The sequence below is a fragment of the Pedobacter jeongneungensis genome (assembly GCF_000633455.1).
Lineage (GTDB): Bacteria > Bacteroidota > Bacteroidia > Sphingobacteriales > Sphingobacteriaceae > Pedobacter > Pedobacter jeongneungensis_A.
In genome coordinates, this window is the sequence record NZ_AYMG01000025.1 from 1 (window position 1) to 57,671 (window position 57,671).

Here is a 57,671-nt window from a genome sequence, read left to right on the forward strand (position 1 = left end):
ATCATAACAATCATCTCGACCAGAGCAACGCGAAGTGGAGAGATCTTTGAATTATGGTTACCTAAAAGTTTAAAGATTTCTCCATTCCGCTACCGATGAAAAATCGGAGAGCTTCAGTCGAAATGACGATACCTCTAGGCAAGTATTACAAATCCCAACCAATAATTACTTTATTTTACTAAATTCCGGCATGAAAAAATTCAGTTTCTTCATCTTTCTGTTTTGTGCCGTCAACTGTTTTGCGCAGGATTCTATTTATACCCGGAATGTAATAAACACACTAACTTCAAAAGCTTTTTGGGGCAGGGGCTACACTAAAGAGGGCATGAAAAAAGCGGCCGATTATATTGCTGATGCTTACCAGAAAATCGGCTTATTACCAATGGGTACTCAATACAAACAAGATTTTTCTTTTCCTGTAAATACCTTCCCGGGAAAAATGATGGTTAGCATTAATGGACAAAAACTTGTGCCCGGCAAAGATTTCATCATTAATAATGAAAGCCCTGGCATTAAACAGAAAGCCAATTTAACTCAAATTGACAGCCTTAATTACCAGGCTTCTCCTTCCATAAATATCTCCTTAAAAGATAAATTAACCTGGTCGGTAGCTACAGAAGTTGGCGAGATAACAACCATCCAGATTAACAAAAATTATTTTACGACCATACCAAAAGAGATTAATGTTGATATCGAAAACAAGTTCATTCCTGATTTCCAGGCGGCCAATATCTGTGGATTGATTAAAGGAACCAAATATCCCGATTCACTTTTAATGATTACGGCACATTACGATCATTTGGGCGGAATGGGTGCAGATACTTATTTCCCCGGCGCTAACGATAATGCCGCAGGTGTAGCCACTTTATTAAGTTTAGCCAAATATTATGCCGCCCATCCACAGCCTTACTCCATTGGTTTTATCTGTTTTGCAGCTGAAGAGGCGGGCCTTTTGGGATCAAGGTATTTTGTAGAAAATCCGTTGGTTCCCTTAAGCAAAATTAAGTTCCTCCTTAACCTCGATCTGGTTGGTACAGGTGAAGCCGGGATGACAGTGGTTAATGCATCTGTTTATCCAGGAGCATTTGCACTGCTTAATCATGTTAATAACCAATACCACTATATTTCAAAAATCAATTCGAGGGGAAAGGCAGCCAACAGCGATCATTATTTCTTTACCGAAAAAGGAGTTCCTGCTTTTTTTATCTACACCCAGGGTGGTCCATCGGCCTACCACGATGTATTTGATAAACCTGAAACCTTGCCCCTTACCGAGTATAAAGATCTCTTTAAACTGATTGTTGGTTTTAACCAAAAACTGATGGAATAGCTTCATTCTAGGATCAAAACCTGAAACCACTATCCAAACCTTTAATTCTAACTTACCAACCTTTAATTTTCTTTTTTACCAGATTGGGATAATATAATCAGCCATTGGGATAATTAAATATAGCGGGCAAGTGCATATGCTCATCTTTGAATCAACAAAACGAAACAATGATGAAAACTATACAAAAACTTAGCCTTGCATTCTTATTGTTAACCGCAATTGCGTTTAAATCGAATGCTCAAAACCAGATCGAAATTGTAATTGTCGGCTCTAGTCATAATAATGCTAAATCTGCTCAGGATTTTCAGCCTATAATTGATAAACTAAAAAACTTTAAGCCTGACATGGTTTTCGGCGAATATTTACCAGCGTCTGATTATGCTAAACTTGAAGAAAACAACTGGGCGGTGAAAGTCTTTAAAAAAGGCCACGATTACATCGAAAAATTAAATCCGGAAACGCCAAAAAACATTGTTTCGCAGATCAAAAAAGACCAGAAAGCACTTTCATCTTTTGCTTACTATCATAAAACCCGAATGGATTTAGCGGTTAACTTTGCTAAAAACTGGGACAGAGGAAATTCGGAGTATCAGATCTTCGTACTCGAAAATTACATGAAAAACAGTTTCGGCAAAGAAGAACGGGTTGAGTATGCAAAAATGTTCGGGAATATAGATTCTTTAAAAAAAGCAGGTTTATACCGAACAGCTAGCGAATACAGTAAAATTTATTTCCCGCTTATTTATCAGTTAAAACAAGATCGTATTTACAACATGGATTGCCAAACTTATGATAAACCCTGGAGCGCGGCCTGGGCCAAAACAGATTCTCTATACAAAATCATGATCAATAAAGGCAAGGCAGATAGTACCTCAGCAGAAGCAGCAACCGTTAAAGCCATAGAAACCTACTGGAGTTATAGCGAAGAAGAATCGAAAGTTTTTAATGCCGATCAATACGCTGGCATGAATACCGTAAAATATGGTGTGCTGGATGAAGCCTGGAATTTTTATGGGGGCACTCACTTTTATGGTTATGCGGGCTTCCCCACCGAATCAGTAAAAGCAATGATCGCCCAATGGACATTAAGAAATGAGGGCATGTGCAAAAACATCATTGAGCAGGCAAAAGCGAAAAATGCTAAAAGGGTTATCGTGGGTGTTGGCGCCTCGCACCGCAAATGGATGGAAGAAATTCTGGCCAAAAATCCAGCGGTAAAAATTATTAATTATAACGATCTGCATTAATTCGCTTGACTCGGTGGTCTGTGTCTCCACAGGCCACTTTTATACAAACATTTCCGCTAGTAATTCATACGATCTTACCCGATCTTCAAAATGCTCCGTAATGGTAACGGCCATCAGTTCATCTACATCATATTCTACCGCTAATTGAGTAAGGCGAACTTTAATTACATCGGGTGTACCATAAATCATCCGTTGTTTATTGGCTTTAATCTGCTCCAATTCTGCCTCGGTATAACTTATCTCTTTAATATCATCCCAGCCAACGGCAGGCAATCCTTTACCTTTTGCCAACTGCAAAAACCTGTAGCTCATTAAAGCTTCCTGCTGTTTTACCTTTTCATCATCTTCAGAACAGAAAATATGTAGTGCAACATTTTCAACCGGCTTGGTTAGATCTACCGAAGGTTTAAAATGTTCCCTGTAATATTGAACCGCCTGCGGGCCACCAACTGGATTAATGAAATGTGCAAAAGAAAAACCCATTCCAAAATGTGCTGAAAATAAAGCACTTTGTCCGCTGCTGCTCAGCAACCATTGTTGTGGAACGGTTTCAGAAATTGGAATAGCTTTTATTTTTGCCTGGATGCCACCATCAGAAGTATCATGCAGGTAATGTTGTAACTCGCGCAACTGCTCTACAAAATCCTGTTCGCTCCAGTTATTTGATGGATTGAGCATCGAAGCCGTAATCCGGTCGGTGCCTGGCGCACGTCCCATTCCCAGATCAATGCGGTTGGGATGCATCACCTCCAACAAACGAAAACTTTCTGCCACTTTTAACGAACTGTGATTGGGCAGCATAATGCCCCCAGAACCTATCCTTAAAGTTTTAGTGTGATTTGCCAAATGGGCAATTAAAATTTCAGGAGTAGAACCAGCCAAACTGGTGGTATTATGATGCTCGGAAACCCAAAAACGGTGATAACCTAATCTTTCAGCTTCTTGTGCAAGTATAGTGGTTTCTTCAATGGCGCGACGGGCAGTAACACCTTTCCGCACCGGCGATTGATCTAAAACACTGAGTTTAATTTTCGTATTGCTCATATTTGTATTGAACAAATTTATGAGCCTGTTGATTTAAATCGGTGCTACAACAAGTTTTATGACTTTAATATTATTGCGTTAAAGTCAATTTGACTAAATATTGATCTTCTCCATCATCAAAAATCAATTCAGCGTCCCATCCTGTTTCTTGTGCCGTGCGCTTAATGGTTTCTTCATCTATATAAATCCAATTGAACCAATTGCCTTTTTCGCCTTTGTATTCGTATTGGTACGATACTTCACCATAATAATGATTTTCAGGTTTTGGCATATCTTCATATAAATAAGCAATATCTGAAGAATCGAAAATCACCTGTCCGTTGGGGTTGATGAGGTTTTTTAATTTAATCAGAAAATCTTTAAACCCGGGCAAAGTACCGGTTAAGCCAATACCATTCATGAGCATAATAATGGTATCGAATTTCTCCTGATAGGTAAAAATATCCTGTACGAATGCTTTTTTTACACCACGGTCTTTCATAATATTTACGGCAGCTTCCGAAATATCGATAGCCGTAACATCAATATTAAAAGCCTGTAAAAGTAAGGCATGACTGCCTACTCCGGCACCAATATCCAATACTTTTCCACTGCACATGTGCAAAGCCTGAAGTTCTAAAACTGGCATATCTTCATCATCACGGAAGAAAAATTCTAAAGGCATTTCTTCAGCTTCCCCATAAGAATTGTGCAGCCAAAGCGTATCGGCCTCGCCCGTTCTGTAAATATCTGTTAGCGCTTTACCAAAAACATCCATGCGGGCAAAGATAGGGAAAATGGAAAAAGGAAGATGTATGATGGACAATGGAATGTTATGATAATCATCCGGGGCAAAATTAAGTTGTTATGCTGAGGTATGAAGCATCTGCAGACTTCAATAGAATGGTCGTCTCGACCGGAGCAACGCGAAGTGGAGAGATCTTTGTACTATGTTATTGAAACCTGTTCGTCGGGATTTGTAATCCTTATAAAAGAAGATTGAAAATCTGAAGAACATAGGCCCGGATTACAAATCCGGACCAACATTATAACTACCAACATTATAACTACTCCAACTCAAACACCTGGTGGTATTCTGGTATGGCTACATGTTTAAAACCATTATCTTTTAATCTAGTGGCGAAATGCTGTTGTACTTCGTATTCCCCATGAACCAAAAACAGCTGTTTTACTTTTGCCGGATCCTGGCAAGATAAAAAGTGTAGTAAATCTTCATAATCGCCATGTGCACTCATCGATTTAATCGATTGTACTTCAGCTTTCACGTCGTATTCATCACGGAAAATTTCTACTACTTTTTGTCCGGCGATTAACCTGCCACCAAGCGAGTTAGGCTCACAATAGCCTACCATTAAAATCGTGTTTTTCTGGTTACTGATATTATTACGGATGTGGTGTTTCACGCGACCAGCCTCAGCCATACCCGATGCCGAAATAATCACACACGGCCTTGGATCTTCATTTAAAGCTTTCGATTCTTCTACACTCTCAATAAAACGCAGCCCCTTAAAACCGAACACATCATGATCTATTTTTAAGGTTTCTTTAACCCCATTATTATACACCTCAGGATGATTCTTGAGAATTTCGGTCGCTTTTGATGACAGCGGACTATCTACATAATAAGGAACATCAGGTAATTTACCTTTCAATTCCAATCCGTTTAAAGCATAAAGCAGTTCCTGTGTACGGCCTACTGCGAATGCGGGGATTATTACTTTACCTTTTTTTACTTTACAGGTATTGTTGATGATCTCCAACAGCATGTTTTCTATCGGATCGAGGTCTTTATGCAGCGAATCGCCATAAGTAGATTCCATTAAAATATAATCGGCCTGATCAAACTGCTGGGGACTTTTTAAAAGCAGATCGCCATAACGGCCAACATCACCAGAAAAAGTAATCCTTGTCGGTTTGCCTTCTTCGGTAATCGTAAGGTGAACTGCAGCACTACCCAAAATATGACCGGCATCAGTCAATTTTAGGCGTATCCCCGGCTCAATTTCAAAATCTTCCTCATACTCCACAATTTTCATCAGACTAAGTGTTTTGATAACATCTTCTTCCGTATAAAGCGCTTCTTCCATTTCTTCTCCATGGCGGAGGTGGCGGTTTGCATATTCAGCATCCTGCATCTGGATTTTTGCAGAATCCATCATCAAGATACGGGCAAGGTCCATAGTTGCCGAAGTACAAAAAATTTTGCCTCCGAAACCTTCTGCAACCAATTTGGGCAATAAACCGCAATGATCGATATGTGCGTGGGATAAAACGAGGTAAGTAACTTTTTTGGCGTCGAAACCAAAATAATCGTTTAATTTATCGGTAACGTGGCCCATTCCCTGAAATAAGCCACAATCTAATAATATCTGGATACCGTTTTTTAATGTAATAAGGTGCTTACTCCCCGTAACGGTACGGGCGGCACCATGAAAAGCAATGTTCATCAAGATGGTGGTTAGAAAATATATAGAATAAAAATGCCGGATATTTCCGGCACTTCCAATTCTTTAGGCATTTATTTCTGCTACTTTATCTTTAACCTTATCTGCAACGCTTGTGGCTTTCTCTGCCAATCCTGCTAATTTATCCTTCGAAGCATCTAAAAGATCCGCAAAAAAATCTGATACCTTGCTTTTAAGATCGCTGGTCGAATCTGATGATAACGCCAATGCGATGGTTGCACCAAGTGCTGCTCCGGCTAATACGCCTACTATAATTTTTGTCTCTTTTTTCATGATCTTAGTGATTTACTTATTAAACATATTTAATCCACAGGTGTTTTATTTTTTTCATCTTACAAAAACCAATCCACAATGAAGCGCATATTTTTTATAGATCTGGACAATACCATTTATTTTACTAAACCGAATGAAGAACAGTTGATGGGCGAATTATACCGTTTTTTGGAAAGTCTGGATTTAGGGATCAGTGATGAAGATTTTCAGTTCGCCAAACAGGATATGTTGAAAACGCCTTTTTTAAAAGTGGCAAAAAAATATGGCTTTAGGGAACCAGTAATGCCCGAGGTGATTTCTTACCTGCACAATAGGGAAGTAACCAAACCATTAAAACCAAGCGAAGATTATCACTATATCAAAAGCCTGACAGGTCGCAAATTTATTGTAACGGCGGGTTTTCCTAAACAGCAGCAATCAAAAGTAAAAATGCTGGGCATTGCCGATGATTTTGAGGAAATACATGTTGTAGACGTTTCTACTACCAATAAGAAGAAAACTTTTGAGATGTTGATCGATCAGCACCACCTTAACAAAGAAGATATTTTAATTATTGGCGATGATGCCGAATCGGAAATTAAATTCGGGCTGGAACTGGGGATCAGCACTTTTTTACTCGATCCCGAAAACCTACACCCAAATGCCGAAAGCACTTTTAGGGGGAGTGATTTGAGTAATTTGCATGCAGCGGCGGGGCAAGCTTAGTTACGTCATTTCGAGCGGAGTGCAACGTAGCCGAGAAATCTAAATATCGAAATTAACTTATATAAATCCCTCTATTGCGCTGTACTCTAAGAATGAAGATCGTACTTTAATGATATAATGTGACTCAGGTGCTCAATATAAAATGAAATGGTTAAAAAATACTAAGACGGCTTTTTGTTATAACCACCTTAGAAATACTCATCAATAAAAAAGTCCCGATTTTCATCGGGACTTTCCATTTTATCCTCTACCACCTCTTGATGGTCTTCCGCTTTCACCTCCACCTCTTTGTTGTGGCGGAGCTTCAGATCTTCTTTGTTCTTGTCTTTGTTGTTGAGCTTGAGCATCGCGTTGAGCCCTTTCTTGCTGCTGTTGTTGTTGTTGCTGAGCCCTTTGTTGTTGGGCCTGAGCATCACGTTGTGCTCTTTCCTGCTGTTGTTGTTGCGCTTGTTGTGCACGTTGTTGCTGCATTTGCTCATTACGTTGTTGCTGTGCCTGAGCATCGCGTTGAGATCTTTCCTGCTGTTGCTGCTGTGCCTGTTGCGCACGTTGCTGCTGCATTTGCTCATTACGTTGTTGTTGGGCTTGTGCATCGCGTTGAGATCTTTCCTGCTGTTGCTGCTGCGCCTGTTGTGCACGTTGTTGCTGCATTTGCTCATTACGTTGTTGTTGGGCTTGGGCATCGCGTTGAACCCTTTCTTGTTGTTGTCCTTGAGCTTGTTGAGCACGCTGTTGTTGCATCTGCTCGTTACGTTGAGCCCTCTGTTGCTCCATTTGAGCTGCACGTTGCTGATCATCCTGACCGCGTTGCTGTGGCTGAACATCACGTTGTGTACGTTGCTGATCGGCACTCATGCGGTCCTGATTACGCTGCTGTCTCATCTGCTCCAAACGTTGCTGATCCTGACCACGGTTTGCATTATCCTGTCTGTTTCCATTATCGATACCGTTGGTACCTCCACGGCTAATACGGCCATTTGCATCCCTGTTATAAACCTCGCCCCTGTTATTAGGCTGATTATTATTATCTCTGCCTGCAGTGCCATTATTTCTATCAGGTTGTGTAGAGGTACGGTTATCTCTTGATCCAAAACGGTTATCGTTATTACCTGGATTTCCGCCTCTTTGATCGCGGTTGGTATAACCTTCGTTTCTTCCGTTTCTGCTAATACCAGCATTGCCCTGTTCAAATCTTCTTGGTGCAGCACTGCGGTTATCTACTGCGTTACGTTCTGGTCTTGGTCTGTAAATAGAAACCTCTCTGCCACCAACCCTGCTAGCGCCCGGTCTTGAACTTTGTGCATAACGGTAAACAGTTACGTCCCTATTGGTTGCACGTCTGATATCTTCAATCCTTGGCCCGCCATAATAATTTCTTCTGTTATATACATAGGTATTATTGATGATGGTGGTATTGCGGATATATACATTGTTGCGTCCATAATCATATCTTGGAAAAGTATTGATATAAATGTTGCGCTGTGGAATAAAGTTCCAGCAGAATTCTGGTACAGTATAACGGCGGCCAAAGCTTAAATTAATACTGATACTTGGTGCCATAGGCGCCCATCCGTAATAACCATCACCACTTCTCCAATCTACCCAGGCTGGTCCCCAACTGGTATCAGGTAACCAGATCCATTGCCTGTAACTGTTAATTACCCAACGGCCATAGTGGAAAGGTGCCCAGCCCCAATCGTAACTGGAAACCCAGGTATTGCCGTATTCGGTCATAGCCCAACGTCCGTTTGTATAATATGGACGGAAATCACTTTGATCTACATCCGGACGCCAAACATAACCATATTGTGGATCCTGAATCCAGGTACCATAAGGCGAAAGTTCATCGTAAAAAGTCTGTAAAGAGATATTGCCAGTACTGTAACCATCATCCTGGTAATCGTTTTGATAGTCTTGTGCCCTGACAAGGGTAGTGGTTCCGGCAAGGAGCGCAAAGAGCCCCAGCACAAGTGCCGTAGATTTCAGTGTTTTCATTTGTGTGTTTATTTTAATAACCTAATGTGTGTGTATCAATTAGAGAACCAAAATTATAGAAGGTTTAATATGCAAGCATAGTTTTAGCGTTTTCCTTCAAATATTGCGTTGCAGGGCATATTTAACTAATATTTAACGTTTTAAGTGAAGTTTAATTGTGCAGAAAATTAGTCAGTTAGAAATAAAATTTGCTACACCTTTGCTTATAAAAGAGATTATATTGTGAGTACCGCAAACTTTAGAACTTAAATTCTATTTATTGTAAGTATTTTTGTAGCATGCAAAAAGGCACTTTATACCTTATTCCCGTACCATTGGCAGAAGAGGTAGCACACAAAACGTTTACTCCTTATTTGGTTGATACCATTAACCAGATTGATACTTACATTGTAGAAAATAGTAAAACTGCCCGCCGGTTTTTAAAGGAGGCTGGATTAAAAACGCCCCAGAAAGATTTAATTGTACACGATTATGGCAAACATAACCGCACCGATTTAGGTCAGTTTTTTGTTGAGCTTAATGCGGGGAAAGATGTAGGTTTAATGAGCGAGGCAGGTTGCCCGGGCATTGCCGATCCAGGCGCCGATATTGTTGCCGAAGCACATAAACGCGGTATTAAAGTAGTTCCATTGGTAGGGCCAAGCTCCATTTTGTTAGCTTTAATGGCCTCAGGCTTTAACGGACAGAGTTTTGCCTTTTGGGGATATTTACCTATCGACAAGGAACAGCGCACCAAAAGGATTAAAGATCTGGATTTATCGGCCAGCCGTTATAAACAAACTCAGATTTTTATCGAAACCCCATTCCGTAATAACCAGCTTTTCGAAGAGGTATTAAAAAGCTGCAAACCAAACACGCAGGTTTGTGTAGCCAGTAACTTTACCGCCGAAAATGAATTTATTAAAACGCAAAGTGTTTATAACTGGCGTAAAGAAGAAATAGACCTGCATAAACAACCTACTATATTTTTATTGTATTAGAGGGTTCATTGGTTCATTAGCCATTGGTTAATGGGTGATAGTTGATAGTCAAATTGCCATTTCGAGAAGGCTTTTACGGGTTATTGCAACTGCATCACGAACGACTTTGAAAAAATCAAAACATATCAAGTTCCACATTGGTTGTTAATGTAGCGCTCTGCAATATTATTCACTAAATTTTATAGTTATGAAAAATACAGGCACACCAAAAAACAATCCAACGGTTCAGGGTAGTTCAATAGCAGATCGCGCAAATCATGATGTTAAAACGGATAAAAAAATCCAGGGTATTACCAACGGTGGCGGACAACGATCTGATCAGACTTCGAACAAGGACAATCAACGGAAGCACGATAATAAGAAATAAAAAAAGGTGATGATCTTGAAAGATCATCACCTTTTTTTGTTGATCATAAATTTCTAATCCGCGGGATGTCCAGGGTAATAGCCCTCTGTAGCAATGATATATATTGCACCCTCTACTGACGGAAGTTTAGGCAAGGCAAAATTCGATCTGCCATCGCCGCCATAGCTTGTTTTGAGGATAGAAAATAACTGTACATTTTTAGTAATAGATAGCAGCGAGCCATCACATTTCGCAAATCCTACCGGCGCATAATCACCGGCAAAAAGGGTTATTGCCCCTAACATTAAATTCATAGCGTTTTTATTTAGTGTTTTATACTACTAAATAAATAAAATAATTCCTATTTCGCCATTACATTATAGAAATTATAATCTGTCATTGGTGCACCGGTAATTCCCAAGTTGTGGCAAATGGTAATAATCTGCCCCCTGTGATAAGTACTATGATTAAAAACCTGCAGTATGTATTCAAAATTCTGAAAATCGCAACTAAACCAAGGGCTCTGTATTGCTGTTTTTTCATTAAATTTATCTTCACCTATTGCTGTAACATAAACGGCAAGGTTTTCTGACTGTTTTAGTAATGCATTAAAAACTTCTGTTAAACTATTGTATTCCCTAAACTCAAATTCGGTTTTAGTAAGGATAGAATACCAATATTCCTGCGTTTGTAAAATATGGGCAAGGGTTAACTTAACACTTTTAAAACTAGATAGCACTTCTTGCTCTAATAATGGTTCCGGATGTTTTTTCAACCAGTTTATCAAGGTCAAATTTGCCCAGAAATTATAGTTAGCATAGTTTTTCATTAAATACACAAGGGAAGTTTCTTCCATTGTTTCTGCGAATAATTGTTCCTGTACCATGTTTTTTGTTTTAGTTATACAAAGAAAATACTACGCACTGACAACCCTATGGCAGCGTAAAAATTAAACTTGAAATATTTTTTTATAAGCTTTTTTATTCCGCTTATCACCGCAAAAAGCACATCTAAAACTCCATTCCAACTCAAATACAACCTTTAAAACAGACTGTTGATGTAAATTTTTAAATACAAATACAACTTTAAAACATTACAACAAACACTAATTAAGTTTTCGTGTAAAATTCAGGAATAGGCCAAAATTTATGTAACACGTTCTGTTACATTTGTTTCATCAGCTCTTAAGGATTAACTAACCTAAACTAACCATGAAAAAAAATCTAAAAAGAATCGCTATCGTTGCGATGGTTGCAGTCGTATTTGCAGCCTGTAAAAAAAACCAGGAATCAACAGTAACAGAACCACAGGAAATTGTAAAAAATGCCGATAAGGTTTTACAGCACATTAAAAATCTGGGCTTCCCTGAGTCGAGCATTGTCGACAATGGAAATGAATATATCGTTGAGGAAGATATTATATTCCCTAAAAACATGGAAATCCCAGCCAGCTCGGCGGGACCAAGAACCGAACAGTACTATACCGGAAGTATTGTAAACGCTACTAAAAAGCTGAATATCAGGATTTTTGTAGATGCATCTATGACATCAATGAGCAGCGAGATCAACAATGCCATTGCCCAATGGAATGCTGTTCCAAATTCTACTTTGCGCTTTAGTGTTGTAACTACAGCACCTTATGACATTCTGATCAAAGATGAAAACTTGGGATCTGGTGTTTGCGGTCAGGGACAATTCCCATCAGGTGGAAGTGCAGGTGCTCTGGTAAAAATTAACAAAAGTTATATTGCTGGTAACTCATTTGCACAACGTGCCAGAACAATTTGCCATGAGTTTGGTCACTGTATCTCATTCAGACACACCAACTGGGCTGCGATTGGCGAATCAAGTGCAACAAATGTACCTGGCGTAACCGGAACCGATGCATCATCGATTATGAATGGTGGTCAGTGTGGTTCGGGTGCTACTGTATTATCCCAAAAAGATAAAGACGCAACAGCTGCTTTATATTAAACCCAAAATAATCAATTAACCTAAAACCAAATCCTTAAACCAGCTGAAGATGAGCTCGGGTACCCATGTAGTACCTGAGCTTATTCTTTAGCTAAAGCGATGATGTCTTTCCCTTCCAAAACCCGTCTTTCATCATTATGGCTTAAGGTATTGATCATCGCCTGGCCCAGCTCGGCCATGGTACAGAAACCACTTGGGTAAATGGCCCTACCAACCGGAAATAGCCAGTTGATGTACTTATAGAATTTATGCGCATATTTCTGCCCCGGCAATGGTTTAATAAAACCTGGACGGAAATTAAAAACCTGCTCAAAAGGTAGCTTTGTTAAGTCGCTTTCCGTTTTGCCTTTTACCTGTGCCCATTTCAAACGGCTATGCTCATTGGTCCCTCCACCAGAAACATAACAAAAAGTCATATCGCTATTAAGCTTGCTTAGTGTTTGCGCTACATGCATAGTGAGTGTATAGGTCATTTTGTAATAGGTATCCTGATCAACGCCTACTGAGGTAATCCCTAAACAAAAGAAACAGGCATTATAACCCATTAACTGACTTTCTATCTTAGAAAAATCGAAAAAATCGGAATGAATGATCTCTTTTAGTTTTGCATGGGTATAACCACAAGGTTTGCGGTTTATCACTAAAACGCTGTTAATTTCAGGACTGTTTAAGCACTGCATTAATACACCTTCGCCAACCATTCCTGTAGCACCGGTAATGATAACGTTATTCTGATCTCTTGTTTTTCCCATGAAATGATTATTTACAAATTAAACGGTTAAAAGAGGGCATTGTTTAGTACAATATACAAAAAGAGCAAACTGTTAATTTGCTCTTTTAAATTATCTTACTGTAGGGCCTTTCATCTGGTAATCTTTAGGAGGTTCTGCACCTAAAAGATTTTGTACAAAGTAATCCCAACGGCGGCGCATCATATAAGGTGAGTAAGTACCGTAACCATGAGCACTATTTGGAAAAATAACCAAATCGAATGATTTGTTTGCTTTCTCAAGCGCTTCTACTACCAATAGTGTATTGTATGGCGGCACGTTATCATCCATCAAGCCGTGCACCAGCATCAGTTTGCCTTTTAAGTTTTTAGCATAATTCTGGTTAGCCTGAGCTTCGTAATCTGAATTTTGTACCAGGCCGTTATAGCGTTCGCCCCAATCATCCTCGTAATTTCTGTTGTCGTGGTTTCCTGATTCAGAAATACCCACTTTAAAGAAATCGGGATAACGGAACATGGCCGCAGCCGTAGCAAAACCACCACCAGAATGACCCCAGATGCCTACTTTTGTAGTATCAATAGGATATTTTGCAGAAAGTTGTCTAATGGCTGCAATCTGATCGGGCAAGGTGTTCTCTGCCATATTACCGTAGCTCATGTCGTGGAAACTTTTAGAACGGTCGGGGTTACTGGTTCCCTCAATTACTACAACAATAAAACCCAGCTCAGCCAGGGCCTGGTTATCGCCACGTGAAGCTGCGAACGCCCAGCTGCCTACACTACCACCCTGTGGGCCTGGATAAATGTAATCGATAACGGGATATTTCTGGTTGGCATCCATTTTTGTTGGCGTAAAAACCAATCCATAAATATCGGTTTTACCATCTTTAGCTTTAAGCGAAACCGGAGCCGGGGCTTTCCAACCTGTAGCGGTTAATCTGGAAACATCTGTTTTTTCTAAAGTATTGATCAGTTTTCCATCCATGCTTCTTAGCACAGTAACTGCTGGTACATCTGGCTGGGAGTAACTATCAACAAAATAGTTGAAAGATGGAGAAAATACTACCTGGTGATTGCCAGCTTCTGGCGTTAAAAGGGTTAAGTTTTTACCGTCGAAACCAATTTTATACAGGTAACTGAAATAAGGATTACCTTTTTCGCGACCATTGGCGAAGAAATAAAGTGTACGTGCTCTTTCATCTACCTTAACTAAACGCGAAACCACAAAATTACCTTTGGTGATCTGGTTTTTCAATTTTCCATTACTGGAATCGTATAAATACAAATGTCCCCAGTTATCTCTTTCCGAATACCAGATAATTTCTTTGGAAGCAGGAAGATAATGCCAGTTAATGGCACCCTGACCCGATTCGAACTGTGTTTTCACTGTTTCTTCGAAAACTTCCCTCACTGCACCGGTTGTAGCATTTGCAATACGGAATTTTTCATTTTTATGATCGCGGGAAGTGGATAGAAAGGCTACTTCCGAGCCATCAGCTTTCCAGTCGATATCGTCAAAAGTACCGCTGCTCGAAATATCATCGCTCAAAGTTGCACGGTGCGGATCGGCAGGAATGTTGAGCGAAATTACTTTTGGATTTTCTACATCAATAATCACCCTTCTGATGGTTGCAATCTGTTTATCACCTGGTAAAGGATATTTCCAGGCTTTTAATACGGGCGCGCCCACGTTAGTGGTTACGAGGTACATATCTTTTGAATTTCTTTGGTCTTGCTGAAAGGTGGCTATTTTTTTCGAATCGGGCGACCAACGTAAAATTGGAGCATCGCTGTGTTTCCAGCCTGCGTTATCGGTAGCATAACCGTAATCTTTAATGCCATCGGTGGTGAGCTGTGTTAATTTACCAGAGGCCACATCTTTCACAAAAAGATTATAATCTTTAATTAAAATGGTTTTTTTCCCATCGGGAGATAACACCTCGTTGCGGCCACCCATACGTCGCGATGGCATTTCGCCGCCTTTATAATCAGTTGTTGGGGTTTTGGTTTTCTTTGCCGGATCTACAAGGAAAGTTTGTTCGGTACCATTGGTTTTAGTGCTGTACCAAAATTTATCGCCTTCGAGCCAGTTCGGTTGCACGCTGGCATGGTCGATATACTTTGCTGTGTTGTAGCTCATAAAACTTTCCGCTCGTTCGTAATCGCTAACGGTTAAAGTTTTTTGCTGAGCATTTGCTGTAATGGCCAAAGTACAAGCCGTTACAGTAAGCCAATATTTATTCATCATGTTAGTTAATCTTGCGATAAAAATAATACTGTTTTGGCAAATGATTGGTATTAATCGTGATACAAAATAGGTATGGAGCCGGCAGGAGAACGCAAAGAGCAAGCGGAACTTCCATTTTACCTTTCCCATATTACATCTTCCAATTTTTTATATCTTTACAAGAGATATGAACAGAAAGAGCTGTCTTCCTCCACCAAACTTTAGTAAATAACATTGGTATGCCCATAAACATGCTATCGGCATGCAGGCATTGACCAGAAACGTTTATTTATTAATTTTTCAATTCTCGCCCTTTTTTTGGGCGACAGATAACTCTTTATGAAAAAATCATATTTGGTATTACATTTCGCTGTAATACTTGCAGGCTTTACGGGCATCTTCGGAAAGCTTATATCTTTAAACGAAGGACTTTTAGTTTGGTACAGGGTCTTTTTCTCCGCTATTATTTTATTACTGGTTCTAAAACTATTTAAGGTAACAACAGATATTAAATGGAAAGAAAAATTTGACATTTCGAAAATCGGGATGTTTATCACCGTCCATTGGGTATTTTTTTATGCCAGCATTAAGTATTCGAATATTTCTGTGGGTGTAGTGTGCTATTGTTTGACCAGCTTTTTCACGGCAATTTTTGCTCCGCTGATTAACCGGAATAAATTTAATTTATCGGAAATTTTATTAAGTCTGCTCACTTTATTCGGCATTGCGCTGATTTTCCATTTTGATTCATCTTATCAATTGGGGATTGGTTTAGGCGTGATATCGTCGGCATTTGCCGCCCTTTATACCATTTACAATGAAAGGCTGGTTAAAGTTTACGACAGCAGACTCATCAATTATTATCAGATGCTTGGTGGAACAATAGGTTTAGGAATTTTACTTCCTGTTTACCTGCACTTTTTCCCTGTAGAAACCATCATACCGAGCCTGAAAGATACGGGCTACCTCATTTTACTGGCTTCTTTTTGTACTGTTGGCCTGTATGTTTTATTTGCCGAATCGTTAAAACGCATACCTGCTTTTACGGTAAACCTAAGCTTTAATCTCGAGCCGGTTTACGCAATCATACTGGCTTTTATATTCTTTAACGAGGGTAAGGAATTAAATCTTTCTTTCTATATAGGTTTAGCCTTTGTCATGATTTCGGTTGTGTTGCAAACATTTATTTCAACTAAAAAATAGCTGGGTTCTAACAAAAAAGTGCTTGACAGCGCTTTTTTGTTAGTTGAGTATTAAATCATCTCTATATATCCTTCTGTTCCATTAACCCTTATCCGTTGCCCATCTTTGATCAGTCTGGTTGCATTTTCTACACCAACAACTGCCGGCAAGCCATATTCACGTGCAATAACGGCTCCATGGGTCATCAGGCCACCAACTTCGGTAATCAGTCCTTTAATAGATACAAACAATGGGGTCCAACTTGGGTCGGTAAAGGTGGTTACCAATATATCTCCATCTTCGAGATCAGCATCTTCTATATTTAAAATTACTCGTGCCCGTCCCTCTATCACGCCAGTAGAAACGGCTAAACCTACAATAGCGCCTTTTGGAAGATTTTCATATTTGTATCTACCTGATACAATTTCTCCATCGGAAGTGATTACACGCGGCGGATTAAGCTTTTCAAACAACCGATGTTCTTCTTTGCGCTGAGCAATAAGCTTTTCATTCAGTTTATGGGTCCCTACAACTTCCTTTAATTCATCAAATGTGAGGTAATAAATTGCTTCTTTTTCATCAATTACCCTGGCTTCTAATAGTTTTTCAGCCTCTTTTATCAAGGCTTCCTTATAAACATAAAAACGGCTAACGATTCCGTATTTTGGATATTCGCGATAACCGGCAAAATTGCGGAGCAGGCTGATCATCTCTTTTGTTTCCTTGATTTTTCGCTCCCCTTCTGGTAAAAGCGCGAGCCTATCCAATAGTTCATTTTCTTTTTTCAAAGCCTGCGATCTTCCCTGATCAAATTTCAGCTTTCCGGCATTTGGTTCAAAGTTTTTGATATTACTGAGGATGATCGGAATCAATATAGACGGCTTTTCGCTCCAACGTGTGTTTGTAATATCAATTTCGCCCGCACACCTCATCCCATATTTGTTTAGATAGCCATCAATAGCACTTTTAACTATTATTCCACCTTGAAAATGAAGCAGTTGATCCAAAAAATGATCGTTTTTAACTTCTTGTAAATAATTGATGACTTCAGGATAAGGGCGGATCGCATCTGCCACGTCCAACAATGCCAAACCCATTTCGGAAGTGATATTATTCGATACGGATTGAGAAAGTACATCTGCTACGTTTTTTTCATCCAGCCATTCGCCCATCTTTTCATTGATCCAGGATGCGGCGTTCATTGCAGCTATAATTACACTGATATGTTTCGAATCAAATGTCATCTTTTTCGATAGCTCAATGTCTTCCAGAATAAAATCAAATAGCTCCGGTCCCGATTTGGTTTGGATATTTTGTTTTAATATTTCTATCGATGCTTCGCTATTTTTGATCAGCTCAGAAACAATTGCAGGGTCATTTCCCATCTGCGCTAAAATATCAGCAGAAGATAAACCTTTGGTACTTTTAACAATCAAAGGGCTTTCTCCATCATCCGGCAGCGATTTTATAAAGTCTGCCCGCTCGGTTATGGTAATCAATGCATCTTTGATCAACGGATCGTGCTGCCCCATGGCTTCCAGTAAGTTTTTTCTGCCTGTAGGCGTAACCAGGCTATCCATTACATCTACAAATAATCGCCCACCGGCTTTAAACATGGGCCTGGCTGCTCTTAATTGCCACAAAGATAGCCCAAGGGGTTTCATCGGATCGGTCATCATTTGCTGGTGACCAACAGAGATATAAACATGCTTCTCCTTATCGTCTGCCTCAGGTACTGGATATAAGGTAGTAACTGGCCTGCTCTGAACGATATAAAAGGTATCATCTATCCAGCACCATTCGATGTCCTGGGGGTTGCCGAAATGCACTTCAATCTTTCTACCCAACTTTTCAAGCTGTAAAATCTGTTCATCTGTAAGTGCTTGTTTATTCTGCTGCTCCGGTGAAAGCTCCTGTGATGCTGTACCGCCATCTTTTAGGGAACAAATGGCAATTTTCTTTGTCGATATCTTTTTATCGGTAATCTTGCCACCACAAACCTGATAATTATCTGCATTTACCAAACCCGAAACCATGGCCTCGCCTAATCCAAAACTGGCATCGATAGATAAAACTTTCCGGTTGCCTGTAATGGGATCGGCAGTAAACATAATTCCGGCTGTTTCAGCAAGAACCATTTTCTGTATTACAACACAAAGCTGGACTTTATGATGATCAAAACCATTTTGGATGCGGTAAATGATGGCACGATCTGTAAACAAAGATGCCCAGCACTTGCTGATATGCATAAAAATAGCCTGTTTACCGATAATATTCAAATAAGTATCTTGCTGACCTGCAAATGATGCTACAGGCAAATCTTCAGCAGTAGCACTTGATCGTACAGCAAAGGCATCATTTTTATTAAATCTTTTAAGGTAAGCTTCAATTTCATCAGTTATACCCTTAGAAATCGGTACATTTTCGATAATAGTCCTGATTTTTCTGCTGATTTTGCTAATTATATTCAGATTCTCCGCCTTAAGCCCTGCCAGTTCATCCAATAAGTTTTTAAGCTCCTTATTGCTTTCAGTGATCTTTTTATAAGCTTCGGTTGTTATGCAAAAGCCATCTGGCACAGCTATGCCTTCAATTTTTGATAGTTCGCCCAGGTTGGCACCTTTTCCCCCTACAGTTAAAAGATCTGAACTGTCGATTCCCTGAAAACCAATTACGTAATTACTCATATGTTTCTCTTTTTTTATCTGGTAGAAATTTCGCTCCCCCTGATAACAGCAAAAAAATCACACTGTATATCAACACTTTAAATAATGATTTCAGGAAGAAGAAAGCCCAAAAGTATAAGGTAAGAAATATGAAAACAACGTTTTTAAACTATATTTTTCCAATCGCAATAAGGGTAGCCGTATCTACGTTATCCTTACAACAAACAGATAATAATTAACTCCAGATTTCTTCAAAACAGACCCCTAATTCTGAAAATTGATTTAGTCTTAAGGGTCGATAAAATCCAGCCGTCCGTCATTTATGCTACAAGCAAACTCAATTTGGCTACGTCAGAAATTGTGCACTGCTGCAACTTTGTATTGTCAATTTAAAACAATCGAAAATGCAAAAGACAATTTTTATTACAGGAGCTTCTACAGGTTTAGGAAAAGCTGCTGCCAAATTATTTCAAAATAGGGGCTGGAAAGTTATCGCCACCATGCGTAACCCAGAAAAAGAAACAGAATTAACCGCTTTAAGCGACGTTACCGTATTGCCATTAGATGTAACAGATTTAGCTCAAATTCAATCAACTACTAAAGAGGCGATTGCACAGGGGGTTGATGTAGTGTTCAATAATGCGGGTTATGGTTTAATTGGTCCGTTAGAAGCCCTTAACGATGATCAGATTGTGAAACAGCTCAACACCAACTTATTGGGCGTAATCCGCGTTACACAAGCTTTTATTCCTTATTTCAGGGCAAAAAAAGATGGGCTCTTCATTTCTACGACTTCTATCGGCGGATTAATTGCTTTTCCTTTAGGCTCTACTTATCATGCTACGAAATGGGCATTGGAAGGCTGGAGCGAAAGCATGGCCTTTGAGCTGAATACCTTTGGGGTAAATATTAAAACCGTATCGCCAGGCGGAATTGCAACTGATTTTTCAGGCCGTTCTTTAGAACTGGCAAGCAACGAAGATTACGATCCTTTAGTACAATCGATGATGGCGGGTTTTGGCGATATGATGGAAACTGCATCTTCTGCAGAGCAAATTGCCGAAGTGGTATACGAAGCAGCTACAGATGGTAAAACCAAGCTGCGTTACGTAGCCGGTGAAGATGCTAAAGCTTTATATGCACAACGGTTGGCACAAGGTGATGAAACTTTCAGAACGGAGCTTGCCAAAGTCTTTTTAGGTAAATAATGATAAACGGGCAATGCAGACAAAATAATTTGCGTTGCCCTAATATTTGTATTTTTATACTATGGAAAAGAAAGCCCCTCTACGAATTTCATCTATCTCCGAACTGCATGCACTGTTGCAAGTGCCCAAACCAGTGCACCCCTTAATCAGCCTGGTTGATAATTCGCTGATAGCCACCAATACGGAAATGTTAGACCGGCCGTTTTTTCTTAATTTTTATAAAATTTCTTATAAATATTCAACAACTGGCCGAATGGGTTACGGACAGGGCTATTATGATTTTAATGAAGGAGGCATGATGTTTACCTCGCCTAATCAGTTGATTTCTACAGATAATGAGGCGAAATATTATGGGGCTACACTTTTGTTCCACCCCGATCTGATCCGGAACCATCCGCTGGGCACAACGATAAAAAAATATGGTTTTTTCTCTTACGAAACCAATGAAGCTTTATTTCTATCTGAAAAGGAAAAGAAAATTATTTTAGGGCTATTCGATAATATTAATGATGAGCTAAATACTTCTATTGATGAAATCAGTCAGGATGTATTGGTTTCTTATATCGAAGTGCTGCTCAATTATAGCAACCGTTTTTATAAACGCCAGTTTATTACCAGAAAAGTGGTTAATAATGATGTATTAACGAAAATAGAATATTTGTTAGATGCCTATTTTGCTGATGAAAAATCTTTGGTTAACGGATTGCCTACAGTAGAATATCTTGCGGCCGAAGCCAATCTTTCACCACGTTATTTAAGCGATATGCTCAGGGCCTTAACCGGACAAAATACACAGCAGATTATTCATGAAAAACTAATTGAAAAAGCAAAAGAGAAATTATCAGCTGGCAATTTATCGGTAAGTGAAATTGCTTACCAATTGGGTTTTGAGCACCCGCAATCGTTCAGCAAATTCTTTAAAACGAAGACACATTTCTCACCAGGGGAATTTAGGCAGTCGTTTAATTAGAGGTCAAAACATTTCTTGTAACTACATTTTTGTCAAAATAAGCGTTAACAAAACAGTTTATTTTGACATTTTTGTTGAATCAAATCAGACAGGGAAATTTTCTGGCAGTTATCTTTCTACAATTAAAATTCAACCTGATAATTGATTATTAGCTAAAATTGCAATTTTACAACCTTAGATGAGAACTGACCTGAATAATGAGCTGGCCACCAAGCCACACTATCCCATATTAGACGGCCTCCGCGGTATCGCAGCCATAATCGTTGTAACCTTTCACCTTACTGAACCGTTAGGAACCGGGCACCTGGATATCCTGGTTAACCACGGTTACCTGGCTGTAGACTTCTTCTTTTTATTGTCGGGCTTTGTAATGGGCTACGCTTATGACGACAGGTGGAATAAAATGACAGTTGGCAATTTTTTTAAACGCCGTATCGAACGACTTCAGCCCATGGTGGTTTTAGGAATGACCCTCGGCGCTATCGGATTCTACTTTACAGATTCTACCATATGGCCGCTCATCCATACTATTCCTATCTGGAAAATGCTACTGGTGATGCTAATCGGTTATACAATCCTTCCAGTACCATTATCGCTTGATATACGTGGCTGGGAAGAGATGCATCCCCTGAATAGCGTAGGATGGTCATTGTTTTTTGAATACATTGCAAACATATTGTATGCCATCTGGATCAGGAAATTTTCCAAAACGGCATTAAGTATTTTGGTTGTTATTGCTGCTATCGCGCTCGCACACCTGGCAATTACAAACGGCGATGTGAGTGGTGGCTGGACGCTGAATGTGGAACAGGTACGCATTGGGCTAATCCGTACCATGTACCCCTTCTTTGCCGGTTTATTACTTTCACGCATTGCGAAGCCAACCCGAATTAAAAATGCCTTTTTATGGTGTAGCCTTTTAGTCGCTATTGTACTCTATATGCCGCGCATTGGTGGCGCAGAACATCTCTGGATGAACGGGATTTATGAATCTGTTTGCATCATTATCGTTTTCCCGCTTATCGTTTACCTTGGCGCGAGTGGTGTAATACAAACTCAAAAAGAGAACAGGATATGCAAATTTTTAGGCGATATATCTTATCCGCTTTACCTGGTACACTATCCCTTGGTCTATTTTTACGTTGCCTGGATCAGCAACCATAAAGACGTAACGATTGTACAGGCCTGGCCCTACGCGTTACTCATTTTAATAGGTGGAATCGTTTTGGCCTATGCCGCATTGAAATGGTACGATGAGCCGGTTCGCAGGTGGTTGCGAAAAAAGCTTGCTTAATCTTAATACGGGTTAATATACTAACCGAAAAAATATTGGTAAATCAAAGTTAATTTTCTATTGGGGGTTCCAAAGAATGTTGGTTCTTCCTAAAAATTAATTATAGATTTTTTTGTAGAAATTTTCGAAGTCCGGTTGAGGGATAGTTCCTTTAAAGACCCAAAAATATTATTTAGGGAGGCTTCTTTAGCTAAAAAGGGTTTTAAAGCGGAGAGAGCGGGATTCGAACCCGCGGTACCTTGCAGTACACACGCTTTCCAAGCGTGCTCGATCGACCACTCTGACACCTCTCCGATTGGATTGCGAATATAAATATTTAATTAAAAACAGCAGGATGTTTCGGTTTATATTTTCCAAACAACAATAAAAGTAGTCGAGGTTAAAAATCAACTACTTTTATTAATTTATGTATTAAATTACAAATCCAATAATTCCATATTATCAATCTGGACTTCACGGGTGGTTGATCCATCTGTAAATCTCACTTTAAACCCCTTAACAGTATACCTACCTGTTGATGCGTTATAGGTAATATCGGTGTTTAAGAAAGCTAAAACCGTAAAGCCATCTTCCATCGTTACATTACTTAATGAAGTACTACTTGAATCGAAAAATACATTATAAATGTATGTTCCATCTCCATATACAAATGACAAAGGAGTCCTTTTCTTTATAATGCTTGCTGGAATCGCAAAACTAGTACTTACATTAATCAAGCTTGTTGAACATAAACAGGCAATTAGAAATAATTTTTTCATAGGATTTATTTTTTAATTGGGATAATTAATTAAACCTAAAGTTTAAATTCCTTAAAAGCAAATCAGATAAATTAGTAAGTGAAATTTCACAAATTATTTTTTATGGTAATAACATGCAAATTAATTCGATAATGGCATATTTTAACAGTTTATGCCAAAAAAAAGAGGTTGATCACTTAAAAGCGACCAACCTCTCTAAATATTTGAATGTCTAGAAATTAATCTATAACTGTAATTTTTAACATATTGGTTTTACCTTTTGCTTCGATTGGAATAGCAGCAGTATTGATTACAATATCACCTTGTTTAACCAGTTTTTTGCTTTTTAAGAACTCATTCACCTCAATGATGGTATTATCGGTACTTTCCCACTTATCGTAGTAAAAACCTCTAACGCCCCAAAGTAAACTTACTGCATTTAGTAAAGCCCTGTTGCTGGTAAAAATGAAAGTTAAAGCTTCCGGACGGTGACTCGAAATTTCAAAAGCAGTATAACCGCTTAAAGTCATCGATACAATACCCACAGCGTTTGTTTGTTTAGCTAAGAAACAAGCCGAATCGCAAATCGCATCGCTTAAGAAAGATGCCGATTTTGGTTTTAAAAACTTATCAGGATTGAAAGGATAGTTGTTCTGCTCAATGTTCTGGATAATTTTTTGCATCGTTTCGATTACGATCAATGGAAATTCTCCTACTGAAGTTTCACCACTTAACATTACCGCATCAGCACCATCCAAAACAGAGTTTGCAACATCATTCACCTCAGCACGTGTTGGACGTGGGGTAGTAATCATGCTCTCTAACATCTGCGTTGCTACGATTACAGGTTTAGAAGCTGCCCTACATTTAGCAACAATCATTTTCTGTAACAATGGTACTTCTTCCATCGGGCATTCAACACCCAAATCGCCACGGGCAACCATAATACCGTCAGTTACCGCAATAATCTCATCGATATTTGCAATGGCTTCTGGTTTTTCAATTTTTGCAATTACGCGTGCAGTTTTGCCACGTTCTGCAATAATTTTTTTAAGTTCGATAATATCTTCAGCCTTACGTACAAAAGATAAACCAATCCATTCTACATCATTTTCTAAAACAAATTCTAAATTCTCACGGTCTTCCGGAGTTAAAGAAGGGATAGAAACCTTAGTATTTGGAAGGTTTACACCTTTTCTCGAAGTTAAAATACCACCGTGAACGATTTCGCAAACTACCTCATCCTTTAAATTGGTAGATAAAACTTTCATCTGAAGTTTTCCATCATCCAAAAGGATAATTTCTCCGGCCTGAACATCCTGAGGGAAATTCTGGTAAGTGATGTAAATACGCTCTTCGTTACCAATACATTCATTGGTTGTAATTACGGTAGTTTTGCCGTTGATCAGGTTAATACCACCTTCTTTTACCAAACCGATACGGATTTTAGGCCCCTGTAAATCGGCAAGAATACCTACATTATAATCGTATTTTTTGTTTAAATCGCGGATGGTGTCCAAAACAGCCTGGTGATCTGCCTGCGATCCGTGTGAAAAGTTTAGTCGGCAAACATCCAACCCAGCATTAAACATACTATATAATACCTCTGGTTTTGCTGATGCGGGCCCAAGCGTGGCAACAATTTTAGTTCTCGAATGAAAAGGTTTCATTTAATTTAATTGATTTTTAGCAATGCAGTTTAAGAAAGCACTAATTATTATCTAAAATAATCAAACTGCATTAAATTTTATATATTTTGTTCTTTTGTTCTTCGTTTGTAACCGTCAAATATAGTGTATTTAATACACCAAGTATATAATTTTTATATTACCAAATTCTCCCTGTTCTTTAACTTAGTCGGATCTATTTTTGCAGCTACCTGTATATCAGGCAGTTTATTCAAGCCATTAATCAGATAATCAAGATCTTCCTTATCAATAAATTCTTTAATGATAATAAAAAAATCTACTTTATTCATCTCCGGAATCAGGAAACCATCGCTGCTTTTGTTGCAGATTAAGTAGTATTCTACCTCACCCTGCTCTACAAAAAAGTAATATTTAGAGAAACTCCAGGCCGGCTCATCAATATTAAAAAATATTTCGTGATCCTCTATTTTTTCAAATTGTGTGTTTAACCGGGTATTAATTTTGTGGCAAAGCACATAGTCTTTTAGGGGTGCTGTGATCGCAATTAGTATAAAATCAAGGTCTAAGGTAAGTTTTAGGTAAGTCTTATTCAAAGCGAAATAAATTATTTACAGAACGAAATTAAAAAACTAATTCTATATTCGCTGTGTTATTGAGATACCAAAATTACGTATCGAAATAAAAACATTTGAAAATTGTAAGAATTTATTTTTCTTTGCACAGAATTATTTAACCATTAAATTATAAAATTATGTCTGATATTGCTTCAAGAGTTAAGGCTATTATCGTAGAAAAACTAGGTGTTGACGAAAGCGAAGTTACGCCAGAGGCTTCATTCACCAACGATTTAGGTGCAGATTCTTTAGATACCGTAGAGTTGATTATGGAATTTGAAAAAGAATTCAATGTAGCTATTCCTGATGATCAGGCTGAAACCATCGGTACAGTTGGCCAGGCGATTGCTTATTTGGAAAAAAACGTTAAATAGAATTACGCTTTTTCAGTATAAATGGAATTAAAAAGAGTAGTAGTAACAGGGTTGGGTGCGCTCACTCCTATAGGCAATAATGTTCCCGATTTTTGGGAAGGATTGACTAACGGGGTGAGTGGCGCTGCTCCTATTAAGGGTTTTAACACTGAAAAGTTTAAAACTAAATTCGCTTGCGAGGTAAAAAACTTTAATCCAGAAGACTTTTTGGATAAAAAAGAAGCCCGTAAATTAGATCCGTTTGTACAATATGCTCTTGTATCAACAGAGGAAGCGGTGAAGGACGGTGGTTTTGATTTTGAAAAATTAGATACCAACCGGATCGGTGTAATCTGGGGTGCGGGCATAGGTGGATTAAAAACTTTCCTGGATGAAATTTCAAATTTCGCCAAAGGAGATGGTACGCCAAGGTACAATCCATTTTTTATTCCTAAAATGATTGTAGATATTGCTCCAGGGCATATCTCGATCAAATATGGCTTACGTGGGCCGAATTTTGCAACTGTTTCGGCATGTGCTTCTTCTACCAATGCCATGATTGATGCATTTAACTATATCCGTTTGGGTATGGCAGATGTAATTATCAGCGGAGGTTCTGAAGCGATCATTAACGAAGCAGGTATGGGTGGTTTTAACGCCATGCATGCATTATCAACACGTAACGATGATCCGGCAACGGCATCGCGTCCTTTTGATAAAGACCGTGATGGATTTGTGGCCGGTGAAGGTGCGGGAACCATTATTTTAGAAGAACTTGAACATGCAAAGGCAAGGGGTGCAAAAATTTATGCAGAACTTGTTGGCGGTGGAATGAGTGCCGATGCTAATCACATCACGGCGCCACATCCTGAAGGTTTGGGTGCCAGAATGGTAATGACCAATGCACTAAAAGATGCTGGTTTAACAACTGCTGATATAGATTATATCAATGTTCATGGTACTTCTACCCCATTGGGTGATATTAGTGAAACCAAGGCCATTGGTACATTGTTTGGTGAAGATGCTTATCGTTTAAACATCAGTTCAACCAAATCAATGACGGGTCACCTTTTAGGTGCAGCCGGGGCTATTGAAGCTATTGCAGCAATCCTTTCTGTTAAAAATGATATTGTTCCACCAACAATTAATCACTTTACAGATGATCCTGCATTTGACCCTAAATTGAATTTTACTTTTAACAAAGCGCAAAAACGTACCGTTAGGGCTGCTTTAAGTAATACATTCGGTTTTGGAGGCCACAACGCTTCTGTGATTTTCAAGAAATACGAAGATTAATTTAAAACAGCGCTGCTATATAATTTGTATGCTAATTAAAAATAGATAACTTAGTTAAATATGCTAATTAGCCGTTAATTGTGTTATTTATTTAATGCCGATCTTAAAATTATATAAACTTTATCTTTCTCCCGAAAAGGAGTTTGTTAAAAAGCTGAAAAATATCTTAGGCTTTGTTCCTGGCAATGTTACGCTTTATAAAATGGCGTTCAGGCACCGTTCTGTGGCAAAAGTTTTAAAAAACGGAAGCAGAAGCAGTAACGAACGTTTAGAGTTTCTTGGGGATGCTGTTCTGGGCTCGGTAATAGCCGAGCTGCTTTTTAAACATTATCCATACAAAGAAGAAGGTTTTTTGACTGAAATGCGGTCTAAGATTGTAAACAGGGCTAATTTAAACCAATTGGCAAAGAAAATTGGTTTCGATAAGCTTATACAGTTCGATCAGCGTTCGGTGAGTATACAAACTAAGCACAATTCGATGCTGGGCGATGCTTTTGAAGCTATAGTAGGCGCCATTTACATGGATAAGGGCTATAACTTTACCAAAGAGTTTTTATTACGCAGAATTGTAAAACCGCACATCGATATTCACACTTTAGAACTTACTGAAACCAATTTCAAAAGTAAACTGATTGAATGGTGCCAGCGCCATGGTAAGGATGTAATGTTCGAACTGGCAGAAAATGGCGAGGGCGAAAGCGCTAAACTATTTACCATCAGTGCCGTAGTAGAAGGCGAAAAAGTTGGTACTGGAAGAGATTACAACAAGAAAAATGCAGAGAAATTAGCGGCGGAGAAAGCTTGTGAAGCGTTGAGTATATAGGTTCATTGGTTCAATAGTCATTTGTTTATTGGGGGTATTGGGTTAATTGTTTAAACTGGTTAATCGGTTAATTGTACAGGTGCGTTAAAATTACCGCTAAATGAATTATTCATTGGTTAATTGTTCAAACTGGTTAATCGGTTAACTGAAAAAATTGTTAATTCAGAATTGCTTGATAGTTAGGATTGTTAGGAAATTCGATTAATTGTCGATATGATTTAAAACTTCAGACCTCCGACCCTGGACTTCGGACTTTAGAATCTGCGACCAAAACTCTCAACTCCAAACAGACTCAAGCCTACGGACTAAGGACTCCCGACTAAATCTACTTCCCTTTCCCCAGCGTATCGGTGAACTTCTTCGAAGATTCTTTGATGTATTTAATGTAATCGTAGCTGTTCCAATATTGGGCCTTGTCAAATTCCGGGCGACAGTTTAGCATGTATTTTTCTAGAGTATCGCCCCTTAATTCGGTATTGTTTTTAATGATGCTCTGATTGAAATATACATCGATCTGCGATTGTTTGATCTCATTATCGGCATATCGGCCAAATCTTCGGGCGTTTTTTGGATCGGTACCAAATAAATTATATAATGCGTTTAACGGACTAAATATAGCCGACAAAACCGTCGTTTTACCACCATTATATACCCCCTTATTTTTAAACTCACGTTTAATATCGTCAAGGTCCTGCTTTTTTGTATTTCCTACAATTGTTACATCTGCTAAAGTGGTGCTTCCCCTAACCAGGTAAATTACGAGATCTTTTTCGCTGTTCACTACCACACGCTGATCGATCAGGTCGCGCTTAATAACTAAAAGTGTATCACCAATTTTAGCTTTAAGCTGGAACATACCGATATCGTTACTGCCAACGCCAATTCCGGTACGTAAGTTGGTAATTTCTGATAAGGCAATCCTGATATTTGAGCCCTTTTCGATAACCACACCTCTGATAATAAATTCTTGTGCCTTTGCGATAAAGCCAAGTGAAGTAAGAAGGAAAAGTATGATGGCAAATTTTAAATTTTTCATTGTGTAGCTAATTTGTGTGCTTCAGGGTATCGGTATATTGTTTGGCCGATTCCCTGATGTATTTAACAGCATCGTAATTGTTCCAGTTACTCACCATGCTGCGGGTTGGGTAATAATCAAGCAAAAATTTGTCGAGGTCTTTCCCTTTTAATGTGGTATTATTTGAAACCAGGCTTTTATTGAAGAATTTATCCACTTCCATTAGGCCTAATTCCTTTTTGTAATAACGGTTAAAGTTACGTGCCCTGGTTGGTGTTTTCCCAAATAATTCGTAGAAAAACGTTAACGGACTACCACCGAAGGGATTTAGTAAAATTAATGGAGGTTTACCTTCAAAAAATGATCCATTTCTTTTAAAGTCGCGCTTAACACTTTCCATCTCCTGCTTTTTAGTCTGGCCTTTAACCGTCACCTCTTCAAGCATGGTACTCCCTCTCTGCAAATATACCACCAGATCATCATCGGTATTGATCACCAATTTCTGATCGGTTAAATTTTTCTTTGTAATCAACAAAGTATCACCAATCCTGGCTTTTAGCTGAAACATCCCGATATCATTACTGGTGGCGCCCATTTTACTCCGTAAATTGGTTATCCCAGCTAAAGCAACACGCACATTAGAACCTTTTTCTATCACCACACCTTTCAATACAAAATCCTGAGCTTTAATTTTTAAGCCTTGCATTAAGATGATGAGAAACAGAATAGCTTTTAAAGGTTTCATTTTATTATAATGAGGTGTTTAAAGTATCTAAATACTGTTTTGCCGATTTTTTGATGTAATCAGCGGCATCATAGGTATTCCAGTTTTTAATCTGTTTATGCTTTGGCCTATAATCCAACATAAACTTACTCATTTGCTTTCCAGTTAAACTGGTGTTATTTTTAACCAGGCTGACATTGAAAAACCTGTCTATTTCCAACTCTTTTGTCTCGTTATCATAATAACGGTCAAAACGTTTTGCATTTTTCCGTTCTGCGCTAAACAGCTCCGTTATTGCGGCCAACGGGTAACGCACATAATAAAGCGGGTTTCTCTTTTTACCATAAAAATAAGTTTTCTTACGGTGTTCTAACCTAACAGCTGATAGGTTTTGTTGTTTGTTTTCCGCCTTAATTGTTACATCATCAAGCAGCATATCGGCCCTAACCAGGTTAATAACCAAATCCTGATTGCCAGGCACAATCACATAAATATTATCGAAATGCCTTTTGGTAATCAATAGGGTATCGCCGGGTTTGGCTTTAACCTGAAAGAACCCCATATCGTTACTTCCTACCGCCTGTTTATTATTAATATTGGTTACTACAGCCAATGCAATACGAATCTGAGTTCCTTTTTCTAAAATAACTCCTTTTGCTAATGTAATTTGAGCGAGCGTTTTTTCAGGTAAAATGAACAATAGCAATGAAAGTGATAACATGATCAAAAATGCTTTCATATCTATAAGATATTTTTTGTAAAATTAACATTTGTTAACCTTGCAAACTGTTAAAGAAACGTTAATCCCCATGAGAAAACTATTGGGCGGATTTTATTTACTGTATTCGGCAGTGGTGTTCTTTCTGCTCATGCTCGTAGTTTGCCCTTTTATCATTATCAGTATGGGTATTTTTAACGAGAAAACCGGAAGAAAAATCTCTTTCTATTTTTTAAAATGCTGGGCATGGGGTTTTAGCCTGTTAACTTTCCTGTGGTTTTCGGCAGGAGGAGCAAAGATCGATACCACGAGATCGTATATTTATGTGGGCAATCACAGTTCTTTTTTAGATGCTGTAGCCATTGTAATCTGCATTCCACAGGCTTTTAGTCCGCTTGGGAAGATAGAAATGCTTAAAATTCCGGTATTTGGATGGATTTACAAACGTTTGGTGGTGATGATTGACCGCAGCAGCAGGGAAAGCCGCGACCATTCGGTAGCCGAACTGCGTAAAGATCTGGCTGATGGTCAATCAATTTTGATTTTTCCTGAAGGCACGATGAACAAATCTCAGCTGCCTTTAAATCCATTTTATGATGGTGCATTCCGTTTGGCGATAGAGACACAAACACCTATTTTACCTTTTGCGATATTGAACAGCCGAGCACATTTCCCAAGAACAGATCCATCATTATTGAAGCCCGGATTGATTAAAACAGTATTTGGCGAAGCAATCGAGGTGAAGGGTTTAGTAGCACAGGATCTGGAAGAATTGAAAGCAAAACTTTTAAAGCTATTTTGAGCATATTGGAAAAGTAGCCTCATTTATTATCAGGAAATGAGGGCTCCGGCACTTTTGGCTAAACCTGTCCTGCTGTCCGTTTTATCCCGATGAAAAATCGGGGATGCTCACTCCCATCAGGTTTAAACACTTCGGTATGCACGCTGTGGGGATCAGACCCAAGCCAAAAGCTGCCCACTTTGTACATAAACCCGATTGTAGCGGGCACGGAGTGTAACGTAGTAAAGCTTAAAGCGGGGCTACAGTTCCCGAAGAATTGAGAACATTCGTTTTCAAAATGTCAAGAACACTATTCCCATCTTTTCAATTTTAGCCCCCCCGTACAATATTATTTCTCCTTTCCGCTTAAAACCCTATCTTTGCACATGATAAAATCCATGACAGGATACGGCTTAGCAACAGCCGATTATGCAAATGCAAAGTATAGTGTCGAAATCAAATCGCTCAACAGTAAATTCCTTGAGCTGAATTTAAAATATCCTAAAGCTTTTTCTGATAAAGAACTGATCTTGCGCAACATCTGCAGCAAAGACATCGAACGCGGAAAGGTAAGTTTAAGCATCAATGTAGAACGTACCAATGGTGAAGTTACAGGTGCTACCATTAATACCGCATTGTTAAGCCACTACTACAAACAACTTATTGCCGTTAATAACGAATTAGGCGCTGAGAGCAGCAACTTATTGCAAACGGCATTAACCTTCCCTGATGTAATCAGTTATAAGGAAGAAAGTGTGAGTGAGGATGAGTGGAATCATTTATTCCAGATTTTTACCTCGGCCTTGGCCAATTTCAATAAATTTAGGGAAGACGAAGGTTCAGTTTTAAAGGCTGATTTGGAACTGAGGATTAAAAACATCCTTTCTTATTTTAAATCTGTTGAGGAGCTGGAACCTAAAAGGATTTCGGCTATCCGCGATAAATTTACCCAATTTTTGGATGATGCTGTGGGTAAAGTAAACATCGATCAGAACCGTTTTGAGCAGGAATTGATCTATTACATTGATAAAATAGACATTACGGAAGAAAAAACACGTTTGAAAAGCCACTGCGATTATTTCTTGCAAACTTTGGCAAGCAAAGAGGCAAATGGTAAAAAAATGGGTTTCATCTCGCAGGAAATTGGCCGGGAAATTAATACCATGGGAGCAAAAGCAAATGATGCCCAGATGCAACAGTTTGTTGTGGGTATGAAAGAAGAATTAGAAAAGATAAAAGAACAGTTACTGAATGTGTTGTAGCGTTAGGCGGATAGCGATAAGCGCTTAACGCCATACGCCAATCGCAAAACTTTTAAAAAGCATGCAAGGCAAATTAATCATATTTTCGGCACCATCAGGAGCAGGTAAAACCACTATAGTACATCATTTATTAACGAAATTTCCTGAGCTAAGCTTTTCCATTTCTGCAACAACCCGCGAATTGAGAGGCGCTGAAACACATGAAAACGATTACTATTTTATTAGTAAGGAAGAATTTTTACACAAAGTTGCCCGTCAGGAATTTGTGGAATTTGAAGAGGTTTATAACGGAACTTTTTATGGCACTTTACGTTCAGAGATCGAACGCATCTGGAATGATGGTAAACATGTTATTTTCGATATTGATGTAGAAGGCGGTATCCGTTTAAAAAGAAAATACGAAGAGGACGCACTTGCCATTTTTGTACAGCCACCATCTTTAGAGGTACTGAAAGAACGTTTAAGCGGCCGCGGAACAGATAGCGCAGAAAAATTACAGGAGCGTTTTATCAAAGCGGAGAAAGAATTGCTTTATGCGGATAAGTTTGATGTGATCTTAAAAAATTACGATCTGGCTACAGCTTGCGCAGAAGCAGAAAAATTGGTGGGGGATTTTTTGAAGAAATAGTTTTCTTAAGCGTGCAGAAATCTTTATATTTGATTGATGACTGATATTCAATTATATAGCCAAATATCTTCATTGCCTTCAGACCTGAAGAAGCAAGTGTCTGATTTTGTCTCATCCCTAAAGAAAAAATCGAAAGCCGGTAAAAAACTGAAAGAAAGACAATTTGGCTATGCCAAAGATTTCTTTAAAATGTCTGCCGATTTTGATGAACCATTAGAAGACTTTAAAGATTATATGTAATGCAGTTTCTGTTAGATACGCATACATTTATTTGGTTTATAAATGGAGATTCATCTTTGCCAAATAAGATAATTGATGAAATCAAAAATCTAAAAAATCAATGTTTTATTAGTATTGCCAGTATTTGGGAAATTGCGATAAAATGCAAACTAAATAAGCTTTCTTTAAATGCAGATTTCAATAGAATTTTAGACTTTTTGGATCAGAATCAAATAGAAATATTGCCAATTTCATTCGATCATATTACTAAGCTGAATGAATTAGATTTTCATCATCGTGATCCATTTGATCGGATTTTAATTGCTCAAGGCATCTCAGAAAATTTAACTATTTTAACAAAAGATCAAAACTTTAGCTTTTATAAAACTAAAACACTTTGGTAAATTAATAATATAAATAAATCCGTCATTGTGAACAGTAGCGATGGGAAAAGAGCATAGGATGAAGCAATCTTTTTCGCAAAATAGATTGCTTCGGCTCCCTCAATCCAGCCTCGCAGTGACGATCAATAATATTGAAAACCGTAAACATGAAAACTGGTCTTTTCTTCGGTTCGTATAACCCCATCCATACCGGACATTTAATTATTGCCAATTATATGGCTAATCATACCAAACTTGATGAAGTATGGCTGGTAGTTTCTCCACACAATCCGTTGAAAGATAAAAGTGGTTTAACCAATATGTACGATCGTTTGGAAATGGCAAAGTTAGCTACAGAAAATGCAGAGCATATTCGCGTGAGTGATATTGAATTTGCGTTGCCACAGCCTTCGTATACTATTGATACTTTAACTTATCTCCAAGAAAAATACCCGGAAAAGGAATTTGTACTGATCATGGGCGCTGATAACCTTGTTTCATTTAAAAAATGGAAAAACTACGCGGTGCTGTTAAAAAACTACCATATTTACGTGTATCCACGCCCGGGTGCAGATGTAAGCGAATGGGACAACCATCCTGCAATTACTTTTACCAGTACTCCTTTAATGGAAATATCCTCAACCTTTATCCGCAGGGCCATTAAAGAGAAAAAAAATGTACAGTTTTTCCTTCCTGATAAAGTAATCGACTTCATAGAGGGTAAAGGGATGTACAAATAGCATCTAACTTTGCCGCCATAAATCAACAGGCTTACAACAAATTGTATTAAATCGATTACTTGGATTGGTTTTTGTTTAATTAGCCTTTAGATGATTAATTTAGCAGCTGATACAACAAAACACGTGAGAAGAAATTTATTTATACTGATTGCCCTCTGCGGCACTGCATTTTCTGTAAGTGCACAACAAAAAACCTATTTAGAATTACTGGCCAACCAACCGAAATGGGTGGATTCGGTTTTTAACAGACTTAACCGCCGGGAGCGTATTGCACAGCTATTTTTTGTGCGGGCGCACACCAATCTGGGTAAAAAATACACCGATTCAGTTGGTCAGGTGATTAAAAAAGAGCAATTGGGCGGGGTAATCTTTTTCCAGGGCGGTCCGGGCAGGCAGGTTTTAGCGACTAATGCCTATCAAAAACTGAGCAGGGTACCTTTAATTGTGGCAAACGATGGTGAATGGGGTTTGGGTATGCGTTTGGATAGTACCATTTCGTATCCTTATCAAATGACTTTGGGCGCCATTCAAAACAAAGAATTATTGTACAAAATGGGCCTTGAAGTGGCTAAAGATTACAAGCGTATGGGTATGCAGATGAATTTAGCCCCTGACGCCGATATCAATAACAACCCAAAAAATCCCGTAATCAATTACCGTTCTTTTGGCGAAAATAAATACAATGTAGCTACTAAGGTTGCCGCTTATATGAAAGGTATGCAGGATGGCGGTTTATTAACCACATTGAAACATTTCCCTGGCCATGGTGATACCGATGTAGACTCGCACTTTGATCTGCCTCAATTGACTTTTTCGGCTACACGCTTGGATACGTTAGAAATGTATCCTTTTAAAGAGCTGATTAAACAAGGTGCTTCCGGGGTAATGATTGCCCACATGAACATTCCTTCCTTAGATGCCACACCAAACTTACCTTCTACCCTATCCAAACCCATCGTAACTGGCATTTTAAAGCAGAAATTAGGCTTCAAAGGTTTAATCATTTCTGATGCAATGGACATGAAAGGCGTTGTAAAATATTTCAAAGATGGTGAAGCTGATTTAATGGGTATTATAGCCGGAAACGATATTATAGAACTTTCAGAAAACAGCGACAGGGCCATTAAACTGGTTCGTAAAGCCGTAAGGCAAGATCGCGTGAGCATGGCCGAAATTGACCAAAGCGTACGTAAGATCTTAACTGCAAAATATTGGGCTGGTTTAGCTAAACGCGATACGATTGTAACGCAGGGTGTTGTTGCAGGTGTAAACCGCAACTCGAGCAATGCTTTGGTACAAGAACTCGCCAATGCATCAGTAACCTTGTTAAAAGGTAAAGATTATATCAAGCGCCTTATTCCAATCAGAAGAACAGCCATAATCAGCATTGGCGTACCTTCGGTTACCACTTTCCAGAAAGAAGTTTCTAAAGGCTATTACAACTCTGTTTATTATGTGTTGGATAAAGATGCTAGCGCCACACAGATTTCGAACATTGCCCGCGAAATCGGTGCATTTGATCAGGTGATTGTGGGTATTCACGATAACCGATCGAGACCAGCAAATAACATTCCTCTAAATGCTGGTGTAAAAAACTTTATCAAAGAATTATCGGCCAAAAATGCGGTCTTTGCTTTGTTTGCCAATCCGTATAACCTGGCTGGCTTATCGGGTTTAGAAAACAGCAAAGGTTTGGTTGTAGCTTATCAGAGAGAAGATTTTATGCAGATTTCTGCAGCAGCTGTGATCAATAACAGATTAGTACCAACAGGTAAATTACCGGTTAGTGTGGCTCCGTTTTATAAATTTGGGGAAGGGTTTTAATTGTTCACCACAAAGGCACGAAGACACAAAGAATTAGTATTGTCATTCTGAGCGCAGCGAAGAATCCTTTACCAAGAAGAACTGAATATTACGTCATAAGTCTTTCAGCTTTAGTCTTTGAACTTTTGCCTTTCAGCTTTTTCTTAAAACAATTTCGCCTTCAAAATGATTATCTAATGATAAAACCTCAATGTTATGATAGATCCAGAAGATGACAATTATTCAAATGATCCGAACGATGCTTTGCGCAGAGAAGACGACGTAGAAAATATCAATGAAATTAGTGGCGACGATACCAGTATTGAACATGATAAAGATTTGCTGGAACAAGCCGATGAAGCTTCAAGAGCCTCTTATGAGCTAAACCTCGATGATGAGACAGACGAAGATGAACTAGACGATTAACAAGAAAGCCGTTCCGATTTACATCCGAACGGCTTTTTTTATTTCTTTAAGCTGCCTCGTTTTACCTTATGCCTTAAACCTTCCGCCCTATACCTTATTTAGCTTTCGCTTTATAAGTTTCAGGATTTACAGCAGTGGTGGTCCAGCCTTTTAAAAATGAAGTAATTTTTTTAACGTCGTGTCCAACTTTCTTTTTACCATTGGCAGCAACTTCATCCGTTTCTAAATAAGATGAATTTTCAATGTGTAATACTTTTCCTTTGCCGTCTAAAATTAAAAATACCGGGAAACCAAAACGTTGAGGATATCCTAAGCTCGCCAACACACTTTCGTTTTTATTCTCAGGACTGTAATTAACCAAAACGGTTTCAAAATTATCGTTGATGTATTTTTTCAATGTAGCGGTGCTGTCAACCAGGTTATGGAATGCGATACACCAGCTGCACCAGTTACCGCCAACCTGCAATAAAACATGCTTATTTTCCTTAGCCGCTTTTGCAACCGCAGAGGCAATTTCTGCTTTAGCATCGGCCTGTGGATTATAGATATGAACACCTTCTTTTTTCGCCTGACTAAAAGCTGCAGTCGAAATCAACACAGCAGTTAATAAAATGAGTAATCTTTTCATGATTTTTTAGAATAATAATAGCAAATGTAATAAAGTCTAGTAATGTTATAGATTATTTAGCAAATTCTTTACAGAGCGTAAACATTGGTCATTTTCTGTGCTGTCAGATGTTACCATCTGACAAACTACTAAATTAACAGTAAAAGGTAGCAACTCCATTGATTCAAAATTATTTTTTAAAGTGTCAGATAGAAATATCTAACACCACGACTAAACCTCCTTCCCCACCAAAACATTATCTTTACCTCGCAATGGATTTCCTAGACATACATACCCACAAAGTTGCCACCCAACCTGGAGTAATCAGCATTCAAAGTTTGTCGTTAACCAGCGATATCTTTTTAGCAATGCCTAAAACCAAACCAATTTCGGTTGGGCTGCATCCCTGGTTTGCTAAAATTGATCAGCTCGAACTGCAAATGAAATACCTAAGTGTTGTGGCCAATCAAACAAATGTAAAACAGATTGGTGAGTGTGGTTTAGACCGGCTTAGGGGTGAAAAACTGGAAAACCAGCTCATTATTCTGGAAAAACAGATCGAGCTGGCAGAAAAAATCAATAAACCCCTGATTTTACATTGTGTTAAATGCTTTTCGGAGTTAATTGCCATTAAAGAACGATTAAAAGTTAAAGTACCGATGATTATCCACGGTTTTAACAAAAACGAACAGCTTGGTCAACAGCTATTAGATAAAGGATTCCTTCTTTCTTTCGGAATTGCAGCCTTAAAGGAAAATTCTAGCGCAGCTAAGCTGATTCAAAGTACTGATCAATTTTTCTTAGAAACTGATGATGCTGATATTTCGATTAAAGAAATTTATCAAACTGCAGCCATTTTAAAAAAATGTACAGTGGATGAACTTAAAGCTCGTATTTTTGCTGACTGTAAAAATTTGAATTTAATATAGACTTGTCATTCTGAGCCTGTCGAAGAATAATGCAGTCAAATACACGAAAATATGTCTGATGTTAGCTGGCTTTCGCGCTCTGCCCTCCTTGTAGGAAATGATGGAATAGATAAACTCCAATCAAAACACGTTTTGGTAATTGGTTTAGGCGGCGTAGGTTCTTTTGCTGCCGAATTTATCTGTCGTTCTGGCATTGGCGAAATGACTATTGTTGATGGCGACGTGGTCGATCCAACCAACCGGAACAGGCAACTGCCAGCCCTGGCAACCAATCATGGTGTAAGTAAAGCGGCAATTATGCAGGAACGTTTACTGGCTATTAATCCTGAATTAAAACTTCATGTGGTAAATACCTTTCTTACACCCGAAAAGTGCAGGGAAATTTTAGAATCAAAATTCGATTATATTATGGATTGCATTGATAGTGTAATGCCAAAAATCACATTGCTATCTACCGCCCTTGAAAAAAATATTCCAATTGTAAGTTCAATGGGTGCAGGGGGTAAAATGGATCCGACGAGATTGAGAATTACACTTCTTCCTGATACTTATCAATGCGTATTTGCCAGTTACGTGCGTAAAAGGTTGAATAAGCTTGAAAATGCAAGTAAAATCAAAGCTGTTTTCTCCACAGAAGAAATGGATAAAAACTCCATGATCATGACTGATGGAAGTAATTTCAAACGTTCTGCTTATGGTACAGTTTCTTACCTTCCTGCGGCATTTGGCGGTGCATGCGCATCTGTGGTCATCCGCGATTTGCTTGGCCTGCCCATCGAAATGGCCGAACGCCCGGCAAGGATCAGTCATAAAACACTCAATAAAAAGAAGAAGAAAAAACCGTAAATGGGTTGGAATGTTGATATCATGATTTCGGGAAAATTTTAAATTGTTGTAAGTTAGGGTAAGATAAGTGATTAGGTGTAACAATGGCTAACCACCGCATCGTTACAATAAACTAATGACCACCCCGCCCTGCGGGCACCCCTCCAAAGGGGGGGGAATAACCTAACTAAAATGCAAAAGAAAACTAACACCCCTGCCGGTTTAGGCACCCAGCATTCCCCTCTTTCAGAGGGGTGTCCGCAGGACGGGGTGTTAAAAAAGAATTTGCAAAATGAAATTGTAGTAAATGGCACAACTTTAACCGCAATACCTATTACTGATTTACCTTATCAACCCCGATTAAAAGAGAGAGCAAAAGCACTTCGGCAAGCAGGAAATTTACCAGAAGTCTTATTTTGGATGCAGGTAACTAAAAAGCGATTTCATAAAATAGATTTCGACAGGCAGCGTATAATCGGAAATTACATCGTTGATTTTTATATCAAGCGGCTTGGTTTAGTAATAGAAATTGATGGCTGTAGTCACGATGATAAACAAGTTTATGATAAATTGAGAGAAGAATATTTAATTTCATTAGGATTAAAAATATATCGGATTACGGTTGATGATGTCATGAAACAAATGGATTTTGTAATTATGGGTTTGGAAGAGTATATTATTAGAGAATATGGAAAGCAACGATCCTAAACATTAATTAAAAGAGATTAAACCACCCCGCCCTGCGGGCACCTCCCGATAAATCGGGAGAAATAAATAACATATTATGCCCCAACCCCTCAAAATTCTTCAGGCCTCCGCAGGTTCCGGTAAAACGTTCAGTCTTACTGCTCATTACCTCACTTTGCTGTTTAGTGGCGACAATAAATACCGCGAAATTTTAGCGGTAACCTTTACCAACAAGGCTACTGAAGAAATGAAAACCAGAATTTTGGAGGTACTGCTTGGACTCGCAAAGGGCAATCCATCAAAAAAAATTGAAGACTATCGGAAATTGATTTTACTCGCCTATCCGATATTAAGCCCGCAGGAACTACAATTTAAAGCAGATAAGATTTACCGAAAGATTCTGCACGATTACAGCCGTTTTTCGGTGAGCACTATTGATGGTTTCGTACAGAAAGTGATCCGCGGCTTTGCATTCGAACTGGGACTTAACGCCGATTATAATTTAGAAATGAATTATGACAAGGTGAAAGATGATCTCGTAAACAAACTAGATGAAGCTTTAGATCATAATAAACAGCTTTTGCAATGGATCATTGACCTGGCCATCGAGCGCATCAGTGATAACAAAAGCTGGAATTATAAATTCGAACTCTATAACCTGATCGGCGAAATATTTTCTGAACGTTTCCAGATTTTTGAAGATGCGGTTAGTGCTTTAGGCTTAGAAAATATCGACGAATTATTTAAAAAATATATCAGTGTTACCAAGGCAGAAATCAAAAACTTTGAAGAGGAACTGATTTCCCTGGCAACTGAAGCAAACGAAGCATTGAACGTAATCGGTGTAGAAACCGAACACTTGAAAGGGAAATCAAGAAGTCCGTTGGCTAAAATTATTTTAGTCGCCAGAGGCGATTTTTCTAAAGTAGAACCCCTTTTCAATTTAATTGACGAGCCGGATGAGTGGTTTCAAAAAAATGCTAATTTCCCCGAAGCTTATGATACGGTAAATCCCATTCTTCAAAAGTTAAAAACGCATTATTTAACGCATTTACCAAATTACAGTCTGGCTATTGCCTTTAATAAAAACCTCTACTATTTAAGGTTGATGCAGGAAATTGCGGTACTTTTGAAAGAATATAGGGCCGAAAACGATAACCTGCTCATCAGCGATGCGCAAAAACTAATTTCGGGAATTACCGAAGATGCGGGAGATAATCCTTCCTTTATTTGGGAAAAAGTAGGCAACCGATACCGTAATTTCTTGTTTGACGAGTTTCAGGATACCTCTACCAGTCAGTGGGGAAGTTTTAAATCATTGTTAACCAATGCGATGGCTACGCCGAGTCAGGATCTGATCGATCACCTGATTGTTGGCGATACTAAACAATCCATTTACCGCTGGCGTAATGGCGACTGGAATATCCTGCATAAACACGCCAAGCTTGATGTTGGTGCAGAAAATGTACTCGAAGAAAGTTTGGAAGAAAATTACAGAAGTGCAGAAAACATCATCACTTTCAATAATTTCCTTTACAAAGCCATTCCAATTACCTTGCAGAATGAGCTGAATGAAAATCTGGCCACTAAACCCGAAAGCATTTCCAAATGGTGGCAAGAGCAGCAATATCAACAGATCATTACTGATATTTATAGTGGTTCTACCCAAAATTTTGCAACCAATACGCTAAAAGGCGGAACGATAAAAATTAAAAAATTTGGTAAAGATCATGCACCAAATGAAGCTCGTTTTACAGAAACTGTTTTTAGGGATATTGCCTTAGACGATATTGTTGAAGAAATAAATTACCTCAAAAATGAGCAGCAATATGCGCTAAAAGATATTGCAATTTTGGTACGCTCCAACAGTGAAGCTTTATTAACGGTTAAAAAATTAATGGAGCATAAATTGCCTGTTTTGTCGGGTGATGCTTTATTAATCTCGAACAACTCAGCTATACAACTCATCATTAACACCTTAAAAGTACTGATCGGTTTAGAAACGCAAACGGCTCTGTACAAAGCCAATTGTATTGCACTTTACCATTCTTTGCACGATAAAGAGATTGATGCCAATTATTATCTCAACCTCACCAATAAACCTTTAAGCACGCTTACCGCGGTTTTACCCGTTGCTTTGTGCGAAAACTGGCAAAGCTGGCTGCAGCTTCCGCTACCAGAGTTGGTGGAGATTTTAATTGAAAGCTACGGTTTAAAAAACTTAACTGCCAACCTACCCTATCTGTTAGCATTTAGAGACCTAACCGCTTCTGCCGGAAAACTTGGCGAAAAAGGCATCATTTCATTTTTAACCTGGTGGGAAGAAGACGGTATTAAAAAATCATTGCCTTCACCAGAAGGTGCTGATGCCATACAGATCATTACCATCCACAAATCAAAAGGATTAGCCTTTAGGGCTGTTTTTGTACCTTTTTGCAATTGGGAAATTAAAGGTAAGCCTAATGGTACTTTCTGGGTTTCTTCTGAAGAAACAGTTTATAAAGAGTTGAAAGGAATTCCATTAAAATACAATGAAGCCCTGGCCGATTCAGCGATTTCGAAAGCGTATTACGAAGAGCTTCTCTACAATAATATGGACGCGCTGAATATGCTTTATGTAGCCACCACGCGTTCTAAAGATTATTTGTATATCGCCACGATGGCTAAAAAGGAATTGAAACTATCTAACATGGGTGATGTAATCAATTTCACATTCGATGAGCAGTTTGATGAAAATGGCGTGTATGAAATTATTGAAAATGTAACTGTTGAAAATAAAACAGAAGAATCTAATTTCATTAATTTAAATAGTTACCCAACCACAACCCGTTTGTCGGAACTCTATGTCCCCTCAGCAGAAAAACATTTAAAACACCTGGTTAACATTGAAAAATCAGGCAGAAAAGGTTCCTTATTACACGATATCCTTGCCAGTGCCAGTAATAAAAAAGAAGTTGAAGATTATACGATAAACCTGCTTTTACAGGGCATTATTAAAGAAGAAGAAAAGCAGAAATTAATTGATTCAGCACTTGAAGTATTAAACAACCCCGAGCTTAAAGAAATTTTAGATAAAGCAAGCGAAAGCATTGTAGAAAAAAACATCATCGATGCCAATGGAAAGCTTCACCGCCCCGATCGGGTATTGATCAACGCAGATGAAGTGATTATCCTCGATTATAAATTTACTTTGGAAGAAAGCGACAAACACATCGAGCAGGTAAATAATTACAAAATTTTACTTACAGAAATGGGCTATCAAAATATTAAAACCTATCTTTTTTACGCGGTTAAAGGCAAATTGAAATTAGTATAATATGGAAAAAGCAAACGATTTATACGGCAACATATTAAATATACTGAAAAGATATAGAACCGATGCTTACCGAGCGGTTAATACGGCTATGGTGATTTCCTATTGGCAGATTGGGAAAGAAATAGTAGAAAATGAGCAGGAGGGGAATGTAAAAGCGACTTATGGAAAAGAAGTTATTAAAACATTGTCAAAAAAACTATCTTCAGAATTTGGCAAAGGTTTCTCTGTAGCAACTTTAGAAAGTTTCAGAAAATTCTACCTTATCTATTCAGATATTGAAAACTCAAATAATCCAATTTCCTACGCACTGCGTAGGAAATTAGAAACCACTGATAATCAACAAAATGAAATATCGTACGCACTGAGTAGCAATTTGAGCTGGACACATCACCGACTAATCATGAGGGTTGATGACGCGCAGGCAAGGGCATATTATTTAAGTGAAGCAGAAAGCCAGCAATGGAGCTCAAGGGAACTGGAAAGAAATATTAATTCATCATATTTTCAAAGGTTACTATCTAATCAGAAAGAATCAAAACCTGTCATTAATGAAGTACAGCTTTCTGAAAATTTCATTAAAGACCCCTATGTTTTAGAATTTCTAAAAATAGAAGAACCTTCAACACTAAATGAGAAAGAAATAGAAATCAGGATAATTAATCATCTTCAGCAATTTTTATTAGAGCTGGGCAAAGGCTTTTCTTTTGTAGGCAGACAGTTTAGAATAAGTACCGAAACCAGCCATTTTTATATTGATCTGGTTTTCTACAATTATATCCTTAAATGTTTTGTGTTATTTGATTTAAAAACCAATAAACTTACCCATCAGGATGTTGGTCAAATGGATATGTATATCAAAATGTTTGATGATTTAAAGAAACAGGAAAATGATAATCCAACAATCGGCATTATTCTTTGCACCGATAAAGAAGAAACTGTTGTTAAATATTCGATGTTGAAAGATAGTAAACAGTTATTCGCGTCAAAATACCAGATGTACTTGCCTACAGAGAAACAGCTGGCAGATTGGATTGAAAACGATAAAGCAATTATCGAATTGCAATTAAAAAACCAGGGCAACGATTAAAACGCCATACATGAAACCATTTTTACAGGAAGTTGCCGAAGATTTAGTTGCCCGTTTTGGAAATCAGCTGGAAAACTATGCCATTGTTTTTAACAACAAACGCCCGTCTGCGTATTTGCAGAAACATTTTGCCGATATTATTGGCAAACCGTTTTTCAGTCCGTCGTTTTTTACCATACAGGAATTCTTCGCCAGTTCTACCAGTTATAAAATAGCCGATTTTTACCTGCAGTTTTTCACCCTTCACAGAATTTATAACCAACTGCTTGCGGAAGAGAAACTCGAAAATATATCGAGCCACAAGTTTTTTCCTTTAGCCAAGATTATTCTGAGCGATTTTAACCAGATTGATGCCGACTTGGTAGATGCAGAAAAGTTATACCGTGATTTGGAAGACATTTCGGTAATCAATAAAGATTTTGATTATTTAAGTGCCGAGCAATACGAGTTTCTTGCACAGTTCTGGACATCCTATTCGGAAGGGAAACATAAAAAACAGCAGGAACTGTTCATCAAGATGTGGCGAAGGATGCCCAAGCTTTACCACAAATACCATACTACGCTTAAAGAGCAGGGTTATTTAACCAATGGTTCGGTTTACCGCTATCTGGCGAATGATATTACCAACCATCAGGAATTTATTTCCAATTTTGATAAAGGGAAGATTATTTTCGTCGGTTTTAATGCTTTGAGCAGTGCCGAGGCTAAAATATTTACCCAGTTACAGGAAACCGGTAAAGCATTGTTTTATTTTGATGCCGACACTTATTATTTAGACGATGTTTCGCAGGAGGCAGGTTTGTTTTTGCGCAAAAACATCAACCAGCTTGGATTGAAAAACGAATTTGCAGGGCAGGAAAGTTTAATGAAATCTGCCCCACACCATGTAAATGTTTTTAAGGTTCAGGGACAATCGGCACAGGCTAAAATCCTGAACAATATTTTAGCCGAAGATTATACCGCAGCCGAAACTATTGGAAAAACAGTAGTTGTTTTGGCTGATGAAAGCCTGTTGATTCCGACACTGCAAACCATCCCGACGGTGTTAAATGGAAAAGAAATTGACCTCAATGTAACTATGGGTTTTGCCCTCTCCACCTCAAGCATTTTTGGCCTGGTTGATTTATGGTTAGGGAGTCAGCTGGAGATTTTACAGCGGGACAAAGTAAGTTACAAAAATGTAGAAGCTTTTTTAACCCATCCCTTAACAGGCCTTACCCAAAAAATGCGGGATAAAATTTTGACCGCATTGCTGGAAGAAAACCAGGTGGAGATCGACCATAAACGTTTATTACGCCAAAGTGGCCTGTTTGAAACTTTTTATAAAAAAATCGATGATCCGCAGCATGTAGTCACCAATTTACTGGATGTGCTGGATTATGTATTAACACGATTATCTAATGCCAAAACGCTCAAAAAAATCGATGCAGAACTGTTTGTAAAAACGATACAGGAGTTAAACCGTTTGCACGATACCTTTAGCAACCACATCGGTAAAGAAGAAATTCCTTTTGTAATTTACCTCGTTCAAAAATCGCTGCAGGCCATTGCAGTGCCGCTTTCAGGAGATCCACTGAACGGAATACAAGTAATGGGATTACTAGAAACCCGGAACTTAAATTTTGATAAAGTGGTAATTTTAGGTTTCAATGAAGGTATTATTCCAAAATCATCTATTGGTAATAGTTTTATTCCTGATTCCATCCGCCGTGTTTATGGTCTTCCTGTCCTTGAAAATCTGGATGCCATTTCCTCTTACATGGTATACCGTCTATTACAGAGAGCAAAGAATATCAATTTTGTCTATAATAGCTTAACAGATGAATCTACTTCAGGCGAAGCCAGCAGGATTTTAAAGCAGCTTGAGTACGAAAGTGGTTTCGATTTCAACTATAACGAACTTAATCTCGAAGTAAAAACAGAACCTTTTAAGGAAGTCAAGATCGAAAAGACCAATAATGCCTTTATCCAGGAAACACTTCAAAAATACCTCGATAAAAAGAAGGTGCTTTCGCCATCGGCACTTACGCAATATATTTCCAATCCGATAGATTTCTTTTTCAATTACATTGCAGGTATTAAAGAACCCAAAGAAATCAGTGCAGTGGTGGAAGCCAACGAAATCGGTTCGATTTTGCACAAAGTGATGGAATATTTTTATGAGGATTTAAGATCTGCAGAAATTACAGCAGAACGGATTAAAGAAAAAAGAAAACAAATTCCTGCATTAATACAAAAAGGCTTTAATGCCGTGATGTTCAAAAATCCTGATACGGTAATGGAGTATAAGGGCATGCAAAAGGTAATTTTATCGATTGTTGATGCATATGTAAACATTATTTTAAATCAGGACGAATCCCAAGCACCATTCAACATCATCAGTCTCGAACAAAAAGTAGAAGCAGAGATTAGTTTCCCTCTAAAAGGAAAAGAAGCCAGCGTGAAGATATTTGGTTTTATCGATCGTGTGGATCTAAAAGATGGAGTAACCAAAATTATCGATTACAAAACCGGAAGCGATAAGTTAACCTTTAAAGATATACCTGAGTTGTTCAATTCAGATGGAAAGCACATCAACAAGGCTTTAATCCAAACCTTATTGTACACCTATGCTTATGAACAATTCTCGGGGAAAACTTTTGTAGAGCCCAATTTATATGTGGTAAAAACCATGAGTGTAGATGGCGTTTGGTTTAAATCAGGCAGGCAAAATTTATCAGGTGCCTATTTAGAAGAAATTAAGCCTGAATTTCTTGCCGAATTAAGAAAAAAACTGACCGAACTCTTCGAAGCGCCTTATTTTGTAGCCAGCGCGGTTGAGGATAACTACAAATATTCTATTTATAAAACTTTGTTTGGGAAATAGGTAAATCATATAAATAAATCGTCATTGCGAGGCGGCTTTTTCAGCCAACGAAGCAATCTTACAACGATCGCTGCTAACCCGAAAGCATTAAGATTGCTTCGTGCCTCGCAATGACGACCAACAAAAAACTTCTTAAACTAAAGAGGTTAACTATCCCAATATGAAAAATTAAAACTTTTTGCTTTGGTCTTTTACCTTTAAGCTTATCTTTAAAAATGCTAACCTTAAATTTCACAAAATTCCCCGTACTCGAAACCGAACGTTTAATCCTTCGCGAACACGATCTTGGTGATGCTGAAGCACTTTTTGCCATGCGCACCAATGAAATGGTAATGAAATACATCGATAGGGAAAGACCAAAAGATATTTTTGAAATCAAAGATTTTATTTCCCGTTTCAGGAATGGCTATGAAAATGGCGACAACCTGGCCTGGGTAATTGCTTTAAAAGAAAACCCCAACCAGATGATTGGCTCTGTAGGTTATTGGCGAACCGATTTTGCCAACCACCGTGCAGAAATAGGTTATATGCTCCACCCTGATTACTGGAGACAGGGAATTATAGCTGAAGCCTTAAAAAGATCAATTGATTTTGGTTTTAAAGAGGTTAACCTGCATACCATCAGTGCAAACATCAATGTAGGAAACGATGCATCAAGGCAAATGCTAATTAAACATGGCTTTGTAAAAGAAGCGCATTTTAAACAAGATTATTATTTTAGAGACCAGTTTCTGGATAGCGAGATTTATGGCTTATTAAATCCAAATCATTAAATTATAATCCTAACTAAAATGCTTAAAACCGCAACACCAATTCTCGCCTCGTTAAATGCTGATGAAACCATCAAATTCTATACAGAAAAACTCGGTTTCACTTTTCATAACAATTGGGATGGCTATGTTATTTTCAGTAAAGATGATATCAGTATACACCTGTGGCCAACTGATGATGAAAACATCCCTAAAAATACGGGCTGTTATATCTACGTTACAGCTGTTGACGAACTTTATGCCGAATATACCGAACAAGGTATTGTTCACCCGACGGGAAGTTAAAAAATATGCCCTGGGGCATGCGCCAGTTTTCTATTTTAGATAATAGCGGCAATATTATTCATTTTGAATAAGATATTTCGGAAAAAGCATAAGCTTTAATACAAAAAGCTTAACAAAAAGGCAATTGCCCAATAATATTTCTTACTTAAACCAATTAGCAAAAAATACCGCTTAAAAAACGCTAAATAATGAATTAAAGCACCTATAATTATTACAAAACATAGGCATTTTAGCCTTTGGTTTCAAAGCGATTAATAATTATATTTGCCACCGTTATTAAAATTTACAATGAGAGAAATCCAATTTAGAGAAGCACTACGCGAAGCCATGAGCGAAGAAATGCGTAAAGATGACCGCGTTTTTTTATTAGGTGAAGAAGTAGCAGAATATAACGGAGCGTACAAAGTAAGTCAGGGTATGCTTGACGAGTTTGGTGCGAAACGTATTATCGATACCCCGATTGCCGAATTAGGTTTCGCAGGTATTGCAACTGGTGCCGCAACAGCAGGCCTTATTCCAATTGTGGAATTTATGACCTTTAACTTCTCATTAGTAGCTATTGATCAGATTATCAACGGTGCTGCTAAAATTTTATCAATGAGCGGTGGTCAGTTCTCATGCCCTATGGTTTTCCGTGGCCCAACAGGTAACGCAGGTCAATTAGGCGCACAGCACTCTCAAAACTTCGAAAACTGGTTTGCAAATACACCAGGTTTAAAAGTTGTTGTTCCTTCAACTCCTTATGATGCAAAAGGGTTATTAAAACAAGCTATCATTGATCCGGATCCGGTTATTTTCATGGAATCTGAGGTAATGTACGGCGATAAAGGCGACGTTCCTGCAGAAGAGTATTATATCGAATTTGGTAAAGCTAATGTAACTAAACAAGGTACTGACGTAACCATCGTAACTTTCGGTAAAATGTTAACACGCGTTGTTAATCCTGCTGTAGAAGAATTAACTAAAGAAGGAATCAATGTTGAGGTGATCGATTTACGTACCGTACGCCCTATCGATTATGATACCATTATAGCTTCAGTTAAAAAAACAAACCGTTTGGTTGTTGTAGAAGAAGCCTGGCCTTTGGCATCTCTTTCTGGAGAGATTGCTTTCATGGTACAGAAACATGCATTTGATTATTTAGATGCACCAGTTTTACGTATCACTTGTGCAGATGTTCCACTTCCATATTCACCAACTTTAATCGCCGCCAGCTTACCAAATGCTGATCGCGTAGTTAAAGCGGTAAAAGAAGTAATGTACGTTAAAAAATAAAATTGACCGTCTGAGCGTAGTCGAAGACCAAAAACATATAAATCCTCCAAAGAAATTTGGGGGATTTTTTATTTCCCCTTTTCCGTGTCCTCTGTGTTTCCGTGGCAAATATTCGAAAATTTATGTTCAGTAATCCTTCGGTTTCATCAGCCCCGCCATTCATTGCAATCTTTTTGGATAAGCTTGTCATGCGCTGAGGCACGAAGCATCTACCACTTATGAAACAGATGCTTCGTGCCTCAGCATAACAGCATATTCAAGGTTGCTGCAACCAAAAAGTATTTCCATTTCTGTCTGGTTTAGTTAACCCCTGTCTGTATAAGAAACACAATTCAGTTTCCTGCTTAAAGCCAAAAAACCACACTAAATTTTTATATTCGTCGTAAAATAAATTCCCTATATGCCCGACAATTACATAGCCGACCAAACATTCGAAAAAACCGATTTTACCTTACGCTCACTCCCAAAGGCCGAATATGAAAACTGTAAATTTATTAACTGCGATTTTTCCGGTTCAGATTTAAGCGGTGTTAAATTTTTAGACTGCGAATTTGTTTCCTGCAATTTAAGTTTGGCTGGCTTAACCAAAACCTCCTTTATTGACATCAATTTTCAAGGCTGTAAAATGCTGGGATTAAGATTCGAAAACTGCAATGATTTTGGTTTAGCATTCAGCTTTAACAACTGCAAACTGGATCATTCTTCTTTTTATAAATTAAAGCTGAAGAAAACGACTTTTAAAAATTCACAATTGCATGAAGTCGATTTTTCGGAAACTGATTTAGCCAATGCGACGTTCGACAACTGCGACCTGCTAAATGCTACTTTCGATAGGACTATCCTTGAAAAAGCAGATTTTAAAACAGCTTACAATTATTCCATAGATCCGGATAACAACAGGATCAAAAAAGCAAGATTTTCAAAATCTGGACTTGCAGGGCTATTGCATAAATACGATATACAGATTAGCGAATAATATTTGTAAATTCAGCTTGCAAAACCATCAGATATGGATCAGCTTAAACCAGAAAATATCGACCAATATATTTCCAGTTTCCCTGCTGAAACGCAAAAGACATTGCAAAAGGTTCGTAAAACCATCCGCCAGGCGGCACCAGAAGCTAAAGAGGTAATCAGCTACGGTATGCCAGCTTTTAAACAACACACTGTGCTGGTATATTTTGCAGGTTATGCTAAACACATCGGTTTTTATCCAACCAGCTCAGGAATAGAGGCTTTTAAAGATCAATTTGAAAATTATAAATGGAGTAAAGGGGCAGTTCAGTTTCCTTTGGATAAGCCTTTGCCGTTAGATTTAATTACGAGGATAACAAAATTTAAAGTAGAACGCGATCTGGAAAAAACGAAGAAAAAGAAACCAGCTTAGCACCAGTTTTCTCAAAAACTTACTCACAAATTTCGGTGGAAAACTTCATTTTAAAAATCCTTAAATCCCACAAATCCTCATTAGCTTTGCTTCCTTTAATTTTACCCTTTAGGATATGTTAACCCACCATAAAATAATTGCAACCGAATTAAAAGTTGCAGAAAAACAAGTAACCGCAACCGTAAACCTATTAGATGAAGGTGCAACAGTACCTTTTATTTCACGTTACCGTAAAGAGGCAACCGGCAGTTTAGACGAGGTTGAAGTAGCCGCAATCCGCGATAGGGTGTTGCAATTACGCGATTTGGACAAACGCCGTGAAGCGATTTTAAAATCGATGACGGAACTGGGTAAGTTAACACCCGAACTCGAAAAACAGATTAACGAAGCAGAAACCATTTCGCTGCTCGAAGATATTTACCTGCCATATAAACCAAAACGCAAAACACGTGCATCGGTGGCAAAAGAAAAAGGATTAGAACCATTGGCCTTGCAAATATTTGAGCAGAATGCTTTTGATCTGGATGCTGAAGCCGATAAATTTATCGATACCGAAAAAGGTGTAAATTCGCTTGATGAAGCTTTGGCTGGTGCCAGGGATATCATTGCCGAAATGATATCTGAAAATGCTGAAGCCCGCACCAAAATGCGCACCTATTTTCAGGAAAAATCAGTTTTTAAATCGGAAGTAATCAAAGGAAAAGAAGAAGAAGGTATTAAATACAAAGATTACTTCGAATGGAGCGAGCCGGTAAAAACGGCTGCATCACACCGGGTTTTAGCCATGCGCCGTGGTGAAAAAGAGTTGATTTTAAGGTTAGATGCATTACCACCATCCGAAGACGCCGTTGCCATTTTAGAAAACCAGTTTATTTTAGGCAATAATGCAGCGTCAAAACAAGTTCAGCAAGCTTTAGAGGATGGTTATAAACGTTTGTTGGAACCAGCAATGGAAACTGAGTTACGCGTATTAACCAAACAGAAGGCGGATGAAGAAGCGATCCGCGTTTTTGCAGAAAATGCAAGGCAGTTGTTATTGGCGGCACCAATGGGACAAAAAAATGTATTGGCGATCGATCCTGGTTTCCGTACAGGCTGTAAAGTGGTTTGCTTAGATAAACAAGGTCAGTTGTTAGAAAACACAGCGATTTATCCGCATACGGGGCAGGGCAATGTAAAAAATGCCGAATTCACCATCCAACAGCTTTGCGAAAAACACAATGTTGAAGCCATCGCTATTGGTAACGGTACTGCAGGAAGAGAAACTGAAGCTTTTGTTCGTGCATTGAATTTACCGCACATCACCATTGTAATGGTTAACGAAAGTGGTGCATCTATTTATTCGGCTTCAGAAGTGGCAAGGGAAGAATTCCCAACGCAGGATATTACCGTGCGTGGTGCCGTTTCAATCGGTCGCCGTTTAATGGACCCATTGGCAGAACTAGTGAAAATCGATCCAAAATCTATCGGAGTTGGCCAATACCAGCACGATGTTGATCAGAATAAATTGCAGGCGAGTTTAGATGATACGGTAATTAGTGCCGTAAATGCAGTTGGGGTAGAGCTCAATACCGCTTCTAAACAAATTTTGGCTTATGTTTCTGGCTTAGGACCAACTTTAGCACAGAACATTGTTGATTACAGAAATACCCACGGCGCGTTTAAAAACCGCGAAAGTTTGAAAAAAGTGCCTCGCTTAGGCGACAAAGCTTATGAACAGGCGGCGGGCTTCTTACGCATTCGCAATGCAGAAAATGTTTTAGATACCAGCGGCGTTCACCCTGAACGTTATGCTGTAGTAGATAAAATGGCGAAAGACCTGGGTACTACGGTTGCAGCCTTAATGAAAGATACACAACTGCAAAAACAGATCAAACCCCAACAATACATAACCGACGAAATCGGATTGCCAACCCTAAACGATATTGTAAAAGAGCTGGCAAAACCAGGGCGTGATCCACGTGAGCAGTTTGAAGCTTTTAGCTTTACTGATGGTGTAAACGAAATTGCCGATTTAAGAACAGGTATGAAATTACCAGGAATTGTGACCAATATTACCAATTTCGGAGCCTTTGTTGACATTGGCGTTCATCAGGATGGTTTGGTTCATACCAGTCAATTGGCAAACCGTTTTGTAGCAAATCCTAATGATATAGTAAAAGTGCATCAAAAAGTAGAGGTAACCGTAATGGAAGTTGATGTTGCCCGTAAAAGGATTTCACTATCGATGAAAACTGAGGCTAGTCCAAAGTCGGAAGTCCATAGTCGGGAGTCTAAAGAACATAAGCCAAAGCAAGAATACAAACCTAACAGCAGTAAGCCTAATTTTAAACCCCGCAATGAGCCAAAAGATGCTGATGGCGATTTACAGGAAAAATTAGCAAAGCTAAAAGGGATGTTTAAATAACTTTAACTGTCATACTGAGCCTGTCGAAGTATCTAGTGGTCTTCGACAAGCTCAGACTGACATGGATTTTTATATACGCTCCAACTTATCTCTAAACTCCAATCTTTTCTTCGGTAAGCTTTCCGGATAATTTGTTTGAATAAACGAAATCATAGCTTCCCTTACATAACACCTCAAATCGAAAGCTCTGGAAGAATTTGAAGCGCTCATTAAAAAACGCACCTCAATAGCGCCATCTTTTGTACTGTCGGTAACCTGTACTACATTTACGCGTTTATCCCACAATACATTTGCGTTCAGCAATCTTGTCAATTCCTGTCTCATGGGTTCAATAGGAATCGTATAATCGAGGTATAAAAAAACAGTTCCCAATAAATCTGCCGAAACACGTGTCCAGTTTTGAAAAGGTTTTTCGATAAAATAGGTAATCGGCAAAATGAGCCTGCGTTGGTCCCATATATTAACCACTACATAGGTTAGCGTTATTTCTTCTACCTTTCCCCACTCACCTTCTACAATTAAAACATCGTCAATCCTAATGGGTTGTGTAAAGGCAATCTGAAAACCCGCCAATAAATTCCCCAGTGATTTTTGCGCAGCAAAACCAATGATAATTCCCCCTATTCCGACCCCCGTAAGTAAACCCGCCCCTATTTTACGCATACTCTCAAAACTCAACAAAATGATAGCTGCAGTAATTAAAATGATGAGCGAAACGATAAATTTCCTTACAAACTGCAACTGTGTCCTGATTTTGCGCTCTTTCAGGTTATTTTCCTTATTCAGATCGTATTTCAGATAAAAATAATCCTCCAATACATTTATTAAACGCACCAATATTAATGCAAAAGTGATGGTTAAGGCAATTTCTAACGCTTTCGTAATGGGCAACCTAAATGAGGGCGACATCTCCATTAATGTGAGCGAAAAATTAAGCAACAATAATGGAATAAAAACCGCAACTGGCCTTCTTAAATGTTTAATGGTTGATTTTATAATAATAAAATCCCACCAGCGCGAAAGCAGGATAAAAGTTTTGTGGATAATGAATTTGATAATAATCCCCAGCAAAATTGCTGCTAAACCAATAATCAGGTTCTTGAAAAACAAAGGAATAGGATAACCGAAAATCTGGTCGATATACTGCATACAAGAAATTTGCTGGTTAATAAATACGGCGATAAGCCAATAGATATTCTTATAACAGCTATATTTTTGGATTGTTTGCCAACAGAAAATCAATAGCCGCAAATAAATTATTTACATTAGCATTTTGTATACTTCCAAAAAGAAAAAGATGGATTTTTTTGATGCCCATAGTATATTTTTTACGGTTCTTGGTTATAAAATGAGCTACCTGGAATTTTTTGCTGTAATTACCGGGGTTATTTCAGTTATTCTTTCTGCAAAAGCCAGTGTTTGGAGTTGGCCAGCAGGCATCGTTAATGTATTCTTATCAGCCTTTTTATATTATCAAAGCCAGCTTTACCCTGATATGTTTTTGATGGTTTTCTTTTTTGTAACCAACATTATGGGCTGGTGGCGATGGACAAATCCGAAACCCGGGGAAGAAGATAAAAACAAAGAACTCAAAATCAGTTTCATGCCGATAAAACAGTTCTTCATCTTGCTGGCTGTTGGCATTATTGGCACACTACTCATGGGTACTTTGGCAAGTCAGCTCCATAATTGGCTTCCATTGTTGTTCAATTTACCAAGTGCCTATCCTTTTGTCGATTCATTTATTTTTGTAATGAGTGTAATCACCACTTTTCTGATGATCCAGAAAAGGGTAGAATGTTGGATTATCTGGCTAATTATTGATGTTGTGGCTACTTACTTATATTTTTTAAAAGGCATCAAGTTTATGGGGATAGAATATTTCATTTTCACTATTATAGCTGCCTTTGCTCTATGGCATTGGGTTAAAGAATACAGAAGTTATTCTAAAACAGCATGAAAAGAGGATTAGTTATCGGCAAGTTTATGCCAATCCATAAAGGGCATATTGCCCTGATTAATTTTGCTGCTGCACATTGCGATGAATTGATTGTATCGATGAGTTTCACACCTGAGGATACAATTGATCCGGTATTGCGTTTTGAATGGATCAAGCAAATATTTAAAAGCCAGCCCAATATTAAGCCTGCCATTATTGATGATGATTTTGATGATGAAACCTTACCTTTAAGTGAGCGGACCAATATATGGGCCATCAGAATGCGGGAGGTTTATCCAAAAATCGATATACTATTTAGTTCTGAATTTTACGGGCCTCCCTTCGCCCATAATTTACAGGCAGAACATGTCCTGTTTGATGAGCCAAGGAAATTCATCCCAATTTCTGCTACGCTGATCAGAAACCATCCTTTCCAATATTGGGAATTTATTCCTGAACAAGTGAGGCCATATTTTACAAAAAAGATTTGTTTCTACGGACCAGAAAGTACCGGAAAATCGACCATGGCCGAAAAAATGGCTTTATATTATCATACCGTTTTTGTTCCCGAAGTTGCACGCGAATTAATTACCTCTAACGATATCACTGTTGACGACATTATCAAAATAGGGAAAGCACAAACAGAAAGGGTAAAAGAAAAAACAAGCATTGCCAATAAAATCGTTTTTTGCGACACGGACTTAATCACCACAAAAATATATTCGCAATATTATTTAAATCAGGTTCCGGATATTCTTAACGATCTTGAAAATGAAATCAGGTACGATTTATATTTCTTATTGGATATTGATGTAGAATGGGTTGCTGATCATCTCCGCGATTTTGGCGAAAGGCGTTCAGAAATGTTTGATCTGTTTAAAAGGGAACTCGAAAAGCGGGGTATTGACTATATCCACATAAGTGGAAATTATCATGAACGGGAAGAGAAAATCAAAAAAATTATAGACTCCATTTTGCTATAAATAATTCTATTTTTTGTATCTTCAATTCAAATCCAAAATGATATGACAGCTAAACAAGTGCTTCCTATCATCCCTGACAATATTGTAGTTAACAAGATTTACGAGGTAAGAGGCCTTAAAGTAATGTTCGATAGTGATCTGGCTGAGCTTTATGGTGTAGAAACTAAACGCCTTAATGAGCAAGTTGGGCGAAATCCTGATCGATTCCCCGATGATTTCATGTTCCAACTCACTGATGAAGAGTGGTTAAACTTGAAGTCGCAAATTGCGACCTCAAGTTGGGGCGGCAGAAGAAAACTCCCCTTTGTTTTTACTGAACACGGTGTTCTTATGCTGTCAAGCGTATTAAACAGCAAGCAAGCCATTCAGGTGAATATTCAGATTGTAAGGATTTTCACGCGCATACGTCAATTCATTATTGACAGTGGCGAACTTAAACTCGAAATTGAAGAAATTAAACAAAAAGTAAGTAATCAGGATAAAAACATCGAACTGGTTTTTACCTATCTTGATAAACTCATCGATAAAAAAATTGGGCCAAGGAAGAGGATTGGTTATATGCCTGATGATTTGTAATTTTTATTTTCTCTTTAAAATGCTATTTTTGAGTATCTAATCCTCAATAATGAAAAAATATACGCTCTTACTTGCTCTTATAAGTATTCTTTTCTATTCATGCGCTAAGAAAGGTGAAAATTCACAATCCACACCTAAGAAAATTGAAAGGATTATCATTTCGCCGGAGTACCTGCTTCAATCTAAATCATCAGAAGTATATATCGGAGTCAGGTATTTTAAAGATTACAGCGACAAAGACAATATCACGCTTAGCTTAAACGGCCAGACTGGAACTCAGCTATCAGAAATAACTGCACAGCTAGAGGGAACCAGTTTGTTATTCAAATTTAATGCAGTAAATCAAACAGGTGATTTTAAGATTAGATGTGTAGTTAAAAATGACCAGAACTCTCTTGATCAGGAACAAACCTTAAGGCTTGTTAACGATTTTAGCATAAACTCGGTTTGGAACAGCCTTGATAAAAATTATTCATCGTCATTTTCCAGTTATGCCGACAGGCTTAAAACAACTGGTTATACCCTAAAACCCATTTCAAGCACGAGCACGAATGTTCAGTTTGGTGCCTATTTTGAAAACTATGCCTATTCAAATCTATATGTCAGCAAATCTTTCATTGCAGGGCTTGCAGGTATTTACACCCTTCTTTATAATGACCTTGGCCTTCAGCAAATAAAAATCAACAATGGATCACCAGACGTTGATCAAAACTTTTCGACAGCTAAGTTCTATGCAGATGTAACGGCAAATTATGGCAATTATGTTTCACAGAGCAATACTGGCAGTGGGAAAGTTACCGTATTTAAAAACGGAATCTATACCCTGACGGTTACCGAAACGCCAGCTTTGGTATCTACAATAATTACAAAGTCTTAGAATTGTATTTTTAGATTAGCCCGGTTTTTTTTAAAAACTTAACATACTT

At 38.3% G+C, this 57,671-nt stretch carries 55 protein-coding genes and 1 tRNA gene; 37 read left to right on the forward strand and 19 right to left on the reverse strand.

The genetic code is table 11. The features are described from left to right. Positions 1-190 precede the first annotated feature (190 nt). Positions 191-1,330 carry a M28 family metallopeptidase gene (locus U859_RS0121355; RefSeq protein ID WP_025145329.1) on the forward strand — a complete coding sequence of 380 codons (1,140 nt, stop codon included), beginning with the start codon at positions 191-193 and terminating at the stop codon, positions 1,328-1,330. Positions 1,331-1,497: 167 nt separating this feature from the next. Further along, positions 1,498-2,577: a DUF5694 domain-containing protein gene (locus U859_RS0121360; protein WP_162800009.1), complete on the forward strand. Its 1,080-nt coding sequence runs from the start codon at positions 1,498-1,500 to the stop codon at positions 2,575-2,577. 39 nt (positions 2,578-2,616) lie between these two features. On the opposite strand, the gene U859_RS0121365 is transcribed toward U859_RS0121360, so the two are convergent. The 4 genes from U859_RS0121365 to U859_RS0121380 form a co-directional block, all read right to left on the reverse strand. Next, positions 2,617-3,621, reverse strand: coding sequence for an LLM class flavin-dependent oxidoreductase (locus U859_RS0121365; RefSeq protein WP_029986022.1), 1,005 nt, complete (start codon positions 3,619-3,621; stop codon positions 2,617-2,619). A 70-nt stretch (positions 3,622-3,691) separates the two neighbouring features. Continuing rightward, complete coding sequence (locus U859_RS0121370) at positions 3,692-4,426, reverse strand: class I SAM-dependent methyltransferase (RefSeq protein ID WP_316931581.1); 735 nt, start codon at positions 4,424-4,426, stop codon at positions 3,692-3,694. Positions 4,427-4,667: 241 nt separating this feature from the next. Then, positions 4,668-6,068 carry an MBL fold metallo-hydrolase RNA specificity domain-containing protein gene (locus U859_RS0121375; RefSeq protein WP_025145333.1) on the reverse strand — a complete coding sequence of 467 codons (1,401 nt, stop codon included), beginning with the start codon at positions 6,066-6,068 and terminating at the stop codon, positions 4,668-4,670. Positions 6,069-6,131: 63 nt separating this feature from the next. Further along, a complete protein-coding gene (locus U859_RS0121380) occupies positions 6,132-6,359 on the reverse strand; it encodes a YtxH domain-containing protein (RefSeq protein ID WP_025145334.1) in 228 nt (75 codons plus the stop codon). Between the two features lie 78 nt (positions 6,360-6,437). Between U859_RS0121380 and U859_RS0121390 the strand changes: the two genes are divergently transcribed. Next, on the forward strand, positions 6,438-7,064 hold the full coding sequence (locus U859_RS0121390; protein WP_025145335.1) for an HAD family hydrolase: 627 nt from the start codon (positions 6,438-6,440) through the stop codon (positions 7,062-7,064). Between the two features lie 240 nt (positions 7,065-7,304). Here U859_RS0121390 and U859_RS32065 read toward each other — a convergent pair whose 3' ends face one another. Then, positions 7,305-9,059: a DUF6600 domain-containing protein gene (locus tag U859_RS32065; RefSeq protein ID WP_025145336.1), complete on the reverse strand. Its 1,755-nt coding sequence runs from the start codon at positions 9,057-9,059 to the stop codon at positions 7,305-7,307. Positions 9,060-9,337: 278 nt separating this feature from the next. Here U859_RS32065 and U859_RS0121400 point away from each other — a divergent pair, with 278 nt between their 5' ends. Then, the gene (locus tag U859_RS0121400; RefSeq protein ID WP_025145337.1) at positions 9,338-10,039 is read left to right on the forward strand and encodes an SAM-dependent methyltransferase; all 702 of its coding nucleotides are present in this window, start codon (positions 9,338-9,340) and stop codon (positions 10,037-10,039) included. 187 nt (positions 10,040-10,226) lie between these two features. After that, on the forward strand, positions 10,227-10,406 hold the full coding sequence (locus U859_RS0121405; RefSeq protein WP_025145338.1) for a hypothetical protein: 180 nt from the start codon (positions 10,227-10,229) through the stop codon (positions 10,404-10,406). A gap of 53 nt (positions 10,407-10,459) precedes the next feature. Here U859_RS0121405 and U859_RS0121410 read toward each other — a convergent pair whose 3' ends face one another. Then, positions 10,460-10,699 (reverse strand): phage tail protein, encoded by a 240-nt coding sequence (locus U859_RS0121410; protein ID WP_025145339.1) that lies wholly within the window; start codon positions 10,697-10,699, stop codon positions 10,460-10,462. 47 nt (positions 10,700-10,746) lie between these two features. After that, positions 10,747-11,271 carry a DinB family protein gene (locus U859_RS0121415; RefSeq protein WP_025145340.1) on the reverse strand — a complete coding sequence of 175 codons (525 nt, stop codon included), beginning with the start codon at positions 11,269-11,271 and terminating at the stop codon, positions 10,747-10,749. 325 nt (positions 11,272-11,596) lie between these two features. On the opposite strand from U859_RS0121415, the gene U859_RS0121420 reads away from it, so the two are divergent. Then, complete coding sequence (locus U859_RS0121420) at positions 11,597-12,358, forward strand: M57 family metalloprotease (protein WP_025145341.1); 762 nt, start codon at positions 11,597-11,599, stop codon at positions 12,356-12,358. A gap of 80 nt (positions 12,359-12,438) precedes the next feature. Here the strand turns inward: U859_RS0121420 and U859_RS0121425 are convergent, their stop codons facing one another. Together U859_RS0121425 and U859_RS0121430 are read right to left on the reverse strand one after the other, a co-directional pair. Beyond that, on the reverse strand, positions 12,439-13,110 hold the full coding sequence (locus tag U859_RS0121425) for an NAD-dependent epimerase/dehydratase family protein (protein ID WP_025145342.1): 672 nt from the start codon (positions 13,108-13,110) through the stop codon (positions 12,439-12,441). A 90-nt stretch (positions 13,111-13,200) separates the two neighbouring features. After that, positions 13,201-15,336, reverse strand: coding sequence for a S9 family peptidase (locus U859_RS0121430; RefSeq protein ID WP_025145343.1), 2,136 nt, complete (start codon positions 15,334-15,336; stop codon positions 13,201-13,203). A 318-nt stretch (positions 15,337-15,654) separates the two neighbouring features. On the opposite strand from U859_RS0121430, the gene U859_RS0121435 reads away from it, so the two are divergent. Then, the gene (locus tag U859_RS0121435) at positions 15,655-16,518 is read left to right on the forward strand and encodes a DMT family transporter (protein WP_025145344.1); all 864 of its coding nucleotides are present in this window, start codon (positions 15,655-15,657) and stop codon (positions 16,516-16,518) included. Positions 16,519-16,568: 50 nt separating this feature from the next. Here the strand turns inward: U859_RS0121435 and ppsA are convergent, their stop codons facing one another. Further along, the gene (gene ppsA, locus U859_RS0121440; RefSeq protein WP_025145345.1) at positions 16,569-19,184 is read right to left on the reverse strand and encodes a phosphoenolpyruvate synthase; all 2,616 of its coding nucleotides are present in this window, start codon (positions 19,182-19,184) and stop codon (positions 16,569-16,571) included. Between the two features lie 383 nt (positions 19,185-19,567). Here ppsA and U859_RS0121445 point away from each other — a divergent pair, with 383 nt between their 5' ends. From U859_RS0121445 to U859_RS0121455, 3 genes are all read left to right on the forward strand, one after another. Beyond that, entirely contained in the window at positions 19,568-20,371 is an 804-nt protein-coding gene (locus U859_RS0121445; protein ID WP_025145346.1) for an SDR family oxidoreductase, read from the forward strand. A gap of 61 nt (positions 20,372-20,432) precedes the next feature. Beyond that, positions 20,433-21,341, forward strand: a complete 909-nt coding sequence (locus tag U859_RS0121450; protein WP_025145347.1) for a helix-turn-helix domain-containing protein — start codon at positions 20,433-20,435, stop codon at positions 21,339-21,341. A gap of 178 nt (positions 21,342-21,519) precedes the next feature. Further along, the gene (locus U859_RS0121455; RefSeq protein ID WP_025145348.1) at positions 21,520-22,635 is read left to right on the forward strand and encodes an acyltransferase family protein; all 1,116 of its coding nucleotides are present in this window, start codon (positions 21,520-21,522) and stop codon (positions 22,633-22,635) included. A gap of 208 nt (positions 22,636-22,843) precedes the next feature. On the opposite strand, the gene U859_RS0121460 is transcribed toward U859_RS0121455, so the two are convergent. The 4 genes from U859_RS0121460 to U859_RS0121475 form a co-directional block, all read right to left on the reverse strand. Beyond that, a tRNA-Ser gene (locus tag U859_RS0121460) sits at positions 22,844-22,928 on the reverse strand. Between the two features lie 123 nt (positions 22,929-23,051). Continuing rightward, entirely contained in the window at positions 23,052-23,393 is a 342-nt protein-coding gene (locus U859_RS0121465; protein ID WP_025145349.1) for a hypothetical protein, read from the reverse strand. A 218-nt stretch (positions 23,394-23,611) separates the two neighbouring features. Further along, on the reverse strand, positions 23,612-25,042 hold the full coding sequence (gene pyk / locus U859_RS0121470) for a pyruvate kinase (RefSeq protein ID WP_025145350.1): 1,431 nt from the start codon (positions 25,040-25,042) through the stop codon (positions 23,612-23,614). Between the two features lie 152 nt (positions 25,043-25,194). Further along, positions 25,195-25,614 carry an IPExxxVDY family protein gene (locus U859_RS0121475; protein WP_025145351.1) on the reverse strand — a complete coding sequence of 140 codons (420 nt, stop codon included), beginning with the start codon at positions 25,612-25,614 and terminating at the stop codon, positions 25,195-25,197. Positions 25,615-25,772: 158 nt separating this feature from the next. Here U859_RS0121475 and U859_RS0121480 point away from each other — a divergent pair, with 158 nt between their 5' ends. The 3 genes from U859_RS0121480 (at position 25,773) to rnc (ending at position 28,107) form a co-directional block, all read left to right on the forward strand. Then, positions 25,773-26,009, forward strand: a complete 237-nt coding sequence (locus tag U859_RS0121480; RefSeq protein ID WP_008508386.1) for an acyl carrier protein — start codon at positions 25,773-25,775, stop codon at positions 26,007-26,009. 21 nt (positions 26,010-26,030) lie between these two features. Further along, on the forward strand, positions 26,031-27,284 hold the full coding sequence (gene fabF, locus U859_RS0121485; protein ID WP_025145352.1) for a beta-ketoacyl-ACP synthase II: 1,254 nt from the start codon (positions 26,031-26,033) through the stop codon (positions 27,282-27,284). 94 nt (positions 27,285-27,378) lie between these two features. Beyond that, on the forward strand, positions 27,379-28,107 hold the full coding sequence (gene rnc / locus U859_RS0121490) for a ribonuclease III (RefSeq protein ID WP_025145353.1): 729 nt from the start codon (positions 27,379-27,381) through the stop codon (positions 28,105-28,107). Between the two features lie 325 nt (positions 28,108-28,432). On the opposite strand, the gene U859_RS0121495 is transcribed toward rnc, so the two are convergent. The 3 genes from U859_RS0121495 to U859_RS0121505 are packed head-to-tail and all read right to left on the reverse strand — an operon-like array spanning position 28,433 to position 30,585. Further along, a complete protein-coding gene (locus U859_RS0121495) occupies positions 28,433-29,143 on the reverse strand; it encodes a hypothetical protein (protein WP_025145354.1) in 711 nt (236 codons plus the stop codon). Positions 29,144-29,150: 7 nt separating this feature from the next. Next, positions 29,151-29,867, reverse strand: coding sequence for a hypothetical protein (locus U859_RS0121500; protein ID WP_025145355.1), 717 nt, complete (start codon positions 29,865-29,867; stop codon positions 29,151-29,153). Between the two features lie 4 nt (positions 29,868-29,871). Continuing rightward, positions 29,872-30,585, reverse strand: a complete 714-nt coding sequence (locus tag U859_RS0121505) for a hypothetical protein (RefSeq protein WP_025145356.1) — start codon at positions 30,583-30,585, stop codon at positions 29,872-29,874. A 70-nt stretch (positions 30,586-30,655) separates the two neighbouring features. On the opposite strand from U859_RS0121505, the gene U859_RS0121510 reads away from it, so the two are divergent. The 8 genes from U859_RS0121510 to U859_RS0121545 all read left to right on the forward strand — a co-directional run bounded on the left by U859_RS0121510 (position 30,656) and on the right by U859_RS0121545 (position 36,806). After that, positions 30,656-31,366 carry a lysophospholipid acyltransferase family protein gene (locus U859_RS0121510; RefSeq protein ID WP_025145357.1) on the forward strand — a complete coding sequence of 237 codons (711 nt, stop codon included), beginning with the start codon at positions 30,656-30,658 and terminating at the stop codon, positions 31,364-31,366. 377 nt (positions 31,367-31,743) lie between these two features. Next, positions 31,744-32,607 carry a YicC/YloC family endoribonuclease gene (locus U859_RS0121515; protein ID WP_025145358.1) on the forward strand — a complete coding sequence of 288 codons (864 nt, stop codon included), beginning with the start codon at positions 31,744-31,746 and terminating at the stop codon, positions 32,605-32,607. Between the two features lie 61 nt (positions 32,608-32,668). Continuing rightward, on the forward strand, positions 32,669-33,235 hold the full coding sequence (gene gmk, locus U859_RS0121520; RefSeq protein ID WP_025145359.1) for a guanylate kinase: 567 nt from the start codon (positions 32,669-32,671) through the stop codon (positions 33,233-33,235). A gap of 36 nt (positions 33,236-33,271) precedes the next feature. Then, the gene (locus U859_RS0121525; RefSeq protein ID WP_025145360.1) at positions 33,272-33,475 is read left to right on the forward strand and encodes a DUF2281 domain-containing protein; all 204 of its coding nucleotides are present in this window, start codon (positions 33,272-33,274) and stop codon (positions 33,473-33,475) included. Beyond that, positions 33,475-33,858 (forward strand): type II toxin-antitoxin system VapC family toxin, encoded by a 384-nt coding sequence (locus U859_RS0121530; RefSeq protein ID WP_025145361.1) that lies wholly within the window; start codon positions 33,475-33,477, stop codon positions 33,856-33,858. Before U859_RS0121525 ends, U859_RS0121530 begins: the two co-directional genes overlap by 1 nt. A gap of 146 nt (positions 33,859-34,004) precedes the next feature. Continuing rightward, a complete protein-coding gene (gene nadD, locus U859_RS0121535; protein WP_025145362.1) occupies positions 34,005-34,577 on the forward strand; it encodes a nicotinate (nicotinamide) nucleotide adenylyltransferase in 573 nt (190 codons plus the stop codon). Positions 34,578-34,667: 90 nt separating this feature from the next. Beyond that, a complete protein-coding gene (locus U859_RS0121540) occupies positions 34,668-36,401 on the forward strand; it encodes a glycoside hydrolase family 3 protein (protein WP_051584750.1) in 1,734 nt (577 codons plus the stop codon). A 195-nt stretch (positions 36,402-36,596) separates the two neighbouring features. Continuing rightward, positions 36,597-36,806 carry a hypothetical protein gene (locus U859_RS0121545; protein ID WP_025145364.1) on the forward strand — a complete coding sequence of 70 codons (210 nt, stop codon included), beginning with the start codon at positions 36,597-36,599 and terminating at the stop codon, positions 36,804-36,806. Positions 36,807-36,900: 94 nt separating this feature from the next. Here U859_RS0121545 and U859_RS0121550 read toward each other — a convergent pair whose 3' ends face one another. Continuing rightward, a complete protein-coding gene (locus tag U859_RS0121550; RefSeq protein ID WP_025145365.1) occupies positions 36,901-37,434 on the reverse strand; it encodes a thioredoxin family protein in 534 nt (177 codons plus the stop codon). Positions 37,435-37,685: 251 nt separating this feature from the next. Here U859_RS0121550 and U859_RS0121555 point away from each other — a divergent pair, with 251 nt between their 5' ends. The 12 genes from U859_RS0121555 (at position 37,686) to U859_RS0121615 (ending at position 53,247) form a co-directional block, all read left to right on the forward strand. Next, positions 37,686-38,342 (forward strand): TatD family hydrolase, encoded by a 657-nt coding sequence (locus tag U859_RS0121555; protein ID WP_025145366.1) that lies wholly within the window; start codon positions 37,686-37,688, stop codon positions 38,340-38,342. Positions 38,343-38,393: 51 nt separating this feature from the next. Next, a complete protein-coding gene (locus U859_RS0121560) occupies positions 38,394-39,188 on the forward strand; it encodes a ThiF family adenylyltransferase (RefSeq protein ID WP_025145367.1) in 795 nt (264 codons plus the stop codon). Between the two features lie 171 nt (positions 39,189-39,359). Further along, positions 39,360-39,875 carry an endonuclease domain-containing protein gene (locus tag U859_RS0121565; protein ID WP_025145368.1) on the forward strand — a complete coding sequence of 172 codons (516 nt, stop codon included), beginning with the start codon at positions 39,360-39,362 and terminating at the stop codon, positions 39,873-39,875. 76 nt (positions 39,876-39,951) lie between these two features. Next, on the forward strand, positions 39,952-43,170 hold the full coding sequence (locus U859_RS0121570; protein WP_025145369.1) for a UvrD-helicase domain-containing protein: 3,219 nt from the start codon (positions 39,952-39,954) through the stop codon (positions 43,168-43,170). A gap of 1 nt (position 43,171) precedes the next feature. After that, on the forward strand, positions 43,172-44,257 hold the full coding sequence (locus U859_RS0121575; protein WP_025145370.1) for a YhcG family protein: 1,086 nt from the start codon (positions 43,172-43,174) through the stop codon (positions 44,255-44,257). 10 nt (positions 44,258-44,267) lie between these two features. Then, positions 44,268-47,123, forward strand: coding sequence for a PD-(D/E)XK nuclease family protein (locus U859_RS0121580; protein ID WP_025145371.1), 2,856 nt, complete (start codon positions 44,268-44,270; stop codon positions 47,121-47,123). A 215-nt stretch (positions 47,124-47,338) separates the two neighbouring features. Continuing rightward, complete coding sequence (locus U859_RS0121585) at positions 47,339-47,896, forward strand: GNAT family N-acetyltransferase (RefSeq protein ID WP_025145372.1); 558 nt, start codon at positions 47,339-47,341, stop codon at positions 47,894-47,896. 18 nt (positions 47,897-47,914) lie between these two features. Then, positions 47,915-48,178, forward strand: a complete 264-nt coding sequence (locus U859_RS0121590; RefSeq protein WP_025145373.1) for a VOC family protein — start codon at positions 47,915-47,917, stop codon at positions 48,176-48,178. Positions 48,179-48,466: 288 nt separating this feature from the next. Beyond that, positions 48,467-49,453, forward strand: a complete 987-nt coding sequence (locus U859_RS0121595; protein WP_025145374.1) for a pyruvate dehydrogenase complex E1 component subunit beta — start codon at positions 48,467-48,469, stop codon at positions 49,451-49,453. 400 nt (positions 49,454-49,853) lie between these two features. Continuing rightward, positions 49,854-50,429: a pentapeptide repeat-containing protein gene (locus tag U859_RS0121605; protein WP_025145376.1), complete on the forward strand. Its 576-nt coding sequence runs from the start codon at positions 49,854-49,856 to the stop codon at positions 50,427-50,429. A gap of 33 nt (positions 50,430-50,462) precedes the next feature. Then, positions 50,463-50,840, forward strand: coding sequence for an iron chaperone (locus U859_RS0121610; RefSeq protein ID WP_025145377.1), 378 nt, complete (start codon positions 50,463-50,465; stop codon positions 50,838-50,840). A 115-nt stretch (positions 50,841-50,955) separates the two neighbouring features. After that, positions 50,956-53,247, forward strand: coding sequence for a Tex family protein (locus tag U859_RS0121615; protein ID WP_025145378.1), 2,292 nt, complete (start codon positions 50,956-50,958; stop codon positions 53,245-53,247). A gap of 69 nt (positions 53,248-53,316) precedes the next feature. On the opposite strand, the gene U859_RS0121620 is transcribed toward U859_RS0121615, so the two are convergent. Beyond that, positions 53,317-54,396 carry a mechanosensitive ion channel family protein gene (locus U859_RS0121620; protein ID WP_029986028.1) on the reverse strand — a complete coding sequence of 360 codons (1,080 nt, stop codon included), beginning with the start codon at positions 54,394-54,396 and terminating at the stop codon, positions 53,317-53,319. A gap of 148 nt (positions 54,397-54,544) precedes the next feature. Between U859_RS0121620 and pnuC the strand changes: the two genes are divergently transcribed. From pnuC to U859_RS0121640, 4 genes are read left to right on the forward strand one after another with little or no spacing between them, the layout of a single operon-like run. Next, positions 54,545-55,207, forward strand: coding sequence for a nicotinamide riboside transporter PnuC (gene pnuC, locus U859_RS0121625; protein ID WP_025145379.1), 663 nt, complete (start codon positions 54,545-54,547; stop codon positions 55,205-55,207). Beyond that, positions 55,204-56,169, forward strand: a complete 966-nt coding sequence (locus tag U859_RS0121630) for an AAA family ATPase (RefSeq protein WP_025145380.1) — start codon at positions 55,204-55,206, stop codon at positions 56,167-56,169. Before pnuC ends, U859_RS0121630 begins: the two co-directional genes overlap by 4 nt. 42 nt (positions 56,170-56,211) lie before the next feature. Continuing rightward, positions 56,212-56,745 (forward strand): ORF6N domain-containing protein, encoded by a 534-nt coding sequence (locus U859_RS0121635; RefSeq protein ID WP_025145381.1) that lies wholly within the window; start codon positions 56,212-56,214, stop codon positions 56,743-56,745. Positions 56,746-56,794: 49 nt separating this feature from the next. After that, positions 56,795-57,622, forward strand: a complete 828-nt coding sequence (locus tag U859_RS0121640) for a hypothetical protein (protein WP_025145382.1) — start codon at positions 56,795-56,797, stop codon at positions 57,620-57,622. Positions 57,623-57,671: the final 49 nt, after the last annotated feature.

Excerpts from the sequence above, each read along its gene's own strand:
- U859_RS0121450 (WP_025145347.1), top strand. The coding sequence starts at position 20,433 with ATGGAAAAGAAAGCCCCTCTACGAATTTCATCTATCTCCGAACTGCAT.
- U859_RS0121640 (WP_025145382.1), top strand. The coding sequence starts at position 56,795 with ATGAAAAAATATACGCTCTTACTTGCTCTTATAAGTATTCTTTTCTAT.
- U859_RS0121605 (WP_025145376.1), top strand. The coding sequence starts at position 49,854 with ATGCCCGACAATTACATAGCCGACCAAACATTCGAAAAAACCGATTTT.
- U859_RS0121620 (WP_029986028.1), bottom strand. The coding sequence starts at position 54,396 with ATGCAGTATATCGACCAGATTTTCGGTTATCCTATTCCTTTGTTTTTC.
- U859_RS0121580 (WP_025145371.1), top strand. The coding sequence starts at position 44,268 with ATGAAACCATTTTTACAGGAAGTTGCCGAAGATTTAGTTGCCCGTTTT.
- U859_RS0121500 (WP_025145355.1), bottom strand. The coding sequence starts at position 29,867 with ATGAAACCTTTAAAAGCTATTCTGTTTCTCATCATCTTAATGCAAGGC.
- U859_RS32065 (WP_025145336.1), bottom strand. The coding sequence starts at position 9,059 with ATGAAAACACTGAAATCTACGGCACTTGTGCTGGGGCTCTTTGCGCTC.
- U859_RS0121410 (WP_025145339.1), bottom strand. The coding sequence starts at position 10,699 with ATGAATTTAATGTTAGGGGCAATAACCCTTTTTGCCGGTGATTATGCG.
- U859_RS0121455 (WP_025145348.1), top strand. The coding sequence starts at position 21,520 with ATGAGAACTGACCTGAATAATGAGCTGGCCACCAAGCCACACTATCCC.
- gmk (WP_025145359.1), top strand. The coding sequence starts at position 32,669 with ATGCAAGGCAAATTAATCATATTTTCGGCACCATCAGGAGCAGGTAAA.
- U859_RS0121415 (WP_025145340.1), bottom strand. The coding sequence starts at position 11,271 with ATGGTACAGGAACAATTATTCGCAGAAACAATGGAAGAAACTTCCCTT.
- U859_RS0121435 (WP_025145344.1), top strand. The coding sequence starts at position 15,655 with ATGAAAAAATCATATTTGGTATTACATTTCGCTGTAATACTTGCAGGC.
- U859_RS0121545 (WP_025145364.1), top strand. The coding sequence starts at position 36,597 with ATGATAGATCCAGAAGATGACAATTATTCAAATGATCCGAACGATGCT.
- U859_RS0121390 (WP_025145335.1), top strand. The coding sequence starts at position 6,438 with ATGAAGCGCATATTTTTTATAGATCTGGACAATACCATTTATTTTACT.
- U859_RS0121495 (WP_025145354.1), bottom strand. The coding sequence starts at position 29,143 with ATGAAAAATTTAAAATTTGCCATCATACTTTTCCTTCTTACTTCACTT.
- U859_RS0121375 (WP_025145333.1), bottom strand. The coding sequence starts at position 6,068 with ATGAACATTGCTTTTCATGGTGCCGCCCGTACCGTTACGGGGAGTAAG.
- U859_RS0121560 (WP_025145367.1), top strand. The coding sequence starts at position 38,394 with ATGTCTGATGTTAGCTGGCTTTCGCGCTCTGCCCTCCTTGTAGGAAAT.
- U859_RS0121575 (WP_025145370.1), top strand. The coding sequence starts at position 43,172 with ATGGAAAAAGCAAACGATTTATACGGCAACATATTAAATATACTGAAA.
- U859_RS0121635 (WP_025145381.1), top strand. The coding sequence starts at position 56,212 with ATGACAGCTAAACAAGTGCTTCCTATCATCCCTGACAATATTGTAGTT.
- fabF (WP_025145352.1), top strand. The coding sequence starts at position 26,031 with ATGGAATTAAAAAGAGTAGTAGTAACAGGGTTGGGTGCGCTCACTCCT.
- U859_RS0121585 (WP_025145372.1), top strand. The coding sequence starts at position 47,339 with ATGCTAACCTTAAATTTCACAAAATTCCCCGTACTCGAAACCGAACGT.
- U859_RS0121430 (WP_025145343.1), bottom strand. The coding sequence starts at position 15,336 with ATGATGAATAAATATTGGCTTACTGTAACGGCTTGTACTTTGGCCATT.
- U859_RS0121510 (WP_025145357.1), top strand. The coding sequence starts at position 30,656 with ATGAGAAAACTATTGGGCGGATTTTATTTACTGTATTCGGCAGTGGTG.
- U859_RS0121405 (WP_025145338.1), top strand. The coding sequence starts at position 10,227 with ATGAAAAATACAGGCACACCAAAAAACAATCCAACGGTTCAGGGTAGT.
- U859_RS0121380 (WP_025145334.1), bottom strand. The coding sequence starts at position 6,359 with ATGAAAAAAGAGACAAAAATTATAGTAGGCGTATTAGCCGGAGCAGCA.
- pyk (WP_025145350.1), bottom strand. The coding sequence starts at position 25,042 with ATGAAACCTTTTCATTCGAGAACTAAAATTGTTGCCACGCTTGGGCCC.
- U859_RS0121420 (WP_025145341.1), top strand. The coding sequence starts at position 11,597 with ATGAAAAAAAATCTAAAAAGAATCGCTATCGTTGCGATGGTTGCAGTC.
- U859_RS0121365 (WP_029986022.1), bottom strand. The coding sequence starts at position 3,621 with ATGAGCAATACGAAAATTAAACTCAGTGTTTTAGATCAATCGCCGGTG.
- U859_RS0121360 (WP_162800009.1), top strand. The coding sequence starts at position 1,498 with ATGATGAAAACTATACAAAAACTTAGCCTTGCATTCTTATTGTTAACC.
- U859_RS0121480 (WP_008508386.1), top strand. The coding sequence starts at position 25,773 with ATGTCTGATATTGCTTCAAGAGTTAAGGCTATTATCGTAGAAAAACTA.
- U859_RS0121570 (WP_025145369.1), top strand. The coding sequence starts at position 39,952 with ATGCCCCAACCCCTCAAAATTCTTCAGGCCTCCGCAGGTTCCGGTAAA.
- U859_RS0121550 (WP_025145365.1), bottom strand. The coding sequence starts at position 37,434 with ATGAAAAGATTACTCATTTTATTAACTGCTGTGTTGATTTCGACTGCA.
- U859_RS0121610 (WP_025145377.1), top strand. The coding sequence starts at position 50,463 with ATGGATCAGCTTAAACCAGAAAATATCGACCAATATATTTCCAGTTTC.
- U859_RS0121505 (WP_025145356.1), bottom strand. The coding sequence starts at position 30,585 with ATGAAAGCATTTTTGATCATGTTATCACTTTCATTGCTATTGTTCATT.
- U859_RS0121355 (WP_025145329.1), top strand. The coding sequence starts at position 191 with ATGAAAAAATTCAGTTTCTTCATCTTTCTGTTTTGTGCCGTCAACTGT.
- U859_RS0121590 (WP_025145373.1), top strand. The coding sequence starts at position 47,915 with ATGCTTAAAACCGCAACACCAATTCTCGCCTCGTTAAATGCTGATGAA.
- U859_RS0121530 (WP_025145361.1), top strand. The coding sequence starts at position 33,475 with ATGCAGTTTCTGTTAGATACGCATACATTTATTTGGTTTATAAATGGA.
- U859_RS0121400 (WP_025145337.1), top strand. The coding sequence starts at position 9,338 with ATGCAAAAAGGCACTTTATACCTTATTCCCGTACCATTGGCAGAAGAG.
- U859_RS0121615 (WP_025145378.1), top strand. The coding sequence starts at position 50,956 with ATGTTAACCCACCATAAAATAATTGCAACCGAATTAAAAGTTGCAGAA.
- U859_RS0121515 (WP_025145358.1), top strand. The coding sequence starts at position 31,744 with ATGACAGGATACGGCTTAGCAACAGCCGATTATGCAAATGCAAAGTAT.
- U859_RS0121630 (WP_025145380.1), top strand. The coding sequence starts at position 55,204 with ATGAAAAGAGGATTAGTTATCGGCAAGTTTATGCCAATCCATAAAGGG.
- nadD (WP_025145362.1), top strand. The coding sequence starts at position 34,005 with ATGAAAACTGGTCTTTTCTTCGGTTCGTATAACCCCATCCATACCGGA.
- U859_RS0121595 (WP_025145374.1), top strand. The coding sequence starts at position 48,467 with ATGAGAGAAATCCAATTTAGAGAAGCACTACGCGAAGCCATGAGCGAA.
- U859_RS0121465 (WP_025145349.1), bottom strand. The coding sequence starts at position 23,393 with ATGAAAAAATTATTTCTAATTGCCTGTTTATGTTCAACAAGCTTGATT.
- U859_RS0121555 (WP_025145366.1), top strand. The coding sequence starts at position 37,686 with ATGGATTTCCTAGACATACATACCCACAAAGTTGCCACCCAACCTGGA.
- pnuC (WP_025145379.1), top strand. The coding sequence starts at position 54,545 with ATGGATTTTTTTGATGCCCATAGTATATTTTTTACGGTTCTTGGTTAT.
- ppsA (WP_025145345.1), bottom strand. The coding sequence starts at position 19,184 with ATGAGTAATTACGTAATTGGTTTTCAGGGAATCGACAGTTCAGATCTT.
- U859_RS0121445 (WP_025145346.1), top strand. The coding sequence starts at position 19,568 with ATGCAAAAGACAATTTTTATTACAGGAGCTTCTACAGGTTTAGGAAAA.
- rnc (WP_025145353.1), top strand. The coding sequence starts at position 27,379 with ATGCCGATCTTAAAATTATATAAACTTTATCTTTCTCCCGAAAAGGAG.
- U859_RS0121425 (WP_025145342.1), bottom strand. The coding sequence starts at position 13,110 with ATGGGAAAAACAAGAGATCAGAATAACGTTATCATTACCGGTGCTACA.
- U859_RS0121540 (WP_051584750.1), top strand. The coding sequence starts at position 34,668 with ATGATTAATTTAGCAGCTGATACAACAAAACACGTGAGAAGAAATTTA.
- U859_RS0121565 (WP_025145368.1), top strand. The coding sequence starts at position 39,360 with ATGCAAAAGAAAACTAACACCCCTGCCGGTTTAGGCACCCAGCATTCC.
- U859_RS0121525 (WP_025145360.1), top strand. The coding sequence starts at position 33,272 with ATGACTGATATTCAATTATATAGCCAAATATCTTCATTGCCTTCAGAC.